At 44.2% G+C, this 44,902-nt stretch carries 42 protein-coding genes and 5 pseudogenes (2 of these 47 cut by a window edge); 16 read left to right on the top strand and 31 right to left on the bottom strand.

Annotated elements, in window-relative coordinates:
* Nucleotides 1-556: the 3' portion of a polysaccharide deacetylase family sporulation protein PdaB gene (gene pdaB, locus NSQ24_RS02305; RefSeq protein ID WP_003391897.1), read on the top strand. The gene continues 209 nt to the left of window position 1, outside the view; 556 of the gene's 765 nt are visible here — the last part of the coding sequence; its start codon lies beyond the left edge, outside the window; the stop codon is at nt 554-556.
* 29 nt (nt 557-585) lie between these two features.
* Here the strand turns inward: pdaB and NSQ24_RS02300 are convergent, their stop codons facing one another.
* Complete coding sequence (locus NSQ24_RS02300; RefSeq protein WP_024985077.1) at nt 586-1,164, bottom strand: KinB-signaling pathway activation protein; 579 nt, start codon at nt 1,162-1,164, stop codon at nt 586-588.
* A 123-nt stretch (nt 1,165-1,287) separates the two neighbouring features.
* Here NSQ24_RS02300 and gerD point away from each other — a divergent pair, with 123 nt between their 5' ends.
* A complete protein-coding gene (gene gerD / locus NSQ24_RS02295; protein ID WP_003391903.1) occupies nt 1,288-1,944 on the top strand; it encodes a spore germination lipoprotein GerD in 657 nt (218 codons plus the stop codon).
* 48 nt (nt 1,945-1,992) lie between these two features.
* Here gerD and NSQ24_RS02290 read toward each other — a convergent pair whose 3' ends face one another.
* From NSQ24_RS02290 to NSQ24_RS02265, 6 genes and pseudogenes are all read right to left on the bottom strand, one after another.
* The gene (locus NSQ24_RS02290; RefSeq protein ID WP_003391906.1) at nt 1,993-3,099 is read right to left on the bottom strand and encodes a P-loop NTPase; all 1,107 of its coding nucleotides are present in this window, start codon (nt 3,097-3,099) and stop codon (nt 1,993-1,995) included.
* Nucleotides 3,100-3,245: 146 nt separating this feature from the next.
* Entirely contained in the window at nt 3,246-3,962 is a 717-nt protein-coding gene (gene cwlD, locus NSQ24_RS02285) for an N-acetylmuramoyl-L-alanine amidase CwlD (protein ID WP_003391909.1), read from the bottom strand.
* A gap of 192 nt (nt 3,963-4,154) precedes the next feature.
* Nucleotides 4,155-4,226, bottom strand: a pseudogene (gene rpsI / locus NSQ24_RS02280) (30S ribosomal protein S9); the annotation flags it as partial.
* Between the two features lie 172 nt (nt 4,227-4,398).
* A complete protein-coding gene (gene ltrA / locus NSQ24_RS02275; protein WP_024985202.1) occupies nt 4,399-5,664 on the bottom strand; it encodes a group II intron reverse transcriptase/maturase in 1,266 nt (421 codons plus the stop codon).
* Nucleotides 5,665-6,407: 743 nt separating this feature from the next.
* The gene (locus NSQ24_RS02270) at nt 6,408-7,271 is read right to left on the bottom strand and encodes a hypothetical protein (RefSeq protein ID WP_243015117.1); all 864 of its coding nucleotides are present in this window, start codon (nt 7,269-7,271) and stop codon (nt 6,408-6,410) included.
* 181 nt (nt 7,272-7,452) lie between these two features.
* The gene (locus NSQ24_RS02265) at nt 7,453-8,370 is read right to left on the bottom strand and encodes a hypothetical protein (RefSeq protein WP_339167169.1); all 918 of its coding nucleotides are present in this window, start codon (nt 8,368-8,370) and stop codon (nt 7,453-7,455) included.
* A gap of 511 nt (nt 8,371-8,881) precedes the next feature.
* Between NSQ24_RS02265 and istA (NSQ24_RS02260) the strand changes: the two genes are divergently transcribed.
* Entirely contained in the window at nt 8,882-10,390 is a 1,509-nt protein-coding gene (gene istA / locus NSQ24_RS02260) for an IS21 family transposase (protein ID WP_024985313.1), read from the top strand.
* On the top strand, nt 10,390-11,112 hold the full coding sequence (gene istB / locus NSQ24_RS02255) for an IS21-like element helper ATPase IstB (RefSeq protein ID WP_311067724.1): 723 nt from the start codon (nt 10,390-10,392) through the stop codon (nt 11,110-11,112). Before istA (NSQ24_RS02260) ends, istB (NSQ24_RS02255) begins: the two co-directional genes overlap by 1 nt.
* Before the next feature lie 26 nt (nt 11,113-11,138).
* Here istB (NSQ24_RS02255) and NSQ24_RS02250 read toward each other — a convergent pair whose 3' ends face one another.
* The 4 genes from NSQ24_RS02250 to NSQ24_RS02235 all read right to left on the bottom strand — a co-directional run bounded on the left by NSQ24_RS02250 (nt 11,139) and on the right by NSQ24_RS02235 (nt 16,238).
* The gene (locus tag NSQ24_RS02250) at nt 11,139-11,771 is read right to left on the bottom strand and encodes a hypothetical protein (RefSeq protein ID WP_338462836.1); all 633 of its coding nucleotides are present in this window, start codon (nt 11,769-11,771) and stop codon (nt 11,139-11,141) included.
* Nucleotides 11,772-12,964: 1,193 nt separating this feature from the next.
* Complete coding sequence (gene istB, locus NSQ24_RS02245; RefSeq protein ID WP_025846873.1) at nt 12,965-13,708, bottom strand: IS21-like element helper ATPase IstB; 744 nt, start codon at nt 13,706-13,708, stop codon at nt 12,965-12,967.
* Complete coding sequence (istA, locus tag NSQ24_RS02240; RefSeq protein WP_024985261.1) at nt 13,705-15,213, bottom strand: IS21 family transposase; 1,509 nt, start codon at nt 15,211-15,213, stop codon at nt 13,705-13,707. Before istA (NSQ24_RS02240) ends, istB (NSQ24_RS02245) begins: the two co-directional genes overlap by 4 nt.
* A 524-nt stretch (nt 15,214-15,737) precedes the next feature.
* Nucleotides 15,738-16,238, bottom strand: a complete 501-nt coding sequence (locus NSQ24_RS02235; protein ID WP_172920279.1) for a hypothetical protein — start codon at nt 16,236-16,238, stop codon at nt 15,738-15,740.
* A 292-nt stretch (nt 16,239-16,530) separates the two neighbouring features.
* Here NSQ24_RS02235 and NSQ24_RS02230 point away from each other — a divergent pair, with 292 nt between their 5' ends.
* Nucleotides 16,531-16,905, top strand: coding sequence for a hypothetical protein (locus NSQ24_RS02230; protein WP_172920278.1), 375 nt, complete (start codon nt 16,531-16,533; stop codon nt 16,903-16,905).
* A 77-nt stretch (nt 16,906-16,982) separates the two neighbouring features.
* On the opposite strand, the gene NSQ24_RS02225 is transcribed toward NSQ24_RS02230, so the two are convergent.
* The 3 genes from NSQ24_RS02225 to NSQ24_RS02215 form a co-directional block, all read right to left on the bottom strand.
* Nucleotides 16,983-17,342, bottom strand: a complete 360-nt coding sequence (locus NSQ24_RS02225) for a hypothetical protein (protein WP_251247596.1) — start codon at nt 17,340-17,342, stop codon at nt 16,983-16,985.
* 259 nt (nt 17,343-17,601) lie between these two features.
* Entirely contained in the window at nt 17,602-18,087 is a 486-nt protein-coding gene (locus NSQ24_RS02220) for a hypothetical protein (RefSeq protein WP_172920277.1), read from the bottom strand.
* A 108-nt stretch (nt 18,088-18,195) separates the two neighbouring features.
* Complete coding sequence (locus NSQ24_RS02215) at nt 18,196-19,266, bottom strand: hypothetical protein (protein WP_172920276.1); 1,071 nt, start codon at nt 19,264-19,266, stop codon at nt 18,196-18,198.
* Between the two features lie 1,120 nt (nt 19,267-20,386).
* On the opposite strand from NSQ24_RS02215, the gene NSQ24_RS02210 reads away from it, so the two are divergent.
* A complete protein-coding gene (locus NSQ24_RS02210; protein ID WP_228006686.1) occupies nt 20,387-21,793 on the top strand; it encodes a helix-turn-helix transcriptional regulator in 1,407 nt (468 codons plus the stop codon).
* Between the two features lie 250 nt (nt 21,794-22,043).
* Here the strand turns inward: NSQ24_RS02210 and NSQ24_RS02205 are convergent.
* The 4 genes from NSQ24_RS02205 to NSQ24_RS02190 all read right to left on the bottom strand — a co-directional run bounded on the left by NSQ24_RS02205 (nt 22,044) and on the right by NSQ24_RS02190 (nt 26,233).
* Nucleotides 22,044-23,374, bottom strand: a protein-coding gene (locus NSQ24_RS02205; protein ID WP_122958896.1) for an IS1182 family transposase whose coding sequence is annotated in 2 segments (ribosomal slippage) — nt 22,044-22,834 and nt 22,834-23,374 — 1,332 coding nt in all. Because the reading frame shifts where the segments join, the coding sequence is not laid out codon by codon here.
* Between the two features lie 412 nt (nt 23,375-23,786).
* Nucleotides 23,787-24,566, bottom strand: coding sequence for an IS21-like element helper ATPase IstB (istB, locus tag NSQ24_RS02200; RefSeq protein ID WP_024985201.1), 780 nt, complete (start codon nt 24,564-24,566; stop codon nt 23,787-23,789).
* Nucleotides 24,563-25,804 carry an IS21 family transposase gene (istA, locus tag NSQ24_RS02195; RefSeq protein ID WP_024985200.1) on the bottom strand — a complete coding sequence of 414 codons (1,242 nt, stop codon included), beginning with the start codon at nt 25,802-25,804 and terminating at the stop codon, nt 24,563-24,565. The genes istB (NSQ24_RS02200) and istA (NSQ24_RS02195) overlap by 4 nt, the downstream gene beginning before the upstream one ends.
* Nucleotides 25,805-25,903: 99 nt before the next feature.
* The gene (locus NSQ24_RS02190) at nt 25,904-26,233 is read right to left on the bottom strand and encodes a hypothetical protein (RefSeq protein ID WP_228006697.1); all 330 of its coding nucleotides are present in this window, start codon (nt 26,231-26,233) and stop codon (nt 25,904-25,906) included.
* Nucleotides 26,234-27,086: 853 nt separating this feature from the next.
* On the opposite strand from NSQ24_RS02190, the gene NSQ24_RS02185 reads away from it, so the two are divergent.
* From NSQ24_RS02185 to NSQ24_RS02170, 4 genes are all read left to right on the top strand, one after another.
* Nucleotides 27,087-28,040 carry an HNH endonuclease signature motif containing protein gene (locus NSQ24_RS02185; RefSeq protein WP_339167165.1) on the top strand — a complete coding sequence of 318 codons (954 nt, stop codon included), beginning with the start codon at nt 27,087-27,089 and terminating at the stop codon, nt 28,038-28,040.
* A gap of 126 nt (nt 28,041-28,166) precedes the next feature.
* Nucleotides 28,167-29,675: an IS21 family transposase gene (gene istA / locus NSQ24_RS02180; protein ID WP_024985313.1), complete on the top strand. Its 1,509-nt coding sequence runs from the start codon at nt 28,167-28,169 to the stop codon at nt 29,673-29,675.
* Complete coding sequence (gene istB / locus NSQ24_RS02175) at nt 29,675-30,397, top strand: IS21-like element helper ATPase IstB (RefSeq protein WP_311067724.1); 723 nt, start codon at nt 29,675-29,677, stop codon at nt 30,395-30,397. The genes istA (NSQ24_RS02180) and istB (NSQ24_RS02175) overlap by 1 nt, the downstream gene beginning before the upstream one ends.
* Before the next feature lie 209 nt (nt 30,398-30,606).
* Nucleotides 30,607-31,092 (top strand): SMI1/KNR4 family protein, encoded by a 486-nt coding sequence (locus NSQ24_RS02170; protein WP_171506478.1) that lies wholly within the window; start codon nt 30,607-30,609, stop codon nt 31,090-31,092.
* 613 nt (nt 31,093-31,705) lie between these two features.
* Here the strand turns inward: NSQ24_RS02170 and istB (NSQ24_RS02165) are convergent.
* From istB (NSQ24_RS02165) to istA (NSQ24_RS02150), 4 genes and pseudogenes are all read right to left on the bottom strand, one after another.
* Nucleotides 31,706-32,509, bottom strand: coding sequence for an IS21-like element helper ATPase IstB (gene istB, locus NSQ24_RS02165; RefSeq protein ID WP_024982952.1), 804 nt, complete (start codon nt 32,507-32,509; stop codon nt 31,706-31,708).
* Nucleotides 32,506-33,381, bottom strand: a pseudogene (gene istA, locus NSQ24_RS02160) (IS21 family transposase); the annotation flags it as partial. The pseudogene istA (NSQ24_RS02160) and the gene istB (NSQ24_RS02165), both read right to left, overlap by 4 nt.
* Nucleotides 33,382-33,462: 81 nt before the next feature.
* Complete coding sequence (istB, locus tag NSQ24_RS02155) at nt 33,463-34,188, bottom strand: IS21-like element helper ATPase IstB (protein WP_172921002.1); 726 nt, start codon at nt 34,186-34,188, stop codon at nt 33,463-33,465.
* 1 nt (nt 34,189) lies between these two features.
* Entirely contained in the window at nt 34,190-35,677 is a 1,488-nt protein-coding gene (istA, locus tag NSQ24_RS02150) for an IS21 family transposase (protein WP_227278712.1), read from the bottom strand.
* Between the two features lie 362 nt (nt 35,678-36,039).
* On the opposite strand from istA (NSQ24_RS02150), the gene NSQ24_RS02145 reads away from it, so the two are divergent.
* Nucleotides 36,040-36,270 (top strand): aspartyl-phosphate phosphatase Spo0E family protein, encoded by a 231-nt coding sequence (locus NSQ24_RS02145; RefSeq protein WP_231504312.1) that lies wholly within the window; start codon nt 36,040-36,042, stop codon nt 36,268-36,270.
* A gap of 209 nt (nt 36,271-36,479) precedes the next feature.
* Here the strand turns inward: NSQ24_RS02145 and NSQ24_RS02140 are convergent, their stop codons facing one another.
* The gene (locus tag NSQ24_RS02140; protein ID WP_024984050.1) at nt 36,480-36,677 is read right to left on the bottom strand and encodes a hypothetical protein; all 198 of its coding nucleotides are present in this window, start codon (nt 36,675-36,677) and stop codon (nt 36,480-36,482) included.
* Between the two features lie 298 nt (nt 36,678-36,975).
* Between NSQ24_RS02140 and NSQ24_RS02135 the strand changes: the two genes are divergently transcribed.
* From NSQ24_RS02135 to NSQ24_RS02115, 5 genes and pseudogenes are all read left to right on the top strand, one after another.
* Nucleotides 36,976-37,323 carry a hypothetical protein gene (locus tag NSQ24_RS02135; RefSeq protein WP_339167163.1) on the top strand — a complete coding sequence of 116 codons (348 nt, stop codon included), beginning with the start codon at nt 36,976-36,978 and terminating at the stop codon, nt 37,321-37,323.
* Nucleotides 37,324-37,625: 302 nt separating this feature from the next.
* Nucleotides 37,626-38,489 (top strand): annotated as a pseudogene (gene istA, locus NSQ24_RS02130) (IS21 family transposase); the annotation flags it as partial.
* Nucleotides 38,486-39,001, top strand: a pseudogene (locus NSQ24_RS02125) (ATP-binding protein); the annotation flags it as partial. The pseudogenes istA (NSQ24_RS02130) and NSQ24_RS02125, both read left to right, overlap by 4 nt.
* A gap of 44 nt (nt 39,002-39,045) precedes the next feature.
* The gene (locus NSQ24_RS02120) at nt 39,046-39,264 is read left to right on the top strand and encodes an ATP-binding protein (RefSeq protein WP_311315138.1); all 219 of its coding nucleotides are present in this window, start codon (nt 39,046-39,048) and stop codon (nt 39,262-39,264) included.
* Between the two features lie 220 nt (nt 39,265-39,484).
* Nucleotides 39,485-39,734 (top strand): annotated as a pseudogene (locus NSQ24_RS02115) (tyrosine-type recombinase/integrase); the annotation flags it as partial.
* Nucleotides 39,735-39,836: 102 nt separating this feature from the next.
* Here the strand turns inward: NSQ24_RS02115 and rpsI (NSQ24_RS02110) are convergent.
* The 8 genes from rpsI (NSQ24_RS02110) to NSQ24_RS02075 all read right to left on the bottom strand — a co-directional run.
* Entirely contained in the window at nt 39,837-40,229 is a 393-nt protein-coding gene (gene rpsI, locus NSQ24_RS02110) for a 30S ribosomal protein S9 (RefSeq protein WP_003391912.1), read from the bottom strand.
* Nucleotides 40,230-40,249: 20 nt separating this feature from the next.
* Nucleotides 40,250-40,687, bottom strand: a complete 438-nt coding sequence (rplM, locus tag NSQ24_RS02105) for a 50S ribosomal protein L13 (RefSeq protein WP_003391915.1) — start codon at nt 40,685-40,687, stop codon at nt 40,250-40,252.
* A 269-nt stretch (nt 40,688-40,956) separates the two neighbouring features.
* Nucleotides 40,957-41,697 (bottom strand): tRNA pseudouridine(38-40) synthase TruA, encoded by a 741-nt coding sequence (truA, locus tag NSQ24_RS02100; protein WP_339167160.1) that lies wholly within the window; start codon nt 41,695-41,697, stop codon nt 40,957-40,959.
* The gene (locus NSQ24_RS02095; RefSeq protein WP_003391919.1) at nt 41,694-42,491 is read right to left on the bottom strand and encodes an energy-coupling factor transporter transmembrane component T; all 798 of its coding nucleotides are present in this window, start codon (nt 42,489-42,491) and stop codon (nt 41,694-41,696) included. Before NSQ24_RS02095 ends, truA begins: the two co-directional genes overlap by 4 nt.
* Nucleotides 42,492-42,494: 3 nt before the next feature.
* Complete coding sequence (locus tag NSQ24_RS02090; RefSeq protein WP_024984054.1) at nt 42,495-43,367, bottom strand: energy-coupling factor transporter ATPase; 873 nt, start codon at nt 43,365-43,367, stop codon at nt 42,495-42,497.
* Nucleotides 43,343-44,194: an energy-coupling factor transporter ATPase gene (locus NSQ24_RS02085; protein ID WP_003391923.1), complete on the bottom strand. Its 852-nt coding sequence runs from the start codon at nt 44,192-44,194 to the stop codon at nt 43,343-43,345. The genes NSQ24_RS02090 and NSQ24_RS02085 overlap by 25 nt, the downstream gene beginning before the upstream one ends.
* A 161-nt stretch (nt 44,195-44,355) precedes the next feature.
* Nucleotides 44,356-44,715, bottom strand: a complete 360-nt coding sequence (rplQ, locus tag NSQ24_RS02080; RefSeq protein ID WP_003391928.1) for a 50S ribosomal protein L17 — start codon at nt 44,713-44,715, stop codon at nt 44,356-44,358.
* 107 nt (nt 44,716-44,822) lie between these two features.
* Nucleotides 44,823-44,902: the 3' end of a DNA-directed RNA polymerase subunit alpha gene (locus NSQ24_RS02075; protein ID WP_003391931.1), read on the bottom strand. It continues 865 nt past the right edge of the window; 80 of the gene's 945 nt are visible here — the last part of the coding sequence; its start codon lies off the right edge, out of view; it ends in the stop codon at nt 44,823-44,825.

Below are 44,902 nucleotides of genomic sequence, written 5' to 3'. Positions count from 1 at the left end.
CCGTGCCACACCTATTCTTGATGTGTTGCGTGAGAAAAAGGTAAACAAGGCCACCTTTTTTCTCTCCGCCCCCTGGAGCCAGCGCCACCCGGAAGTCGTCAAGCGAATCAAAGAAGACGGTTTCGAGATCGGTTCACATGGAAACAACCATGACTTTTACAGCAAATACCCCGACGAAGAAATCCGCACACAAATCAGCAAAGCCCACACCATTTTAACGGAGCTGACCGGAAAGAAACCTACACTTATCCGACTTCCAAACGGCGATTTTGACAAACGGGTTCTCCAAATCGCAAGTGAGATGGGCTATACGGTCATCCAGTGGGATACGGATTCCAAAGACTGGACGAACCCTGGCGTAGACGTCATCGTAAATAACGTACTGTCAAAGGCTCACCCAGGCGACATCGTCCTATTGCACGCCAGCGACACGAGCAAAGAGACCCATCTGGCCTTGCCCAAAATCATCGATAAGCTTCGTGCGGACGGGTACGAATTCGTCACTGTGTCGGATCTCATTGCCGGCTCCCAGGTAAAAAGCCAGGAGGTTAATTGAAAAAGCTGACCAGATCCGGTCAGCTTTTCCTATTTTACCACTCGATGAAGTTGCATGACTTGCCAGACATTGCAGAACAATAAGGGAACCAGCATCGACATCGTGGCATAAAAATTATGCTGTTTGAGAGCTGGAATCCACTCGATGGCAGAAAAAACAAACATAAAGAACAATGTCGGCACCCACGCGCTATGATTCGTCAGCTTCGCCTTTGCATATGCCGTTACAATGGCAATCACGAGCAAGAGAATGGGCTCAACGAAAAATTCCGATATCCCTTTTCCTTCTCCCAGCATCGTATACCGCAAGTAAACCATATCGAAAAACGCGAACAGCACCAGGAAAATCTGTATATTTTTCCACAAGCCTGGGTTCTTGAAAAGTCCTCTGGCAAAGTAACTGATCGTCATATAAGCAAAGAGGCCCATTTGAGCCACAATGCTGATCGTCATCCCATACAGCATTTGCATAAAGGTTCCCATAAAAAAGTTGGCCATTGTGCCTTCCAGCAATTTATCGGAAGCAAAGATAAGACCTACCACAATGCCGCCCAATCCACCAAGCAGCAACGTAGTAAAAAACAGCCAGCCGTACTTGCGCAAGCTCACCGAACGTCCCTCCAATCTGCATCGCTTATGATTGTACCAACCCATGCAAGAAAATACTAGCGTAAGAACAAAACAAAATGCGCACGTTACTCATTAGACAGGGTAAAGGAGGGTAACCGCCTCATGTGGAAGAAAAGTGTTTCTTTGTGGCTGTTGCTGGCGGTCAGCCTGATCATGACAAGCTGCGGCAACGGAGGGCAAGCCCAGGGCCCGGCACAGCCTGATTATAAGAGTGTAAAGGATATGGTGCTCGACATCCTGCAAACGGAAGAGGCCAAAAACTCCGTTGCGAAAATGATGAAGGACGACAAATTTACACAGAACCTCATCATGGACGAGTCAACCGTGAAGACAACGCTGATCCAAAGCATTACCAACCCGGAAAACCGGCATATCAAAGAAGCCTTCAAAGACCCGAAGTTTGCCAGCACCCTGGCTAAGTCGATGAAAAATGAGCATAAAACATTGATGAAAGACCTGATGAAGGATCCCGAGTATCAAAAAATGCTGATCAGCGTAATGAAAGACCCGGAATTTGAAAAAAATCTGATGGAAATGATGAGAAGCTCCGCCTATCGCAAGCAGACCATGCAAATTATGAAGGAATCCCTGCAGAGCCCGCTGTTCCAGGAAGAGCTCATGAAATTGATGACAAAAGCCACCGAAGACATGATGCAGCCGAAAGAAGCGAAAAAAGGACAGAAAAAAGGCGGTCAGGGCGAAGGCGGCGGTGGTGGCGGTGGAAGTGGCGGCGAAAGCGGCGGCGGCGGTCAATCGTAATAAAAAAGGTGAGCTCCAATAAGAGCCCACCTTTTTCCATAGTTGCGTTTATTGATTGACAGTGGCTTCACATTTCTCGGCCACAAGCTTTGCCATATCCATATAAATGCTTCCAATCGCCGAATCCTGCCGGTAAACGGATGGAGAATAGTCAGCCTCGGCTGGATGATTTTCCGGCTGACCGAGCGGAATTTGCGCCAGCAATTCCGTAGCAAGCGTCTCGGCGAGCTTGGCTCCTCCGCCTCTGCCGAATACGTATTCCTTGGAACCGTCTTTCGCCTCATACCATGCCATGTTTTCGACGACACCGAGAATTTCATGCCCCGTCTTCTTCGCCATGGCGCCGGCACGGGCGGCCACGAAGGCAGCGGTAGCATGCGGAGTCGTCACAACGATTTCCTTGCTTTGCGGGATCATGGTATGGACGTCGAGGGCCATATCGCCCGTACCCGGAGGCAAATCAAGCAAGAGATAATCGAGGTCTTCGCCCCAATGGACTTCTGTAAAGAAGTTCCGCAACATTTTGCCCAGCATCGGTCCACGCCAGATGATCGGGGAATTGTCCTCCACGAAGAATCCCATCGACATGACCTTTACCCCAAACTTGTCGACGGGCAGGATCGTCTCGCCAATAACAGTTGGGCGTTGCTCAATGTTCATCATGTCAGGCACGCTGAACCCGTAAATATCGGCGTCAATAATCCCGACTTTTTTGCCTAAACGCGCCAGCGAGACGGCCAGGTTGACGGTGACCGTCGATTTGCCCACTCCCCCTTTTCCGGAGGTGATGGCAATAAACGTGGTCATCGAGTCTTTTGCCAAAATCGGATTGAGAACGGGCGCTTGTCCTGCCGGTGACGGAGATGACGCCTGTCCTCCGCGCAACTGTGCGCTTAACGCTGCACGTTCTTCATCGGTCATGGAACCGAATTGCAGACGGACTTCTTTGGCACCCAGCTCTTTGACGGCAGCAATCACGTCTTGTTCGATTTTGGCTTTCAACGGACAGCCGGAAATCGTGAGAACAACGGTCAAACTGACAGTTTCTCCCTCGATCTGGATGTCCCGAATCATATTTAATTCGACCAGGCTGCGGTTGATTTCCGGGTCTTTTACATCACGAAGCGCTTCCAGCACGCTTTCTTTGGTCAACATCGCGTCCACCTCTATCTTATATGATACAAACGTAAACAGAAGCTCTTTAGGGTATGCGCGTCCATTATAGCATATCCGACGGGACCATACACGGCTGCGGGTGTTTCGAAATTGCAACAGTCAGACCGTCAGCAAGGAAACGCTGATCACGGTGCAGTCGGCGGCTTTTCCCCGGCGTAATGCCGCAGTATCCCTTGATAAATCGCATTGGCCATAGCCTTTTGGTAATCAACCGAGCGCAGGCGTTTAGCTTCCGCCTCATTGCTGACAAAACCAACCTCCACCAATACAGCGGGACAATCTACCTCGCGTATCAAAAATACGTCGTCCGTTTTGCTCGGCACCCGGTCCGTATTCTCCAGTACCCGCTTGATCTCATCCTGAATGAGGTAGGAAATTTCCTCGCTCTTTTTGAAAGCAGGATAGTAAAACGTCTGGGCCCCCTTCCACTTTGGCGATGGAATCGAGTTTACATGAACGCTTACCAAAAAGTCAGGGGAATTGTCGTTGACAAACTTGACCCTGTTTCGGATATCCTCTGATTTTCGTTTCCGCAGCCGTTCTGCCTCAGGGGAAGCCAGATCCTTGTCCTCTTCCCGCGTCATAATGACGTGCGCCCCTGACTGCAGGAGAAAATCACGCAAGTACAGACTGATTGCCAATGTCACTTCTTTCTCGATGACACTGCCATCTGACGAAACAGCTCCGCCGTCTTTTCCTCCATGTCCAGGATCGATGGCGATGACTGTCCCTGCCAAGGGCAATGACCAGGTCGTCCAGGAGGAACGATCTGGTGCTTCATAGGTGAGCAACAGCACGAGCAGAAGAAATGATAAGATGTATCCCGTTACTTTTCGAGCCACCTTGCACCGTCCCCTTTGTCCATTCTCGTTTCATCTTATGGACAAAGGGCCGCAAATATGACGGCTTGTTCGAGTTCGCTTACCCAATAAACCAAACCTTGATCCGTCCCTACAATAGATCCGTTGGCGAAAAAACAAAAACCCCCTGCCTTTGCATACACAAAGAACAAGGGGTTTTGCATAAAGCCTCTCTTAGCGCTTGGAGAATTGAGGAGCGCGACGAGCAGCTTTGAGACCGTATTTTTTACGTTCTTAAATGAATGCTTAGGATACGCTAGGACTACCTAGTATTATATAGGAAGTTTCGTGTTTTATATCCAGTATCTTAGGATGCATTCAGATAAGAATATGGTCAAAATATGGTCAATCGAGTAGGAGGGGGCGACTAACCCCCGTCCTCTCACACCACCGTACGTACCGTTCGGTATACGGCGGTTCACCAAGCTTGACGAATTTGAGAATATCGTTGCACTAAGCTTTTCAGCCCTTGTTGTTGCCAGTAGGCAATGCCGAGGGCTTTGTGTATATGCGGAGATTTTGTGGTACGCCATGCACCCTTGCGGGTATTTGCAATTTCAATGGCTTTTACGTGAGATATGCCAAGAGAACGAAGTTCTCGATATCTGGTTCTCACGCGTTTCCACTGCATCCACAAACAAAGACGGAGCCTGCGCCTTGTCCATTCCTCAATGGATTGTAGAATGCCCTTCGCGTCTGCAAGGGCGAAATATCCAATCCAGCCCATGAGGTACTGATTTATTCTTTCAATCCGCTTCTCCATCGAGATGCTCCACACCGGATTCGTGATCGTGCGGATTTTCTCTTTTAGCTTGAGGAGGGATTTGGGGTGGATGCGAATCCTTGTCTGTTTTGCAAAGGTAAAACTAAAGCCCAAGAATTTTCGTTTCCATGGTCGGTCTATCGCGCTTTTCTCCTCATTTACTTTTAGCCTTAGTACCTTCTCCAAGTGGTTTTGAATACTCTTCTTTACTCGTTCCCCTGCCCGTTTTGTTTTCACGTAGATATTACAATCGTCTGCGTAGCGGCAGAAACGGTGGCCTCTCTTTTCGAGTTCCTTGTCCAAATCATCAAGTAGGATATTTGCCAAAAGTGGGCTTAACGGCCCACCTTGCGGTGTTCCTTCACTTGATGTTGTACAGACGCCATTTATCATGATCCCCGCATTCAAGTAGGAACGAATCAGTCTTAAAATTCTCTTGTCCTGAACTTTTCGAGCCACACGGCTCATTAGAATATCATGATTTACGCGATCAAAGAATTTCTCTAGATCGATGTCCACCACGAAACGATATCCTTCGGAGATATACGCTTGCGCTTTCCTTACTGCCATGTGAGCGCTACGTTTTGGACGGAACCCATAGCTAGATTCCGAGAAGGTGGGGTCGAAGATCGGCGTTAACACTTGGAGGATGGCCTGCTGAATAAAGCGGTCTACCACGGTGGGAATGCCTAATAACCTTACACCACCGTCAGGTTTCGGGATTTCGACTCTGCGAACAGGTGAAGGTCTATAGGTTCCCCTTTCCATCTTCTCGCGGATGGCTTGCCAGTGTTCACGTAGATAATCGCGTAGTTGTTCGGTTGAAACACCATCGACTCCACCGACACCTTTGTTTTCCTCCACTCGTTGGAGTGCCATCCGTAAGTTTTCCCGTGATAAGACTTTTTCCAGCAAATCCATAATGATGTTCCTTCCTTCGCACATGCGGACTCCGTGCTTGCTGTACGATACTCAGCCCTCTTTTGTACCCTCGGGGCTTCACCCCTGCTCTTCAAAAGTAGTTCCTTGACAGAATTCTGCTTCGACGTACCGTATCAAAAGACATGGATCGCATGCTGACTTGATGTTCGGCCCTTCCCCATTCAAGCGTCCTCTACTCGGGTACTATGGCCTCTGCTGACTTCTGCATGTTCAGCGTCTCCTTACGGAGACGGTTACCAACAGTTGAAGGCGTTTCATGCAGACCTCCCCAGGTAAGAACGATAACTTTCATCCCATGTACCTGCCCAAGTTTACTACTGTATCCCTTGGCTGTATGGGGCTTTGTCTTGTTTGGCAGACTCGCCCGGATACAACAGCCTCAAATTGGGTTCGTGTACCTCAGGTCGGGATTTTGCCGCCGGCTTCCTTCAGATTCGACCTCGCGGTCGACACCCTTGCCTTGAGCTAACGGTTGGTACAGCCAACCCCCGTTCGGGACTTTCACCCTATAGCTATCGCCCATGCTGGGCGCACCAAAAACCCGGCTCCGTTATTTCATGGTGCCGGGTCTTCTTTACACCATGTCAGCTGCTTCATTACGTCATTGCCCTTTTTCCACTTTTGTACTAAAGAAGCCTAAACCGGTCAATATCACCAATCACTTATGAATTGAGAACTATAATCTTCACAGGGATATTTCGCTCTAACAAATATTAAATAAATTAAATAAGAATGACCGGCTCAAAGTCCCATTCTTCATCAGTAAATCCGCTTTCAATTAATAACTCTTTTACTTTTCTGCTTATAAGCATATTCCGCTTTACTCTTTTTTCACTCACTGCTTGAAATTCTAACGAATAATTAAAATCCGCGATAACCTCTGAAACATTTTTACTATAATGATACGGGAAGATCAAATGCCCCCCTGTTCCACAAGCTGGGCACTTCAATTTTCGGGCAATAGGATCATTTTTAATTTCATCGGGTATTTTTTGTGATGGAAGAATATTTGTTGGTATTACTTCATAGGCATTTCGTTTCTTCGCTCTTTCTCCATAATGTTCAACTTGCTCCAGTTGATATCCCGTAAGTTCCCATTCATTAAATAGTGAAGCTATTTTTTCAGATATAACCAACCTCGAATCAACGTATACGAAATTTTGTTTTTCTACATTTGCTGTATTGATTTTCAATGCCCCCACCTTTTCATAGATGGCTCTTCCACATGTATCACAAAAAGGTTTAATTTGATACCTGCCTTTGTTAGTGGTATAACGTTGCTCAATGTTTCCAATAGAAGGTACTCGGAAGAGTGGGGAAGTGGTCAATTCGTGTTCCGTAAATTGAAATACTAATCTAAAATCTAGTTCCCCATCTTCTACAAAAGAAAGCTTTGTCATTAGGCTTTCTAAAATAGCAGGTTCATATGGTATACGTAAATCGTAATCAATAACAACATATCCACCCTTGATTATAAACGGCTCTGGCGGAGAATAGGAAATTCCAAAATCTTTTAATACTCTATCCACTCGTGGCTTTCGTTCTAAACTTTCAACTGTAAACTTCATAACGGCTGTTTTCTTCACTCTGTTCCCCCCTATCAAACTTATATAACGAATAACTGACACTTTATATATGAAATACAAAGTGTCAGTTATGCAATCATTTATTATTTATTAATTGTGTGTTGGCGAGTTTGAGCAAATTTCCACAGAAACTCATATACGGTGGCCTCTAGCGGAAACTCAATTGCCTTTCCAAAAGTTTTTAAACAGTGTTGTTTGTCAATACCGGAACAAGAGACCATTTAGTATCATCAGAGAATGTCTTATTATGAGAAATTCCGTTTTCAACCAATAACGTGATTACCTTCTTACTAACTAACATGTGCCGAATAACTGTTTCTTCATTGATAGGAAAATATTCATAAGTTAAATTAAAATCCTGCATCAATTGACTTACTTTCCTATCATAGCTATATGGTAACTGTAAATGCTCTACAACACCACATTCAGGACATGTTCGCATCTTGACTTGAGGATCACTACTTAGTTGGCCGATCAAATTTTGTGGTGGCAAGATATTAGTGGGAATAACCTGAAAGGCATTTTGTCCTGTTGTTGATCCTTTATGCCTTACCTCTCGTAATATATATCCTGATAGATTCCACTCACTAAACTTATCCGCAAGATCCTGGGAAATAACCATATGTTCGTCAACAAATATTAGCGGAAATTTTTTAATGACTGATGTATTAAACATTAGTTCGTTTTTTGTAACTTTCTTATTTCTTAAGCAACTTGGGCAAAATGTTATTAATTCATCTTTCGATTTACTGGAGAGATATAATTCCGACCTGTTACCTATTGAGGTTATTCTATATAATTCGGCGTTTCTTCTCTCATCATCAGTATACTCATATATATAACGAAAATAACGAAAAGTAGATGACATCCTGTTACTTCCTAATGATTCCTCATAAATCGAGTTGAGATTCTCTAATATCGTTGTGATTAACTTGATATCGTACGCTACCTCAAATTTATACCGGACATACACATCATCATTTTTTATATCTGATTCTGGTATTACAAAGTCTTGTATTAAAGTATTAAGAATTTGATCAATTTTATACTTGATTTTTAAATCATACACTTGAAAAGAAAAATGAACTTTTATCTTCATTAACTCACCTCATTATTTAGATAATAATACTATAACTCCACACCAAAGGTGTGGAGTTCTTTAAATCCTTAACGGATACTATGTTGCTTTTCCCTCGCAAATTTATACAAAAATTCGTAAACTTCATCATCAGTGTCTCTCCATAGTTTACGATATACGTCAATATGAGTCTCCAATATTTCAGCGCGAGAATACTGATTATAATCAATGCCGTAGGGAATCTCTTTTCTCATCGCTTTAGTGATTGGATCGTGGTACTCCTTAGGTATTGCAATACAAAACATATCATCTTCATGGGTTCCCAATCTTTTTGCAAAGCGTTTCTCGAATATGTGATGTCTATGCCAACCAGAAGGTATGTGTTTATGGCAGACTAAAAATGTAGGTTATGGCAGTTAATTTATGCAGACCCGTAGGGGCTGCATAAATTAAAAAACCACTTGCCAACATCCCCTTATCAAAATACACTCCTGTTGGGCATTACAGACGACGGGAGGTATAAAGTTAGGAGATGTTAGCAGTGGCAGAAATTAATTATATCAGGCATGAGGCAAACAAAAAAGGGCGAGCTTATAGCAAGATTGCCAAACAAATGAATCGTGATTCAAGGACGGTTCAGAAGTATGCAGAAATGGATGATTTCAATCTACAAGAAAAGCCCAAGCAAATTCGAAAAGCTAGAGTCATGGAGCCCGTTAAACCTATTCTTGATCAATGGATCAAAGAGGACTTGAACAAGAAAAAGAAGTTCCGAAGAACAGCACAACGCTTGTTCACGCAATTAGTGGAGGAATACCAATTTACAGGATCATCTCGCTCTGTCAGACAATATGTTTCCCAACGTAAGCACCAGTTAGCGGAGACAAGTGATGCTGCGGCATTGCCATTGGAAACGAGACCTGGATCAGCTCAAGTTGATTTTGGAGAAGCACCATTCAAATATCAGGGAGAAAGTGTTACCTTGCCATTCCTCGTTCTCTCGTTTCCTTATAGCAACACGTTCTACTTTCAAGTTTTCCAGTCTCAGAATCGAGAATGCTTTCTGGAGGGATTAAAGCGTATCTTTCACTATATAGGTGGAGTTCCAAAGGTCATTCGATTTGATAATTTATCACCAGCGGTGAAAAAGATCATGCCAAATGGTCAGCGTGAACTGACGGAGGAATTTCAAAACTTCGTTTTTCATTATGACTTTGAATACGAGTTTTGCAATCCCGGTAGTGGCAATGAAAAAGGGCACGTAGAGGCGATGGTCAAGTACGTTCGCAACAACTTCCTGCTTCCTGAGTTGCAGATACACAATCTTGATCAGCTAAACGAAACCCTTTGGAAAAAAGCCGAGAAAGATCGGGAGAGACCTCATTATGTGAAAGAAACCATGCTTTCCGAACTATATTTGGCAGACAAGGAACACCTTCTTCAATTACCTGCCAAAGAGTTTGATTGTATCCGATATGAACGAGTAAAAGCGGATAAATACGGATATATCCGAGTCGAAAATAAACTCTACTCAACGTCTCCCCGTTTTGCCAAATGTATGGTTTTGGCAAAGATCTCATTTGACCGAGTCGATATTTTAACTGAAGAATATGAGCTGATCGTACAGCATCCCAGGCTGTATGGCAAAGAGCCAAAATCAGTGATTTGGCAGCCATATTTGATATTGATGGCAAAACGGCCAACTGCTATTAAATACACAAGTTTTTATGAACAATTGCCAATCGAATGGCAAGTCTATCTCTCGAATTGCACGGTCCCAGAGAAGCAAGAAGCTCTCCAGCTACTATCCGTCATTTTAAAAAACGATGATATGAAAATACCCACGCAAGCTTTGCAGCTTGCCTCTGAGAATGGTCACCCAGCCGTTGATTCTATTAAGCAGATCTATTATCAACTCATGAATGGCCGTGGACAAAGGGATACCATCCAACCGAAAGGTTTTGTTCCTGCCGTTCCAACAGCCACTAGAGGATTAGCCCATTACAATGAATTTTTTAAGGGAACGGGAGGTCATCACTAGTGGATGCATTGATAAAAGAATATTCAAAGCGTCTCAAGTTGAGTTGGGTTCGGCAACATTTCCATGAGGTTGAAGCTACTACAAATGAAGAGTACTTACTCAAAATACTAGAAAACGAGATACAACAACGAGAAGTACGGAAAATCAATCTGCTCTTTAAACAATCTTCCTTGCCAAGAGTAACAGGAAAGCCATTTGAATGGGGTCATATTCAGATGGGACAAGGTCTCACGCAGGATCATATCCTTCATGGTGGATTTATAGAGGAGAAAGAAAATCTGATCTTTTATGGCGGTGTGGGAACGGGGAAAACGTACTTATCCACTCTGATTGGCTTAAATGCCATTCAGCAGCAAGGGAAAAAGATAAAGTTCTTTACTGTCGCTGGATTAGTCAATCGGCTGCTAGACGCTCACGAGACTGGCTCGTTGAGCCGATTCTTTAACCATATTGAGAAGCTAGATCTGTTAATACTCGACGAACTGGGGTATATTCCTCTGCATAAACAAGGTGCAGAACTGCTATTTCAGATTATCTCCATGTGCTACGAAAGAAAAAGTATTATTATCACGACCAATCTACAGTTTGGCCAATGGAATCATATATTTGGTGATCCAATTTTAACAGAGGCAGTTATTGATCGCTTGATTCATCACTCTCATTTGATCGTCTTCAATGGCGAAAGCCATCGATACAAAGAATCGCTATTACACGGTAAATAATTTAGGGGTTGGCAAGTGGTACATTTTTAATTGCCATTTGCTACATTTCTTACTTGCCAAAAACAAGGTATGTTTTTTAGATTATCGTAGACATCAATCCCAATCTCAAGTGCCTTCTTTAATGTCTTATTGGCTCTAATCATCCGCTCAACGCCAGAAATTGCTGGAACACCCGGAAAGACAACTGACGCACCATCAAATACTACTTTAAATCCATTCCAAAGCGTAGGTTCAGCCCTGTAGTCAGCCAAAGACAACATAAAGTTGCCTACATCAAAAGCTGTTTCAACCCATTGAGGTTTAATTACACCATCTTTTTTATCAGCGGCTAGAGTGGATAGGTTTGATTCGGCAACTTCCTGAAAATCGAATTCATTAGGATCTAAGTCTCTAATTTTTAGTTCTTTTAACTGATAACCTTCGCCCAAGGACTCGAAATCAGATTCATCTAACTCTGTTCCGTTCGTCAAGAACATAGTTGTAGAGATTTGATCCCCTTCAGGTGACTCAAGGATTACTTCCGCAACTCTATCTACGTCAAACTCTGGCTGTGCTACATTTTTGGAATTTGCAGCAAAGGCATAGTTGTTTATCGGACTAACTAGCAATACTACCACGAGGAAAAAAGTGAGTAATCTACTAATCACATTCATACGCATTTGCAACCTCCTAATAAAAATTGGTCGTGAAAATGGTAATGGTGTGATATAAATTGATAATCCTCCAAATCACCTCATTTCCCTAAATATTTACAAATTTATTTGTATATTCCCATGATATATAAAGAAGTTTTGCATTTCTACCAAATTCGATTTACATATTTCGACATTTTTCTCAGATAAATATACAAAGTCCCTTACTTACTGATTTTTACGAAATCCATGCTTCAACGCTTTTGATTTTACCCTTTGGTAGTTTTATGATTTTTACGATCCCCGTCCCGCTTACCCTGCAGGTAAAGCGCTGCAGCAGTTTCTCGGACAGGATCAAACACTACCCCTGTGTATATTGCATAGTAAAAGTGCTTAATTTTGTAGCAATTACTTATGCAGATTAAAGTGACTGGGTTTGACATGGAGAGGTGGGTGTGATAGGCTTGTCAGCCGTTACGAAGCCATTGGCTTCGCCCCTTCGCAATGATTCATACCCATAGAGGTTCCATGTCAAACCTATGCATAAAAGTTACTTCTGCATATTGATAAAAAATCATCGCAGCAAAATTCGGCACTTTTCGATTGCCAAACACACCCCCTGGATTGTTTCTATAATAAGGTCTTTCCCTTTCACCCGGACGTATCGTCTCCGCTATCCATTCCGGCAAATGCCGAATTCCACTGTCTTGACTGTTCTTTTAAATGTCTCAGATTAATCATCTCGTTTTTTACCTGCACGCCAGTATTAAAGAGTCAGATACTGATGTGCTCTGACCCCTTGTCGTTGTTGGCGAAGTAGGAACGCTCTTCAGAATTTTATTGCTGTCGCCTGAATAGTCATTATAAGAATTTGTACGTGGTACGTTTGTCTGGTACGCCTGAAGTTATCTCTTCTCAAAAAAATGCTGTAAAATCAAGAATATCCCTTACCATCTCTATCCCGTTTCGATAAATTGTAGCTTCTATACTAGAAGCCCCTCTCTGATGAGAAGGGCTCTTTCATGTCGGTTCAGTTATTTCCCGTTTAAACAGTCGGGCACATCATTCTTTGGGTATCCCACCATTGTTGATGGATTCGCTCGCAACTGATCAGCATCCTAGTGTGAATGTCAACCAAAATGTTGACCACAGTGCTCATCAAAAAATTGACCACCATGGCAAAAATCAATCCACCCGTCGGGTGGGTAACTTTTTCATGATCACGATCTTTGAATGCTCTGCTTAAAGCGATAGCTGTCTCCATTCATTGCAAAGATATGGGCACGATGGGTAAGCCGATCAACCAGGGCTGACGTCATTTGCTCATCTTTGAAAATCTGTGTCCATTCCGTAAATTCCAGATTACTGGTAATGATCATGCTTCCTTTCTCATAGCGGGCCGCACAAAATTGGAATAATAACTCCGCCCCGGTCCGACTCAGAGGGACAAACCCGACTTCATCCAAAATAATCAAATCTGTTTTCAACCATTGCCTCTCTAGCTGGAGGATTCGCTTTTGGGACTGAGCTTCCATAAGCTCGTTACATATTTTAGCGGCAGTCCAAAACTGAACGGAATAGCCATGATGGCAAGCTTCCTTCCCGAGTGCAATGGAGAGATGAGTTTTGCCAGTGCCAGAGTTTCCGATAAACATGATGTTCTCTGCCTTTTCGATGTACTCACAACGAGCCAGTTGAAGCAATTTGGGCTTATTGAGGGACGGAATCGCCGAGAATTCAAATTGATCGAGCGTTTTCATAGAAGGGAATTTGGCGTGCTTGATGCGACTCGCGATTTGGTTAGCATCCCTTTGCTGAACTTCTTGCTCTAGTAGGGCTAAGAGGAACTCCTCGTAGGGAATTTGCCGTTCAGCAGCATCATGGGCGATTTCCTTATAGACACGTTTAATCGCAGGTAAGCGAAGGCGTTTCGCGTAGGTTTCAAGCAGGAAACTCGTACTCAATGAACCACACTCCTTTTCTGTAACAAACGATTGTACTGGCTAAGATCTGGGGCCTTTACCTGAATACGTGGAACAGAGCTATCCTCCACCAACGAGAGTTGGGGTAGACGGTGTTCCGGCAATGTTCGCTGAAACAATAATTGCCTTACGGCATCATATTGGAACATCCCTTTTTGGCAGGCCTCCTCCAGTGCTTCTTCGACAAGAGAAGTATCGAATTCACGGTGCAAAAGCAAGAGTCGAACGAACTCCTTCATCCCTCCTGGTCGGTTGCGGCACTTGTCCAAGAACTTTTGGTAAATGGCGGGTAATCCTGCCTGATGCAATGGTCTAGCATAAAGAACTGCTCCTGGACGAATAAGAAGTAAATCCAGATAATGATCGTATTGCAAAATCTCCTTTCCCTTTTCCAAACACCGCTCATGCGTCGCAATCAGGCTTTTTCCGTGATACACCTCAACTTTTTCAGCAAACACTCGGCAAGTAAGCTGGGTCGATGCATAGGAAACGGGGACGGAATAGGCATTTTTCTCAATGTGGATCATGGATAGCGTATTGCTTTTCACGGGTACAACACGGAAACAATCCAATGGCCGTGGAGGCAATGGAAGCATGATAGGCAACTCTTGAGCAAATGCTTCTCCAACCGTTAGTGAAGACCTTGGAACGGTTGTATTCTCGTAAGAGATACATTTTTCGAGGAGGATTTGATTGAGCTCCTCCAGAGAAGAAACACTGGGTACAGGGGTAAAAAATTGCCTCTGAGCAAACTGTACGAGGTTTTCCACCTGGCCTTTTTGATGCCCTTTTCCGGGATCACAGAAATAGCTTTCAAACAGGTAGTGGGCACGTAGCTGAGTAAATCGCTCTTGTTCCTCGCGATTTTTACCCTCCAATACCTTCTTAACGGCTGTTGTCAGGTTGTCGTATGTGATGACTTGGGGAACAGCACCGAAAAATTCAAAAGCATCTACATGACCTTGGAGAAGAGCCTCTTGCTTCTGATGAGCAAATGTTTTGATAAAAATCTTTCTGCTGTATGTGCAACGCATACAAAAGACTTGAACCTTTACTTGTTTCCCTTGTAAATGAACCGTAACCTCACCCCAGTCAAATTGAGCAAAGCGCCCTGGCGGGAAATCGAGAGGGACAAATGCTTTAGGGGGAGAAACCCGCAACTCTCTGACGTAGCGTCGTACAGTAGATTCACCGCCGGTGAATCCATGTTCGTCAACGAGTCTCTGGTAAATGCGTTTGGCAGTATGACGCTGCTTCGGGGGAGCTTGTTCATCTTGATGCAGCCACTCCAAGATGATGGGCTTGACAGAATCAATGACTGGCTTTGGCTTCGGTTTTGAAAGCTGATACACAGGAATCTCAGAGGATTTCAAAGCCTTTCGTATCACTTGACGGGAATAGCCGGTCTCTCGAGAAATTTGGCGAATCGACTTTCCTAGCAGAATGTGTTGTTTCCTGATAAACTCGTAATTAGCCATCTGAAGCATTTCCTTTCCTCCTATATCTTGTGGTCCGACAACTTCAAGATACAGGAAAGAGGTGCTCAGGTGGTCAACTTTTTTATGAGCAATGTACCACTAGGTGGTCAATTATTAGATTAGCATTCACATCCTAGGGAACAAGAAGGAATTGTAGCTCAGCAGTAATCATATCTTAAATCCAAAACTGAATCCCATTTTTTCAAAAACTTTTATGCCATTCTGTCACCGATTGGATAATTGCAAGTCATATAGCGATCAAAGGTAATAGCAGCAATTAACGGCAGTTGTCACGTATTTTTTTATCGGATGTCGTTCCGGTGGTGACTAGAAAATCAAATGGAGTCTAATCTGGTTCGGATTTAGCACCAAAACCTTCTTCCTATCTGATGAATAACCCGTTTCCATGAAAGATCTCTCGCTCCCCTCAACCACTAGATCATCTGGATGTTGCCGATAGGCTACTCATCATAATTCGAAAGAGACATCAAGAAATGAAAATGCAAATAAAATGTCCTCCGGTATGGAAAACCCTATGTATCTTTAAACTCTCGTAAAGAAAACATTAAATTTCTTCCAAGCTTTTGAACATGGACCCGTTCGGAAAGAGCTAAAGCCTTGTGTAAGATAATGTATGGGTTTGACCAGTCGACTTGTAGTCGTTTTTGTAATTCCTGATACAATTCCGACATCGTCACTGGAGACGACTCTTCCAGAATGCTCTCGACCTCTTGGGAAATCCGAGGATAATCATAATACTGGTATGTCCTCCTTGTTTTCTGTGATTTCTTAGCAAATTTCTTGTTGGAAACTTCTGATTCGATCGGCTTTGTCTCTGTTTTCTCCAATCTGCTTTGGGAACCGTGTAACTCGTGCAACTCGTCCAATTCACGAATACGGTTCAGTACCTCTTTAATCTCCGCTGCAAACTGACTATCCCGTTCCACATAATCACTTCGCCAAGATGCTCTCTGTTCCAAAAGAGCATTCAATGTCTTCTCTAAAGCGACTCGCTCATTGAAAAATCCACCCATTTGACTACTCCTTACTTAGGTTATTTCAAAAAATTATACCCAATTATAGCTGTTCAAAAGAGCATATTACAAAAACTCTCCGATATAAGAGAAAATACAGCGGTAAAATCAACCTACGAATGGATTGCCAAAGTCACTACAACTGGGTATCTCACAATTGAGGTCAAAATGGAAGGCGTAAGTTTACATGCCTCCGAATACATGCCTCCGAATACATGCCTCCGAAGTTCGACAAGGTATGGTATAATTAGCAAGAGTTGACAATCCTTTTAGAAAAGTGGAGGATGAAAACATGGGGAATTATGTTCTTTGCTCTGTTTGTGATCACGATTACACTCATATCATGGGAACAATTCAAGTCAAAGATGATGACAACTATCAAGCAACCGAATTCATTATCAATCATCAATATCGAATCCCCGCAAAGGTAGAATACAAATTCCGTTCACAAGGTAACCTTCACATCATATTCAGGTGTGAATCCGGGCATTTCTTTATCAAAAGCTTTGATGGCCATAAAGGAAACGTGCACATTGATAGCAATCCACTTATGGATGAACTAGCTAATTATTTGAATAAAATCTACAAAAAACAAAAAGAATCATCGCTTTCGTTTGACTATGAATTACTTGGCAATATTGAAAAATTTATTAAACAGCAAGAATAATTCTCTTTCTTTGAGATTGAATTTTTATAGCAAAAAGCCCTCCCCGGAACAAATCCACAGGAGGGCTTCGCACGTTCTTACACCTTCTTAATTCTTCTGCGTAAATAACGATACATCAACGTCACCAGCCATACCCATGCTATTTTTCCGCCGAATAGTTTAAATCCATATTGGATACGAGCAGCCAGAAATTCATATCGATCGATGAGTTCTTGTTCCTTGGTCAGCACGTACAACTCGAATCCTGAATAGAGGCTCTCGATTTGGGCGATAAACCCGAAGATGCGAGGGAAAAGGTCATCTGCCATAAAGAGCAAAATAAATAGGAGCAAAGCGATCAGCGCGCCCCTCTCCTGCACAAATCCTTTTATTTGATCGACTATCGTTTGCGGACACATCTTTTCAAGAATTTCACTGTTTTTGAAATACCATCCCACTCCACCTGCAAGTCTAGGGCTGCGGCGAGCTCCCGGGCAGGAGCATAGGCAACGCCAGCTTCGATTGTCTCCGTCAGGTCTTGGCTGTTCACTCGAATTTGATTTGTGTCTGTTTGCCGTAGGCGAATACCCGGATGCCACCCACCGGCTTCTTTTTTTTGCGGATCGATGCGACCAGAATCTCCTTGTTTTATTTAATTTGACTCGGTCTAAAAAAAGGCCTCTTAACGAGAACGCAAATTCCCGTCGAAGGAGTGCCTTATTTTGGTTGTTTTAAACTTACTGAACTAAAGTATAAGTTTTTCTTTGTATCTTCTTGAATAGATGGTTTCAATTCCTTAAACCAGTCTTCTTCCAAATCCTCTTCTTTAAGAACATCTGGTCTCCAAAGTATCAAACCTAGTCCCGGAAAAGTAAAACAAGTATCTAATTCCGTATCACTCCTATCATAAGGGGATATTTCATCAATTAGTCGGATCAACTCATCGGCCTTAGTATTGAAAATGTCAATGTTCATAAATAAGCATTGAAAATCATCCTTTAATTCTGAAGGAATTTCTATAAACTCTACCTTTCCTTCCGAATCATATTTGATATTAAATGCAGTTTTAAAGTAATTTTTCATATAATTTGGCTTTTGATACTTAGTTGTATATTTTTCGATACATTCGTTAACTTCATCTTTGGTCATACCAAGCTTTATGTCCCCAATTCCCTTGCCTGATTCAATTAATAACACGTCCATATTATCCCCCTCGTTATATGTAACGGTTTCACCTATAGAATCCATGGAGCAATCGAGTAATCTTAGAAGAGAGATAATACCGATTGCTCCATTATTTTGTTCAATATTTTAGTTGTCCATACCAAAGTATCCCTCATATTGATAAACTGCTTCAACAACTGCACTACGGTACTTGTGAAGTAGACTGCTATAGTACCCCTCTGGATCATTGGTTTTCCTAAATCCTTCAACGTTAAAATCAAGCACTGCTTGATAACGCTGCTCTTTTAAATATTCTTCTTCTTGATCTCTATGACTTTCTCCTCCACCGCCATAACTTGGTGTTTTGTGGTGGTCTCTTGCTAACATCCTAATGCAAGGTGCATAGTTGGAATCGAACCCAGCTCTCCTTAAAGGTGTTGCCGATACAAAATGATGTCTTTGACCACCCAAAGCGTCTAAATCTCTGTACCGGTCTACCTCAAAATTGTAGCGTTGCCACTTCTTATCTTTACCTCCACCACTAAAGTACCAAGATACACCATTATCTATTATCGTCAGCTCGTATTCAAAATAATCCGAAACAGCATTAATATCTTCTGACCACGTAACCAGGGTACCGCTTCGTACATTAGTCTTATTAATTCGTTTTGTGTCATCAAGTACCCACTTAGTTCCACTCGCATTATACTTCATTATTTCACCTTTTACGACGTCAACTGGATCAACCCCTGTTTGTAAATGAACCATAGTTAACTTAGCTCCACTATCAGAAACAAGAAGGTTAAACGCAATTACTCCATCGATTGAGTTAGTTTTTACGTTTCGCTTAACCAAGAGAACTTGACTATCCTCTGTTACAAGGATTTCAGGTTCAGGAATGTTGTATTGCTTTATTATTCTTTCAACCTCTTTTGCCGGAACGCCTTCAATTTCTATCGGGTCATCCGATTTCAGATCGTCCAATTCATAAAGTTCTGATAATTCTTTGTACGATTTCTCTTCTTTGATGTAATCTTCGAAGCCCTCTTCTACGATTTTTTCTTTTACATCAGGATGCTCATCAAGATCTTTAATGTCAATTGTCTCAAATACGAACTCTTCGTTATTTGTCGCGTTAACATTTGAAGAGATTCCAAAAAAACTCGTGATTAATACTAATGACGTCAATATTAGTGAGAGTAGTCGCTTCTTAATCATCTAACCTTCCTCCATTAATTTTTAATTGCTTGGATAGCAGCAACCAAATCCTTATTACTCCCCTCCCTTTTGAACCCCTGTTATTACATATAATCCCAATGTACCCAAGCATAACTAAATATAACATCAGATATTAACTATGTAAATATATCCCTTTATGTAGATATACAAAAGACCGATTCTGACCTACTCCTCCAGTTGCCTTAGCTGCAGGCTACTACCTAGTTACCTCTCGCCTGCTCTAACATTTACGTTGAAAACTCGGGGCCGACTATAATTGGAAGAGGATTTGCCACATTTATTTGATTTTGGTACTCCAAAGAAGAAGGCGGCGGCGTTGGCTACCCGGTGGTAAAAAGCGTTGTGAAGAAATATAGGATCGTTCTTTAGTTTTTTCAAACATGATGCCACTCGTTCTGAAAACGCCTCAGGAAGGCTTACAGAAGCCTTTTGAACAAGATACCACCTAAAGTCGGAATACCGTAGGTGTTTTTTTCTGTAAAAAAAGGAAAGTGCCCACTTTTGAGTGGGGCCTTGGTTCATATACTTCAAATCAGTTGTTTTCACCCGGGCCAGCAATTCAAGATGGAGACTTGAATTGACCGCGCAAGCATGTGTTCATTTAACCTTTCACTTTACCTTTCTTTTCCACTATCATACAACTTGCCTAGAAACAAAAGTAGCCCCTCCAACGGCTTTTTTGCCGTCAGAGGGACATTGTCATTTTCAGACACACCTTTTTGAGAATTTGACGGTTTTTGAAATACCGTCCCACTCCACCTGCAAGTCGAAGGCTGCTGCGAGCTCTCGGGCGGGAGCATATGCCACGCCAACTTCGATTGTCTCTGTCAGGTCTTTGCCATTCACACGGACCTGCTTCGTCTCCAGCACCCATTTGGGCGTAACGCCGATTTCAAAAACATTCGGAGATTCTTTTATTTCCCTGCAGCATAACTTGATTGGCCGCTCTCCTATTCTAGAATCCCATCAATAACCATATATTTACTTTTGTTGCGTATTGTGGTAATATGAGGAATAGTTTAAGGATATAAAGTTTTCTATGGAGCAAAGAATCTGCCAGGAGGAATTTAGTAATTCGTGTATTAGAGGGGGGTTTCTTATGGGGGTAATGGTCCAGCCGTCATTGCGATCAGAGATCGAAAGGAATTTAAGGCTGAAAGGGTTTACAATTAGTAGGCTCAGCGAATTAACCGGCATTAATTCAGGGACTCTCAGCACGATTCTCAATGGTAATCCTCCTCGTCCCATGACAGTATACCAACTGGATCAACTGGCCATCGCGTTTGGCCACGAGCCGGGATGGTTATACGAACTGTATCCGGAAGAGTGTGTAACAGAAGATAAATTTTCGCGTCCACGTGTTATCCCGTATCTGGCTCGCTGTGCTGAAATTGGCCGACAGGATTGTATTAACGAGACTGTCTCAAAGCTGCTGGAGAATCCCAAAAATATAAGAATCCTATTTTCAGTAGCCGAGCAGCTCTTTGAAAATGGGAAACTGAAGGAATCAATGCCTTTTTATCAGTTCGTGGTCGACAACGAAAAGGATAGCTACTCCCATCATTTTATCATGGCTCAATACCGTTTATTTCGGGCGGTGTTGGGGTCAAATTCCGAAGAAAACTGGAAGGCCGTCATACGCTTTGAACCTTATCGGAAAAGGCTCCTAGAACATTATCAATTAGATGCATTGCTTCATTTAGCTAACACCTGTTTCTCTTTACACCAGTGGAGAGACGTGGAGAAGTATGCTGATGAGTTGCGCGAAATGGCTGTAATCTTATACGAGGATGAGCTGCGCAAAAAGAAAACCCAAAAAACTTTTGATCCGATAAACACAGAAAGACATCTTGTTGTATACTATGGACAAGGATACCTGCTAAAAGCAGCAGCTTTAGAAAAACAGGGGCTTTACGAACAGGCCAAACGATATGTCGAAGGGTATGCTGACCTCAGTTGGTTTGAACTTTTAGATGAAGTTGGCCATTATGAAGTTCAGAAGTTTCAGTTATGGGCAAAAGCGAATATGTACACCTTGGAAATTCTCCTGGGGAATGTTGAGGTTTTGCCCGAATATCTCGACTTCCTGAAACATAATCCCCCTGAAATATTACCTGCTCTGATAACTATTATTGAATCGGCTAACAAGCATGGATTTACGGTCGATCGCATTATCGATGACTTCTCTGAGGAGATCAAACTTTTTACTCATTATCGGGATCCACTCAATATAGACCGTAATTTTCGTTTCAGATATGGATTGGCTATTTACCGATTCAATAATGGTCAACATCTAATTGGAATTGACGAAACACTACAGGCTTTGACTTTATCCATAGTCAAGAACAATGAAAAGGATTTCTTACACTGTGTCACAACCTTTGAAGCATATAGAAACTATGCAACAGACGAGCAGAAACAAGAGTATCACCAAATTTTAGAGGAGGTACGAAATGATGAAAAAAGGATTGCTGCTTTCTCTGGCTTTGATCTTGGGACTGTTTAGTAATGTAGTGGCGGCAGAGGCTGGCCAAACAGCCAAAATTAAACCAAAGCCTGGCATTATTCAATATGAGCATGGTGTAGGCGGCTGATAAATTCTCCAAATCAGCAATTAGGGATTTTGAAAGTCGCAAAACAGGGAGGTTTCTTAGCCTCCCTCAGGCTGTCGAGAAACCCCACAATATGTTGGAGTTTCTTCTTTCATAACAATAAAATTGAGCACGAAGTACTGGAAGTCTTAGATAGCACCACACCTAACATGCCTTTGCAAGGTGGAGTGCTATCTTTTTTATATTTTGAACGGTTGCTGTCAGCAACGCTTGCTCTTGGACATTTTCACGTCCGCGCAACCTACAATAGCGAAGTCCATGCAGTTCTTTGGCATCTGCAAAACTTCGCTCTATCGTTTGGTATCTCAACCTGTATAGGTATTTTCCTGACTTACTTAAGCGGTTCTGTCGAACCCATTCTTTACTCTCTTCCCATACATGCCTGGTTATCACCTTTTGGTGATTTTTTGACCGTGTACACATAGTGAGCATCGGACATGCCTTACATATTTCTTTATTTGACTTATACATTCTGTATCCGTTACGGTCAGTTGTCGAATAAGCAAGCTCATGTTTTTGGGGGCAAATATAGACATTCTTTTCGGGATCATATTTAAACCGCCATTTGGCGATAAGGCCTTTAACAGGTGAAAAAGCTCGATGGCCAATGACGGCAAAGATATTTAGATCGTGCAGAGCCTTGCAGATTGGAGTAGTTAAATAGCCAGCATCCAATGCAACGGCTTCAATGGTATCTGTAAACCCAAACTTCTCAATTTGGTGTTGTAGCCGATCTACATAAGGAACAGAATCATGAACGTTACCCGCAGTCACGTGTACATCAGTTATGATATTGTACTTATGATCGACTGTCCGATGATCGAGATAGAAAAAGCCTTCAGGCTTTCCGTCACGAACCATGTAACCACTGTCCGGATCAGTAGTACTCACCTTGATTTCCTTTTCTTCCTTCACATCCTCTCTAGGCTTCAATCCTTTTTTCCGTGTGCTTCACGGTCTTCATTAATGGCTGCTTCTAAATCACTAAGGTAGGCTCGACTAGATTTTTCAATAACATGCTTCTTAAATTTACGTTTGTTCGCATTTGCTTTCAGATGAGTGGAATCACTTATCAAAACACGTCCGCCAACCATGCGATGTTGGATAGCAAGGCGAACGATTTCATCAAAAATCTCTTGGAAAACATTTGTGTTTTTAAAACGAGTTCGACGATTCCAACTGATGGTAGTGTGGTCTGGAACTCGATCTGTTAGTGAAAGGCCAAGAAACCAGCGGTAAGCAATATTCGTCTGAATTTCCTTTTCGAGTTGTCTTTCTGACCGGATACCGTAAAGGTATCCAATGAAAATCATTTTAAATAAAACCACCGGATCAATGGCTGGTCTACCGTTATCTTCACAATAGTATTGGCGTACTTTTTCTCGGATGAAAGAGAAGTCTACATGCTTTTGAATAACTCGTAGCAAATGGTCCTCCGGGACCAACTCATCAAGGCATACAAATTCATATTGCATTTGTTGCTTTTTTTCATTAGAGGAAAGCACAATAATCACCCGCCAGTAAATGTAATTACAAGAATATTATAACACATTAACGCGGTGTCGTCATAAAATACAGGGAAATAAAAATGGCTGTCGACTTTCTCGACAGCCTGAGGGAGGTTTCTTAGCCTCCCTGTTTTTTTGTCTTGAGGTTGGGTAGTAAAACGCAAGCCCCCAGGAGCGCCTTGTAAGCGACTTTTCCCTGGGGGCTCCTCCTTTTATATTCTCGCCTAATACGAAAGTGTCAAATTAATACCTTCCATTCCTGTGTCAACTGCAAATGAAAATTCCCCATTATCTGCACTCGAATTTTCCCCATTATAGGCAATAGGTTTGTCTGAATGATGCCCCCTCTGAGGGGGGCGGGTGGCGACCAAAATTCCGTTTATTCTGTTTTATCTTCGGTTGACTCGGGTCGAAAGAAACCTGCTTTTTTCTTCTCCTTTATGCGATAACTTTCCCCTTTAATGTTGATCGTGTGGGAGTGATGCAATAATCGATCAAGGATGGCTGTAGCAAGTACTGTATCCCCAAATATCTCTCCCCACGAACCATAGGATTTGTTCGAAGTAAGGATAATTGAGCCGGATTCATAACGTTCTGATACAATTTGAAAGAAAAAGTGAGCTGCGGTTTCATCCATTTTGCGATATCCAATTTCATCAATGATGAGTACATTCGGTTTTATAAATGCTCGCATTTTTTGTTTGATGCTATTGTTTTGATGAGCAATCTGGAGCGTCTGAACCAAATCATGAGCAGTTGTAAAGTAAACCGTCAACCCTTGTTTGATAGCTTCGAGAGCCAAAGCAACAGACAAGTGAGTCTTGCCGACCCCTGGCGGACCAAGTAAAATGAGATTCTCTTGTTGTTGTACAAACCGGAGGGTTGCCAAATCACGAATCCGTCTTTCATCAATGGAGGGCTGGAAACTGAAATCGAATTGCTCCAACGTTTTATGGTAGGGTAAATGAGCCAATCGCGTTTTCATGCGGATAAACCGATCCCTCTTGGCCATGATTTCTTCTTGCAAAAGCTTGTCCAAGAACTCCAAATACGATATATTCTGAGCAGCAGCTTCTTCTGCGTGGTGGTGAATAATTTCCGGGATTCGTACCCATCCCATCTGTACAAAGGCTTCTTCTAAACGGGCCTGGAGTATCATTGTACGATTACCTCCTCGTCAGCAAACTGCTCATAGACAGACAAATCACGTTCCACCACTTCGGGGCTTGGATTGGGAACCAAACGCGGCATAGGTTGGGGAGCCTTCGCGCCAATTTGGTTTTGAATCCCCTCGAAGTGTTTTTTATTGGTTATGACTTGCTTGGTACGAGTAGCTTTAGGATGTTCAGCGATGATCATGTTGCCCTGATAGATCCGGATATGGCCATTCTGGAGATCTTGTACTTCTACCGTATGACCTACATAAACATAGGGGACTGAATACCGGCTTCCTCCGTAAGAAACGAGTGAATCATTCGATACTCTTCGAGTATGGCGTTCTACCTCTTCGAATGGGATCGGGTTAAGTGGCTTCAACTGTTCGTGTTTCCATCGATCTACTGGTTTTTCATGCGTGGTGCCGTGTACCCGTACATTAGCCACCGTATCCAACCAATGACGTACTTGCTGATTCAAGTCACGAAGGCTGGTAAACGTCTGCACCCGAGGCCAAAAGTTCTTGCGAACATATCCTACTCCATTTTCCACTTTCCCTTTTGTTCGTGCACGGTAGGGAGCGCAGCGTCGCAGCGTAAGACCGTGATGGCTTGCAAACTGGGAAAATCGTTCATTCCACAATACATGCCCTTGATCGTCGTAACCGACAATGACGGTTTTCATATTGTCATACAAGCATGTTTCCGGTCTGCCGCCAAAGTATTGCATGGCACGCAAGTGGCAGCCGATGAGGGTATCAAGCCGTTCATTCTCTGTAAATTCCACATACAACATTCTCGAGTATCCCAAAACCATGACAAAGGCGTACAGCCGTTTATATCCACCATTCCACTCTACCTTAAAATGTCCCCAGTCTACTTGCGCTTGCTTTCCGGGTGCCGTTTCATAACGGAGCGTTGCCTTGGTCTTAACAACCGGGCGCAATGGTTCCATGAATGAGCGAAGGAGCCGAATTTGCCCTGGATAACCTTGGGCTTTGATCTCATCAAACAAAACGACAGCATTGAAGCAGCCTTCTTCCATTCTCGCTTTGATATAGGGTTTAAATGGATCGAGAATGCTTGTTTTTTTAACAGATCGTTGGTATTTCGAAGGCTCATCCTTTTTCAGCCACTTACGAATTGTTTTTCGATCCCTCCCTAATGAATCAGCAATTTGTGTGATATTCATTCCTCTTTGTCTCATGTCTTTGATCAAGTAAAACTCCCCATTCTTAAGCATATTTTCTCTCCTCCAGGGAGAGATTTTCTGCCGAAAGTGGGGAATTTTCAAGTGCCGTTATTGAGGATTTTAACAGTGCCGTTCACACCTGCATTAATATTATCTTCTTATGCTCACGGATTCAAAATATAAGTGTCTTATTTTGTCCTCTTGATTTTCTGGACTCAGCTTTTTAAACGAGTCTTCGAGCATATACTCCTCTTTGAATATATCTGATCTCCATAAAGATAGCCCTAATGACGGGAAAAAATACGTGTAGCCATCAGATTGATTTCGATCATATTCTGCAATTTTATCAATTTTCTCTATAAGATCTTCAGCTTTCGTGTTGAATACATCAATGCCTAGCAATAAGCAGTTAAATGTTTCCTTTAGAACCTCAGGAATTTCTATAAAGTCAACCTTACCTTCAGAATCATATTCCACCATGAAGAAGCCCTTGAAATAGTCCTGAATATGATATTCCTTCTGATGTACTTTTCAGTATATTTCTGAATGCATTTTTCAACTTCATCTTTGTTCATGCCAAGTTTTATTAAACCGATGCCCTTCCCAGGTTCGATGATTAAATTACCCATTTTTTATCTCCTGTACAAAATGTTTTTTTTACAATTTTTATTATGGACTTACAATGAAGTCCAGCATGTAGACAATGTTCCGTAAGGAACAGGGTCTGCATGCTAAAAGCTCTTTAGAGCTTCAGATACAAGACCTACATCTTTTAGCAAAATAGTAAACAAGTAAATACTGCCTACTATTACGACTGTATTCAATATCCCTCTCAGAAATCATGAAGTTTGTAATTACAATGGAGAAGGCAGAATTTTGAAATTAAATGAGCAGTAGTCATCCAAGATGATCATATATACAAATCCAGTTCCTCGATCTCCTCCGTATAGTCTTTACTTTATGATTAGTTATTCGACAAGCGGAAGGGTTCTGATCCAGTTCCTTTAATTCCTTCAGTAGGGGCATCCGCTACGAACTCAATCATTATCTTGCTTGGCTCTAAGGTTAGGGGGTGGTGCATCTAATCCTGATAGACAACAGCAAGCCATTTTGTCCCTGCTTTCGACAAAAGTACTCGTCTGATACTTTGGATGGGATTGGCGAATCGAATATGAGTTGTACCAGGCAAGGAACGGGGGAGTGCCCAGTATTGAGGATTAAATAGCGAGAATTTAATAATGTTAAATTTGTGTGTCTTACAAATTACGACAACTTTCTCATTTTTTTGCATTATGGTTAATATGAATTAATATAGAAAAGGAAGGATAAAACAATGAAACTTTTTAAGAAGCTTCTAGTTCCCTTACTATCACTTTCTTTGCTTTTACCCACATCATACTTATCTTCAACTATTTTAGCAGAAGAAAATATTGACTTCGAGAATTTACCTATTCAGCTTGCTGAGGGAGTGAGTTTGGAAGATCTTGCCGAAGTGCTTAATGAACCTCGTATACTGCAGAGTAAAAATGTAACGGTTATCGATAACGAGGAATTAAGCAGTTTGGCTATTAATAGTGGGGAGAGAAAAAAGGTTTTTGGTGCTAAATCGGAACCAGATGAAACTCCTTTTGATTTTGTAGCAACCACCGCAACAACATCTGATAAAAGAACCATGGGGCAACTACCGGAATTTGCCGCTATTGCTTTTGACCACTATATGACTAGCGATTATCCAAACGGCGAGGTAACTTCAAATGTCCGGGTTTCAGCTGTTTTAGGTAGTATAACTTCGGTTGCGTTCAGACACGAAATCACTAGATCAGTGTACGAAAGAGGGAGTTATCGATACGAAAACTATAAAACTGCAAGAATTCCCTACCCACGGGTAGGTCGGACGGAATATGTATCAGCAAACGCTGATACATTTTGGTGGTCTGGTGATATGTCTGGAACGGCTACCACAGCACAAGGAGGAGTCGTTCCAATTAATAAGATTAATGGGCCCGAAAAAATTTTAACAAATCGTTTAGGAGAGATATATCCTGATTATGTTGATCCTCAATCGAATATAGAACTAATTAAGCCGGATGCAAACTTGGTTAAACTAACGAGAGACAGGAGTTCCAATTATAGAAAAAATTTCGAGAAACATTACGAGTCTTACTACGGAAAGCCCCAATATTTTGATTGGGATGACGTTGAAATTCATCATATGATTCCATTAGAATACTACGGTACAAATGATGTAGATAACTTAATTCCTGTTTATGGCAGACTAAAAATGTAGGTTATGGCAGTTAATTTATGCAGACCCGTAGGGGCTGCATAAATTAAAAAACCACTTGCCAACATCCCCTTATCAAAATACACTCCTGTTGGGCATTACAGACGACGGGAGGTATAAAGTTAGGAGATGTTAGCAGTGGCAGAAATTAATTATATCAGGCATGAGGCAAACAAAAAAGGGCGAGCTTATAGCAAGATTGCCAAACAAATGAATCGTGATTCAAGGACGGTTCAGAAGTATGCAGAAATGGATGATTTCAATCTACAAGAAAAGCCCAAGCAAATTCGAAAAGCTAGAGTCATGGAGCCCGTTAAACCTATTCTTGATCAATGGATCAAAGAGGACTTGAACAAGAAAAAGAAGTTCCGAAGAACAGCACAACGCTTGTTCACGCAATTAGTGGAGGAATACCAATTTACAGGATCATCTCGCTCTGTCAGACAATATGTTTCCCAACGTAAGCACCAGTTAGCGGAGACAAGTGATGCTGCGGCATTGCCATTGGAAACGAGACCTGGATCAGCTCAAGTTGATTTTGGAGAAGCACCATTCAAATATCAGGGAGAAAGTGTTACCTTGCCATTCCTCGTTCTCTCGTTTCCTTATAGCAACACGTTCTACTTTCAAGTTTTCCAGTCTCAGAATCGAGAATGCTTTCTGGAGGGATTAAAGCGTATCTTTCACTATATAGGTGGAGTTCCAAAGGTCATTCGATTTGATAATTTATCACCAGCGGTGAAAAAGATCATGCCAAATGGTCAGCGTGAACTGACGGAGGAATTTCAAAACTTCGTTTTTCATTATGACTTTGAATACGAGTTTTGCAATCCCGGTAGTGGCAATGAAAAAGGGCACGTAGAGGCGATGGTCAAGTACGTTCGCAACAACTTCCTGCTTCCTGAGTTGCAGATACACAATCTTGATCAGCTAAACGAAACCCTTTGGAAAAAAGCCGAGAAAGATCGGGAGAGACCTCATTATGTGAAAGAAACCATGCTTTCCGAACTATATTTGGCAGACAAGGAACACCTTCTTCAATTACCTGCCAAAGAGTTTGATTGTATCCGATATGAACGAGTAAAAGCGGATAAATACGGATATATCCGAGTCGAAAATAAACTCTACTCAACGTCTCCCCGTTTTGCCAAATGTATGGTTTTGGCAAAGATCTCATTTGACCGAGTCGATATTTTAACTGAAGAATATGAGCTGATCGTACAGCATCCCAGGCTGTATGGCAAAGAGCCAAAATCAGTGATTTGGCAGCCATATTTGATATTGATGGCAAAACGGCCAACTGCTATTAAATACACAAGTTTTTATGAACAATTGCCAATCGAATGGCAAGTCTATCTCTCGAATTGCACGGTCCCAGAGAAGCAAGAAGCTCTCCAGCTACTATCCGTCATTTTAAAAAACGATGATATGAAAATACCCACGCAAGCTTTGCAGCTTGCCTCTGAGAATGGTCACCCAGCCGTTGATTCTATTAAGCAGATCTATTATCAACTCATGAATGGCCGTGGACAAAGGGATACCATCCAACCGAAAGGTTTTGTTCCTGCCGTTCCAACAGCCACTAGAGGATTAGCCCATTACAATGAATTTTTTAAGGGAACGGGAGGTCATCACTAGTGGATGCATTGATAAAAGAATATTCAAAGCGTCTCAAGTTGAGTTGGGTTCGGCAACATTTCCATGAGGTTGAAGCTACTACAAATGAAGAGTACTTACTCAAAATACTAGAAAACGAGATACAACAACGAGAAGTACGGAAAATCAATCTGCTCTTTAAACAATCTTCCTTGCCAAGAGTAACAGGAAAGCCATTTGAATGGGGTCATATTCAGATGGGACAAGGTCTCACGCAGGATCATATCCTTCATGGTGGATTTATAGAGGAGAAAGAAAATCTGATCTTTTATGGCGGTGTGGGAACGGGGAAAACGTACTTATCCACTCTGATTGGCTTAAATGCCATTCAGCAGCAAGGGAAAAAGATAAAGTTCTTTACTGTCGCTGGATTAGTCAATCGGCTGCTAGACGCTCACGAGACTGGCTCGTTGAGCCGATTCTTTAACCATATTGAGAAGCTAGATCTGTTAATACTCGACGAACTGGGGTATATTCCTCTGCATAAACAAGGTGCAGAACTGCTATTTCAGATTATCTCCATGTGCTACGAAAGAAAAAGTATTATTATCACGACCAATCTACAGTTTGGCCAATGGAATCATATATTTGGTGATCCAATTTTAACAGAGGCAGTTATTGATCGCTTGATTCATCACTCTCATTTGATCGTCTTCAATGGCGAAAGCCATCGATACAAAGAATCGCTATTACACGGTAAATAATTTAGGGGTTGGCAAGTGGTACATTTTTAATTGCCATTTGCTACATTTCTTACTTGCCAAAAACACTTAATTCCTTTACTAAAAAAAGATAGAAAGAATAAGTACATTTTGTATCATCATGAAATCACAGATTGGTGGAATAATTATTAAATATGTAAAAAAGGGCTATCAAAAGTGATAGTCCTTACAATTGACTAGAGGGGGATACTATGGAACATAAATTTGAAGAAATAATTAACTTAATAAAAGGCGTAAGAGAAGAACATGAAGAAATGCTATTAATAAAATGTGGCGACATTGAATTTTTGTTTAATAAGTCATTTAATCCTAGACAAATTGACGAAACATTAAATAGGTTTGAGTTACCTATCGATTATAGAGCCTTCCTAGAAAATTACTCCAGCGCAAGGTTATTTAAGGACTCCTATTACGGAGGGGGTTACGAAATTTTAAGTCCTCAAAATGTAATAGAGTACTGGAAAGCTTATAGTATTGATCATCCGTATTATCCTATTGCATGGAGTAGTCACTCTCTTGGGTGTATATGTGTAGATCAAGATAGGATTAATTCCGGAAACGGGTATCTTACCTGGATTCAGTCAATGGATCCGGAAAACCCTATCGATATTAATTTGTCCTTTTCGGAGTGGCTTAAGGAGGTAATTGAAAAAAATGGGGTTGAGTTTTGGATTTAGATAGTTTGACCCGAATATATTTTATGAGGGAGATGGTACTTGGGAGGAACTTTGTTGCCGCATCATTAAATTTTTTAACTGTTGCTTTTGCATAGAATGTTGTTGAAGTGCAAAATTTCAATTTTGTATTAAACATGTAAAGGTAATAAGCGTAAAGTCGAAACAAAAAACAATGTCTGAAAATGGTAGGCCCTTCGCATATCGTCGTTGCCTACGTGAACGAACGTCCCTTCTTCCTTGGCTGCCTGTAAATGCTTTTCCGGTGGTCAGCTTAGAGGAGGTCAAATCGTGAAAAAGGGGTGGCGAGAGAAATCATTTTCTGGTCCAAATCATATAGAACTGGACCAGAGAGGAGACAAACTCCCTCTGCTGTTAGTTCAGCCAGGGAGTTTGTCTCCTCTCTGGGACTTCATTACAATGAAGTCTATCTTCTTTACGATCCCCATTATTGGATACAGTATCCAGGTGCTTCCCTATGCAGCATTTCCCGATTTCCTGTTTTTGACGGAATATCCTATAGTAATATATGTCCTTATATTACTATAGGGGGCTGATCATTGTAGATACGGGAAAAAGAAATGGCAATCCATCTTCGGGCCTGTCAACGCCGGAATTAATTTGACCCACGAGCGCCGGTATAATTTTGACCCACCTGTGCGCCTGGTGTCGAATAGATTCCGGTTTTTAGTTTTTCTTTGAGCCGGTAGCTGTTCCCCCGGATGTTCACGACGTGGGAGTGATGCAATAAGCGGTCGAGAACAGCTGTAGCAAGAACGGGATCGCCCATGAGTTCGCCCCATTCGCCAAAGCTCTTGTTGCTAGTCAGAATCATGCTTCCTTTCTCGTAGCGTGCACAAACCAACTGAAAAAACAGGTTTGCAGCGAGCGGATCGAGGGGGAGGTAGCCCACCTCGTCCACGATGAGGATGCGTGGCCTGAGATATACCCTCATTCGTTTGTCCAGGCGATTCTCTTCATAAGCTTTTCGTAAATCGCCCACGAGCTGCGCGAGAGAGACGAAATACACAGGCAATCCTTGTCCAATGGCCTCCATAGCGATAGCAACGGCTAAATGCGTTTTCCCCACGCCGGGAGGCCCGAGAAACAACACGTTTTCTTGCCTCCCAACGAACGTCAGCGCAGCCAGTTCACGAATCAGTCGTTCATCAATCCCCGGTTGAAACGAGAAGTCGAATTCGTTGAGCGTACGCCGATAAGGGAGGTGAGACAGCTTCATGCGGACCTCTACATTTCGGCGCTGGCGATCCTGAATCTCAGCGTCCAGTAGATCATTGAGGAAAGAGAGATACGTGCTTTGGCTCCGGCTGGCAGCTTCCAGCTTGGCATCAAGCGATTGGGCGGCTTGACCCAAACCAAGTTCCTCCAGACGCTGGCGGGCTTGTTCGAGCTCAATCATGCGCCCACCTCCACAAGACGTTCATACACGTCCAACGGACGCACTTCCACGTCTTGTACAGGAATCTGAACGCCTTGCGGCTTTGGATAAGCATATCCCTGAGCTGTACTCAAATTCGTGTATTGGTCCTCACACATCACTAGCCTTCGGGATTGGTACTGCTTCTCGTGCCGGGCGATGAGCTGCTTCTCGCAGTATATTTCGACGAATCTGTTTACCTCTCGTACCTTTACTTCACGTCCGCTATACCGCCATGGAACGCCATAACGAACGCCGTCGTAGCTCACAAATCCGTCACGGCTTACTTTCCTCGGTTCAAACCGGTACTTTGCCCATCGTTCCGGAGACGGAAGCATACCGAGCTTCTCTTGTGCCAAGCGATCGATCGGTCTTTCCCCAGTTGTACCGTGGATACGACGGTTTTGCTCATCGCACCAGTGTCTGGCTTGGCGATTTAGGTCACCAAGATCGGTGAATGATCGCCCTGGCATGAAGTTCTGCTCGATGAACTGAACGCTTCTCTCGACCTTTCCTTTCGTTTGGGGACGTCGTACGCGGCAAACTTTGGGGATCAAGCCGATAGCCGCAGCAAAATCTTCAAACAACGGATGCCATCTCGGCTTTCGATCATCGCCCATGCCAAGAATAACGGTCTTCATTTGGTTGGTTAGCATGGTCTTTGGAACACCGCCGAAGTATTCCAAACCGTTCATCAAGCAGCGTAAGAAACTGTGGATGTCACAGCGCTTTGTAAATTCGATGTACATCGCTCGGGAGTAACCCAACACCATCGTAAAAACGGGGATTTTACGCACTTCACCGTTTAAATCGATGTACTCGCAAATCTTCCAGTCCACTTGGGCTTGGTGTCCGGCTTTTGTCTTGTGTTTTGCAAGTAGAAAATGCTCAGCTTTGCAGCCAAAATTGCCTAAGCACTTGCCAGCCGTTTGAAACTACAAAGGAATCCTATCCATTGCCTGTTTGAAGCGGAAACTCTCACCTGTGAATGAGAGGATATGAGCGTGGTGTACCAGACGATCAACGAGCGCCGACGTGAGCTTCGTGTCTCCAAACACCGATGTCCATTGGCCAAACTCCAGGTTAGATGTAACGATCACACTCTGTTGCTCATAGCAATCCGCAATCACGTTAAACAATAACTCAGAACCGGTTTGGCTGAACGGCACGTAGCCGACTTCATCGAGAATAAGTAAATCTATCTTTTTCAATTTCTCGCGAAATCGGCTGAGTGTTCCCGCCACAAATTTTTCCTGAAGTACAGAAACCAAATCGGAAGCCCGGTAGAACTGTACCGCCTTGCCCCGGCGGCAAGCCTCCACGCCCAGTGCCGTTGCCATATGGGTTTTCCCTGTGCCGACGGCACCCATTAAGAGTAAATTTTCTTTGCGTTCGAGCCAATCCAATTCCTGGAGCAGCTCCGGACTACTGCCACTAGGGAAAGAGATATGGTCATACACATACCCCTCGAAAGTCTTAATATGCGGGAACCCCGCCTGCTGAACAAGCTTACCTAACTTGGCACGGCGGCGGCCGTCCAGTTCCGCAACAAGGATTTGCTCCACAATGCTACGAATCTGCTCATTCTGTTGAACGGATACGTAGTCCACGACATGCGCCAATCGGAGTTGTCGGCACAAATCTCCCAATGCCGTCGGCATCTCAGCTCACCCCCACAAGTTGATCATAGCGTTGGAGAGAACCTTCTACGCGAGTTCCCGGAGGGGACAACGTCTCCTCCCACGTGACAGGGAGGTCACGACTGCCATATTTTACGCCTAGCACGGCCGTGATGCGCGTAATCGGTGTGTCTTGGCCTAGTAGAGCAATTACCTCTTGAATCTGTTCGATGGTGTAAATATCACACCAGTGCGACATTGCCTGAAGACGATCTTTTCGCTCTGTTAGATCCTTCACGGTTACATACCCTTGCAAGATCTCCGGTAGCATACGGAGAAACTGCGAGTGCGTTACACTACGTGGTTTTTTCAGCCATCCAGCGCATACTTGTGACCACGGAATGTCTACATTTCGTCCCGTATAAGGTCTGGGTACTTCCCGAATTAGCTGGTGTTGGCCGTTTAGAATGACAAGGCGATCCCAAAACGTTTGGATCAGTACCTCACTGCCTGGCGTTGCCATCCCCAGCAACGGAACCGTCAATTCATCCTTCCGAATCTCTCCATACTTATTCACCACTGCAGCACCCAAGCGAAAAGCCTCAAATCCATGCTCCGGCAAGGTAAGCAATTTACGGCGATCATCCTCCCATAGATCTGCGATGCAACGATTTAGGGCATAATGCTGACGACCACGATCACGGCTAGCTTGCTCGGCGAAGTAGGCAACTAACTGTTCATGGCTTTCATAGATGGGAATCGGCACTGCCCAATTGCGCTTGGAGTACCCGCATTTGTTCTCCACGTGCCCCTTCTCATGACCACTGTATGGGTTGCAAAAGACAGCTTCAAACCGGTAGTGAGCGCAGAATCGCTGGAAGCCATCCGTTAATTGCCGTTCGCCCTGCTTCTCGATATGAACGACGGCAGCGGAGAGATTGTCAAACCAGATTCGCTGAGGAACACCTCCCATTTGTTCAAAGCACAGCTTCATCGCCTCCAAAAAGCATTCCTGATTCTCCGCTGGTGTCGGATAGACGAAAGCGGCATTGCTGTACGGAAAAGACATTACCAGCAGTTTGTATGTGACCAATCGATGATCTCGGCATACCTCAATGGTTGTAAAGTCCACTTGTGCCTCACCCGGTGGATGTTCAAGCCGTTCGTACGTTTTGGCACGGTCCAGTTCCATTTCACTTTTTCGTCTCTGCACATAGGCCAATACTGTACGTTGTCCACCTGTAAACTGATGCTCATCGCGCAAACGTTGGAAAATGCGCACACCTGTGTGTCGCTGCTTACGGGGGACCAAACGGTCCTCCTCTAACCAGGTATCGACGATCTCCATAAATGGACCCATGACAGGACTTCTGCCCTTTCGTTTTGTCATCGAGGCATTCCAATCGGTTTTATCGGCATATTTTTTGGCAGTCCGCCAGTGAACACCTACGCGTCCTGCAATCTCGTTTACCGAGCATCCTTCTACTTCGCGTAAAAACCTGATATAGTGTTGTTGAGGCATTTTCAGCATCCTTTCCATTCTCCTTCGCTAAGTTGTCCCAAACCTAACGGTAGGAGGAATTATTGATGCTGACAAGTGCCTTTTTTGTATTTGTTTTGAGCATTTTTACGCTGCAATATTAGGCATTTCTATTGTGCAATAAACAGCCCTTCCCAGGTTCGATGATTAGATCGTCCATTTTTTTATCTCCCGCACAAAAAATTTTTATAACTTTGTTTATGGGGCTTCATTGCAATGAAGTCCATATTTTTTGCGCAATACCCCTTATTGGTATAGTATCCTGATGATCTCCTATGCAATATTTCCCAACTACTTGTTTTTGGCAGAATATTATATGGTAATATATGCTCTTATATTACAGAAATAGGGAGTTGATCATAGTAGATACGGGAAAAAGAAAAGGCGATCCATCTTCGGGCCTGACAGACGATAATCGAAATAAAGAAGACTTGTCGGAAACCATCGAGGAAATGCGGGAAAAATTAGTGAAACTGGTCCAAGAAAAGGGTATTTCCGACAGTGAAGTTGTAGTGTTAAGCCAGCGCCTGGACGAATATCTTGTCCAGTTTCAAATCAGAATGAGTGAGAAATTTAGCAAATGAGTTATATACTTAATATAGTATGTAGAGGAATTGGGCATGCCTGAGTGCGGCCAGGTCTTTTTTCTTTTGGAGACAAATACAAAACCGCTCTGGAATGCGCTCGGGCGATTTTACACTCTCATCCCTTATTATATCCTATGCCATCCCCTTCACACCCGCTTTATCTTTATAGGGTAATCAAAGTCGATACACCATACATCATTATTGTTTTATTTTAGAGTTTTGATAATCCCCAGCTTCTTCAAAAAACCGTTCAGATAGTTGGCTCCCCGAAACGCCAAAAGGCCTGCTGCTGTTGTCGCTATGTAACCACCTGGCCCGGTTAGGTTGAAAGCGAAAGCCAATAAAACGCCTACGAAAATGGATGTGACATAGGTAGCCTTGTCGCGGATCTGATCCGGAAACATGGCCTTGAAAACCTCAGTTCCCCTGTTCCATCTCCTAATTTATACCGGCGGGCGTAAGGGGGAGATTTTAGCGCTGCGCTGGAAAGACATTGACTTTAAAACGAAAACCATTTGCTTAAACAAAACTTTGTTTTATGAAAATGGTCAACATATCCCTCTGACCTCCAAAACGGCCGCTTCTAGGCGTTTTATTAGTGTAGACGACAAAAACATGTGAACGGCACTGTTAAAATCCTCAATAACGGCACTTGAAAATTCCCCACTTTTGGCAGAAAACCTCTCCCTGGAGGAGAGAAATATGCTAAAGAATGGGGAGTTTTACTCGATTAAGGACATGAGAGGAAAAGGAATGAGTATCACACAAATTGCTGATTCATTAGGGAGGGATCGAAAAACAATTCGTAAGTGGTTGGATAAGAATGAACCTTTAAAATACCAACGATCCGTTACGAAAACAAGCATTCTCGATCCGTATAAACCCTATATTGTCAAAATCGGTTGTAAAATCCCCAATATCAGCGGTTTAAAATTCCCCAGAAAAAGCCGACATACTCTCCGGGAGGAGAGTAAATATGGTGAAAAATGGGGAGTTTTTTGTGATCAAAGAAATGCGTCTGAAAGGTATGAGTATTACCCAAATTGCTGAAGAGATGGGACGGGATCGAAAAACGGTTCGAAAATGGCTCCTGAAAGATACGCCAGAGAGCTTTCCTACTCGCAAACCACGTCCCAGCAAGTTGGATCCTTTTAAGGATTTCATCTGTACTCGTATGGCGGAGGGCTGTCAAAATGCCCGCATCATCTTCGAAGAAATAAAAGCCCGTGGCTATACCGGAAAGGACACCATCTTACGAGACTTCATGAAGCCGCTGCGTCCCCACTCGTTCAAAAGTAACCGTACGATACGAAACGAAACCTGGACAACAAGCGCAAGTAGACTGGGGACATTTTCGAGCAAATGTCAACGGAAAACAAAAGCGTCTTTACGCTTTCGTCATGGTGCTGGGTTATTCACGCATGATGTATGTAGAATTTACCGAGGACGAAAAGCTGGAAACTCTCATCGGATGTCATCTTCGGGCTTGGCAGTACTTTGGGGGTGTCCCTCAAAGTTGTTTGTACGACAACATGAAAACAGTTGTTTCTGGTCGAGATGACAATGGTAGGGTGATCTGGAACGAGCGTTTCGCCCGCTTTGCCAGCCACTATGGGTGCAAGCTGCTGAGCTGCAAGCCCTATCGGGCTCGAACGAAGGGAAAAGTGGAGAATGGGGTGGGTTATCTCAGAAAGAACTTTTGGCCTCGCATCGGCACTTTTACCGGGCTACAAGATCTCAATCAACAAGTACGCTATTGGCTGGACACCGTTGCAAATTGTCGCCTTCACGGAACCACCCATCAAATGCCGAATGAACGATGGAAAGTAGAAGACCTCCAACCTTTGAACCACGTGCCTTTTGCTGTTGTGGACCGGCATTACCGGAAGGTGATGAGTGATGCTTATGTTTCTTTTGAAGCCAATCGTTACTCTGTTCCATGGGAGCACATCGGTCGAGTAGTAGAAATTCAAGATGAGAAAAATGGAGTCTTGCGATTTTATTGCAATGGCCATCTAATCGCTGAACACTCCAAACAGTGGGGGCGTCATCAGACCGTAAGCATAAAAAAACACTTCGAAGGAATTCGCACATCTACGAGCAAACCGGTTCCCCAACCTACACCTCGTTATATGGCGAATTCAACACCCGAAGTGTTGGAACGCTCTCTTACGGCGTATGAAGAACTGGCGGAAGAAGAGGTGACGCTGCAATGATCTTGCAAGAACGCCTGTTGGAAGCGTCCCGTCATTTTGGATGGATACGCATCCCCGAGATCCTCCACGATCACGCCGAAGAAGCATCCAAACACAACATATCGTATTTGGAGTTTTTGGACAAGCTTCTGCAGGAGGAATTAGCGGCTAAATACGAACGATTTTTGCATACAAGAACTCGATTAGCACGGCTTCCGTTCAAAAAAACACTAGACGAATTTGATTTCTCTTTCCAACCTTCCATTGATGAAAGACGAATTCGTGAATTGGCAACCCTTCGGTTTGTACAACAACAGGAGAATCTCATTTTGCTAGGTCCCCCAGGCGTTGGTAAGAATCACTTATCTGTCGCTTTGGCTCTGGAGGCCATTAAACAAGGTTTGACAGTTTACTTTACAACCGCTCATGACTTGGTTCAGACCCTTCAGATTGCCCATCAAAACAACAGTATTAAGCAAAAAATGCGGGCATTTATTAAGCCGAATGTGCTTATTATTGATGAAATCGGCTACCGCAAGATGGATGAAACGGCAGCTCATTTTTTCTTTCAAATTGTATCGAACGTTATGAATCTGGTTCGATCATTCTCACTTCGAACAAGTCCTATGGTTCGTGGGGAGAGATATTTGGCGATGCGGTACTTGCTACCGCTATCCTTGATCGATTATTGCATCATTCCCATACCATCAACATTAAGGGGGAAAGTTTTCGTATCAAAGAAAAGAAAAAAGCTGGTTTCTTTCGGACAGAGTCAATTGAAGATAAAACCGAATAAATGGAGTTTTCCCGTTACCTGCCCCCTTCGGGGGGCAATATTCAAACAAATGAACTGCTTATAATGGGGAAAATTCGAGTGCAGATAATGAGAAATTTTCATTTGCAGTTGACAAACATTAGGCTTACTAAAAAAAATCCGTACAGGGCAATTTGGGCGGTCATTGGTACATATCCATGCAAAAGTAAACGATCTGTTGTTTACCCGCGAAGATGGATCTCCCCTGTGCCTTGCTTACCCAAACGATAAATTAAGTGAGATTTTCAAATCCCATGATCTACACCCTATCACTGCTCACGGTTTACGCCATATGCACGCTTCTCTCTTATTTGAAGCTGGCCAGAATCAAGAAGGTGCAGGAACGTTTAGGACACTCTGATATAAAGATGACGATGAACATTTACACCCATGTGACCAGAACAGTCAAAGAGGAAACCGCAACTCGATTTGAAAAATTCATAGAGAAATGACCACACAAATATGGTCAAAATATGATCACGATGTTCTGGAGAAAAAATTAAAGCCCCTGACCAATGAAGGCCAAGGGCAATAATCCTTGATATAGCAGGCTCTTAGCGCTTGGAGAATTGAGGAGCGCGACGAGCAGCTTTGAGACCGTATTTTTTACGCTCTTTCATACGAGGGTCGCGAGTCAGGAAGCCAGCGCGTTTCAGAGCGCCACGCAGTTCCGGATCTGCCTTCAGGAGAGCGCGGGATACGCCATGACGGATCGCACCAGCTTGACCAGTGGTACCGCCACCTTTTACGTTAACCAATACGTCGTAACGACCCAGTGTTTCAGTCAGTACGAGTGGTTGTTTTACGATCAGTTTCAGTGTTTCCAGACCAAAATAAGTGTCCATATCACGCTTGTTGATCACGATGCGACCTTCACCTGGAACCAGGCGAACGCGTGCGACGGAGTGCTTACGACGACCTGTGCCGTAGTATTGTACTTGTGCCACGTGTCTTTCCTCCCTTTACCTTAACCGCGGATTTGCCATACTTCTGGTTTTTGAGCTGCGTGTGGATGGTCAGTACCAGCGTACACTTTCAGCTTGGAGAACATTTGACGTCCCAGGCTGTTTTTAGGCAGCATGCCCTTAACAGCGATTTCAAACATGCGGGCTGGCTTGTTTTTCAACATTTCACCTGCAGAGGTTACTTTCAGACCACCCGGATAGAGGGAGTGGGAGTAGTATTTCTTGTCTTGCAGCTTGTTGCCGGAAAGCTTGACTTTGTCAGCGTTGATTACGATTACGAAATCACCAGCATCAACGTGCGGAGTGAATTCCGGTTTCAATTTGCCGCGCAGAATGGAAGCAACTTCGCTAGCCAGACGGCCAAGCGTTTGACCTTCTGCGTCAACGATGTACCATTTACGCTCGACTTCGAGCGGTTTCGCCATATATGTGGTACGCATGTTTGTCCCTCCTAAATATCTTACACATCCATTTACAATCATGGAAAATCAGTTTGGAAAAGCTGTCTTGTAACGGAGAGCAACTTCTCCAGGTGTTTCAAAAAAAAACGAACTTGTTTTTCAATCCCGGGGCTAGAGTGGGGCTAGGCGGGTATGAAAATACCAAGGAATATCGTACTACATAGAAGTTCTTGAGTCAAGTGCCCTCATGCATGTTAAACATTGGCACGGCTGTTTTTTTGCGGGATCATCATCCGCAAAAAAGACCATTATTCCTCGTAGGAAACCTCCCACATGGTAAGACCCTTGGCCGGGGCTGTTTTCCCCGCAAGCTCGCGATTCCGCCCGAGCAAAATGGTCCGCAGCTCATCTGGATGGCGCTTTCCTTGGCCTACCTCTACCAAGGTTCCGACGATAATGCGCACCATGTTGTACAGAAAGCCGTTTCCCCTGCAAATCACCCAGATCACCTGTCCTTCAGACTCGACCCTCACATCGTACACCGTTCGCACCTTGTCTTCCACAAAGGTCTTGGCTGAGCAGAAGGAAGTAAAGTCGTGCCTGCCGACAAGATGCCGGGCAGCCTGGCGCATCGCTTCCACATCCAGGGGAGAGCGGATATGATCGGCATAGCGGTGGCGAAATACATCCGGGACAGCACCGTTGTCGATGCAGTAACGGTACTCCTTGACCTTGACATCAAAGCGGGCATGGAACTCCGATGATACTTCTTCGACGGATCGTATCACTATGGAATCCGGAAGCTGATTGTTCAGAACAAACCGCCATTTGTCCAGCGGAATGCCGCTTTTTGTATCAAAGTGAAAAACTTGGCCGCGGGCATGGACGCCAGCATCTGTCCGGCCGGAACCGGAAATCTGGATCGTCTCCCCCGTAAGCCGGTGCAGGGCAGCCTCGATTTCCCCCTGGATCGTGACCTGATCCGGCTGTACCTGAAAGCCGCTGAAATCTGTACCGTCATAAGCGACCACACACTTTAACCGCTTCATGTACGCCACCATCCGATCACGAGCAGCAAGACGCATGCAGCGAGGGCGATCGAGCCGTCTCGCCAGCTCATCGTCAACGTCCGCAGTCTCGTTCGTCCAACACCGCCGCGATACCCCCGCGCCTCCATGGCCAAAGCCAGCTCCTCGGCACGCCTGAAAGCGCTGATAAACAAAGGAATCACGATCGGTATCAAATTTTGTGCACGCCGGATCAAATTGCCGCTGGTGAAATTTGCGCCGCGTGCTGTCTGCGCCTTGATGATCTTGTCCGTCTCTTCCATAAGCGTGGGAATAAACCTCAGTGCAATAGACATCATAAGTGCAATTTCGTGAACCGGCACGCCTATTCGTCCAAACGGGCCAAGCAAGCGCTCCAGCCCTTCCGTCAGATCGATCGGCGAGGTCGTCAGCGTCAACAACGAACTTACCAGCACCAACAGGCTGACCCGAAGCGAGATAAAGATCGCTTGGGTGACGCCCTTCTCCTCAATGGAAAACCAGCCCCACTGAAAGTAGACCTCTCCGCCTTTGGTAATCAACACGTGAAGAATGACGGTAAACAAGACCAGGATCCAAACAGGCCGCAAACTTTTCAAAATATAGGCAAGCGACAAGCGTGAGAGCATTACAGTCATGACCGTAAAGGCAATCAAGATCGCGTAGGTGATCACGTTGTTGGCCAGAAAGACCAGGATGGCAAACAGAATGATAAACAGCATCTTGCTCCGCGGATCAGCCCGATGGAGAAATGAGGTTCCCGGAACGTATTGCCCGATCGCAATATTTTGCAGCATCTGTCACCGCTCCCCTCGGTCCGAAATCCGTGCCAGCAGATGACTGATCAGTTCTTCTTCCCGGTAAACCGAAGATGGAAGGCGCTGTTCTTCCGGCAGCTTCCTGTTCAACTGTGAAATCAGGGAGACCGTTTCCGGCACATCCAAAGCGAGCTCGCGAAGAGTATCCGCCTGCGCAAATACCTCATCAGGCTTTCCCTCCAGCATTACCTTGCCTCCTGCCATGACGATCAGCCGATCGGCATAACGAGCGGCTTCCTCCATACTGTGCGTCACCAGCAAGGTCGTCAGCGACTGCTCGCGGTGAATGCGATAAATGGCCTCCAAAATCGCTTTTCTCCCCGCCGGGTCGAGTCCTGCTGTCGGCTCGTCCAATATCAACACTTTGGGCTGCATCGCCAGGACACCGGCTATAGCTACACGCCGCATTTGACCGCCGCTCAAGAGAAACGGGGAACGATCCTTCATCTCCTGGTAATCCAGTCCGACAATCTCCAAAGCTTCACGTACCCGCAGCTCTGCCATCTCTGGAGGCATGTCAAAGTTCAGCGGCCCGAAAGCCACGTCTTTGGCGACAGTCTCCTCAAACAACTGATGCTCGGGGTACTGAAAAACAAGTCCTATGTTGCGTCTGCTTTCGTGCGGCAGCTTTCGAGTCGGTGTCACCGTAACGTCGCCCAGCCTGATTGTTCCTTTCGTCGGCTGAAGCAAACCGTTGACATGCTGAATCAACGTGGATTTTCCCGAGCCAGTCTGTCCGATGATCCCCACAAAAGAGCCGGATGGAATGTTTATGGAAACATCCTGCAGCGCGAGGCGTTCAAATGGTGTGCCCACCCCGTACACATGACTTACCTCTTCAAAAGTAATTTGCATAAGTGCTCCACCAGCTCCTCTTGGTGCAGGATGAACGGCAGGGATACACCTTCCGCGGCCAATGCATGACGAACACGAACGGCAAACGGGACATCGAGCCCCAACGCCTGCAACCGGTCCGGATCAGCAAATACCTCGGCTGCAGTACCATCCCATTCCACCTGACCGGCCCGCATGACGATAACCCGATCGGAGAAGACTGCTTCCTCCGGAAAATGAGTGATGTTTACAACCGTTATTCCCTCTTCCCGATTGAGACGGCGGGCCAGATTCAACACCTCTCGTCTCCCCATTGGGTCAAGCATCGCTGTCGCTTCATCCAGAATAAGAACAGAGGGCCGCATCGCCATGATGCCGGCTATCGCGACACGCTGCTTTTGCCCCCCGGACAAGCGATGCGGCTGGTCATACAGATGCGCTTCCATGCCGACCGCTTGCAGCGACTCCCGAATGCGTGTACGCATCTCGGCAGGGTCTGTTCCCATGTTTTCCAAACCGAACGCCACATCGTCCTCAACCGTTGCTCCAACGATTTGGTTGTCCGGATTTTGAAAAACCATGCCGACATGCCGGCGAACCTCCCAAATCAGCTCGCCGTCACGCGTATCAATACCGGTAACGAGAACAGTTCCCTCTTTCGGCAGCAATAGTGCGTTCATCAGCTTGGCCAGCGTCGACTTCCCTGAACCGTTATGCCCGAGAACGGATACAAAGGCCCCTTTGTGAATATCAAGGTTGATGCGATTCAGCACCGTTTCTTTTTGGCCTCCTTCGCCTTCGTAGGCAAATGAGACTTCTTGCAATGCCAGTAGGCGTTCCTCCGTCATCAGGTGTCCACATCCTCCCAGCTAAAACAGGGGATTTACAAACAAATAAAGAAAAAGGGCACGAATCAGAGTCCAGTCCCAAGACCAGAGTCTGCCCCCACCCTTTTTCAGGTTGTCTAAAAAGATAGCCTTTTTACACAACCCGGATTTGATCAGATATATTACACCAATTCGATGTAAGCCATCGGAGCAGCATCCCCACGACGAGGACCTGTCTTCAGGACACGAGTGTATCCACCATTGCGCTCTTTGTAACGAGGAGCGATGTCATCAAACAGCTTTTGAACCGCATCGCGGCCTTCTTCTGTAGCTACTTCTTTACGAACGAAAGCAGCTACCTGACGGCGTGCATGCAGGTCACCGCGTTTTGCCAGCGTGATCATTTGATCAGCGATGGAACGCAGTTCTTTCGCTTTCATCTCAGTCGTCTCGATGCGCTCGTTGATGATCAGGTCAGTTACCAGATCACGGAACAGCGCTTTGCGAGCAGAGCTGCGACGACCCAATTTACGGTATGCCATGTTCTTACCTCCTTCTTACTCGCGAGCACTACGTCGATTTGCTGCTTAGGTCGAGCGAGATCTGCAGTGCCCACTGGGTGCCTCTTGCCAGACATGCTGCAGGTGCCCTAGTCGTCGCTGCGAAGAGAGAGGCCGAGTTCTGCCAGCTTCTCTTGCACCTCTTCCAAGGATTTGCGACCGAGGTTGC

The sequence above is a fragment of the Brevibacillus sp. FSL L8-0520 genome (assembly GCF_037963895.1).
Lineage (GTDB): Bacteria > Bacillota > Bacilli > Brevibacillales > Brevibacillaceae > Brevibacillus > Brevibacillus borstelensis.
This window is presented reverse-complemented; position numbering and strand designations above follow the sequence as displayed.

What these genes read in the sequence shown, in the direction of transcription:
- gerD (WP_003391903.1), top strand. Translation starts at nt 1,288, where the DNA reads ATGTGGAAGAAAAGTGTTTCTTTGTGGCTGTTGCTGGCGGTCAGCCTG.
- NSQ24_RS02290 (WP_003391906.1), bottom strand. Translation starts at nt 3,099, where the DNA reads ATGTTGACCAAAGAAAGCGTGCTGGAAGCGCTTCGTGATGTAAAAGAC.
- ltrA (WP_024985202.1), bottom strand. Translation starts at nt 5,664, where the DNA reads ATGGATTTGCTGGAAAAAGTCTTATCACGGGAAAACTTACGGATGGCA.
- NSQ24_RS02265 (WP_339167169.1), bottom strand. Translation starts at nt 8,370, where the DNA reads ATGAAGATAAAAGTTCATTTTTCTTTTCAAGTGTATGATTTAAAAATC.
- istA (WP_024985313.1), top strand. Translation starts at nt 8,882, where the DNA reads ATGTTAGCAGTGGCAGAAATTAATTATATCAGGCATGAGGCAAACAAA.
- NSQ24_RS02250 (WP_338462836.1), bottom strand. Translation starts at nt 11,771, where the DNA reads ATGCGTATGAATGTGATTAGTAGATTACTCACTTTTTTCCTCGTGGTA.
- istA (WP_024985261.1), bottom strand. Translation starts at nt 15,213, where the DNA reads ATGCTTCAGATGGCTAATTACGAGTTTATCAGGAAACAACACATTCTG.
- NSQ24_RS02235 (WP_172920279.1), bottom strand. Translation starts at nt 16,238, where the DNA reads ATGGGTGGATTTTTCAATGAGCGAGTCGCTTTAGAGAAGACATTGAAT.
- NSQ24_RS02230 (WP_172920278.1), top strand. Translation starts at nt 16,531, where the DNA reads ATGGGGAATTATGTTCTTTGCTCTGTTTGTGATCACGATTACACTCAT.
- NSQ24_RS02220 (WP_172920277.1), bottom strand. Translation starts at nt 18,087, where the DNA reads ATGGACGTGTTATTAATTGAATCAGGCAAGGGAATTGGGGACATAAAG.
- NSQ24_RS02215 (WP_172920276.1), bottom strand. Translation starts at nt 19,266, where the DNA reads ATGATTAAGAAGCGACTACTCTCACTAATATTGACGTCATTAGTATTA.
- NSQ24_RS02210 (WP_228006686.1), top strand. Translation starts at nt 20,387, where the DNA reads ATGGGGGTAATGGTCCAGCCGTCATTGCGATCAGAGATCGAAAGGAAT.
- istB (WP_024985201.1), bottom strand. Translation starts at nt 24,566, where the DNA reads ATGATACTCCAGGCCCGTTTAGAAGAAGCCTTTGTACAGATGGGATGG.
- istA (WP_024985200.1), bottom strand. Translation starts at nt 25,804, where the DNA reads ATGCTTAAGAATGGGGAGTTTTACTTGATCAAAGACATGAGACAAAGA.
- NSQ24_RS02190 (WP_228006697.1), bottom strand. Translation starts at nt 26,233, where the DNA reads ATGGTGGAATATGATTCTGAAGGTAAGGTTGACTTTATAGAAATTCCT.
- NSQ24_RS02185 (WP_339167165.1), top strand. Translation starts at nt 27,087, where the DNA reads ATGAAACTTTTTAAGAAGCTTCTAGTTCCCTTACTATCACTTTCTTTG.
- istA (WP_024985313.1), top strand. Translation starts at nt 28,167, where the DNA reads ATGTTAGCAGTGGCAGAAATTAATTATATCAGGCATGAGGCAAACAAA.
- NSQ24_RS02170 (WP_171506478.1), top strand. Translation starts at nt 30,607, where the DNA reads ATGGAACATAAATTTGAAGAAATAATTAACTTAATAAAAGGCGTAAGA.
- istB (WP_024982952.1), bottom strand. Translation starts at nt 32,509, where the DNA reads ATGATTGAGCTCGAACAAGCCCGCCAGCGTCTGGAGGAACTTGGTTTG.
- istB (WP_172921002.1), bottom strand. Translation starts at nt 34,188, where the DNA reads ATGCCGACGGCATTGGGAGATTTGTGCCGACAACTCCGATTGGCGCAT.
- istA (WP_227278712.1), bottom strand. Translation starts at nt 35,677, where the DNA reads ATGCTGAAAATGCCTCAACAACACTATATCAGGTTTTTACGCGAAGTA.
- NSQ24_RS02140 (WP_024984050.1), bottom strand. Translation starts at nt 36,677, where the DNA reads ATGTTTCCGGATCAGATCCGCGACAAGGCTACCTATGTCACATCCATT.
- NSQ24_RS02135 (WP_339167163.1), top strand. Translation starts at nt 36,976, where the DNA reads ATGCTAAAGAATGGGGAGTTTTACTCGATTAAGGACATGAGAGGAAAA.
- rplM (WP_003391915.1), bottom strand. Translation starts at nt 40,687, where the DNA reads ATGCGTACCACATATATGGCGAAACCGCTCGAAGTCGAGCGTAAATGG.
- truA (WP_339167160.1), bottom strand. Translation starts at nt 41,697, where the DNA reads ATGAAGCGGTTAAAGTGTGTGGTCGCTTATGACGGTACAGATTTCAGC.
- NSQ24_RS02095 (WP_003391919.1), bottom strand. Translation starts at nt 42,491, where the DNA reads ATGCTGCAAAATATTGCGATCGGGCAATACGTTCCGGGAACCTCATTT.
- NSQ24_RS02090 (WP_024984054.1), bottom strand. Translation starts at nt 43,367, where the DNA reads ATGCAAATTACTTTTGAAGAGGTAAGTCATGTGTACGGGGTGGGCACA.
- NSQ24_RS02085 (WP_003391923.1), bottom strand. Translation starts at nt 44,194, where the DNA reads ATGACGGAGGAACGCCTACTGGCATTGCAAGAAGTCTCATTTGCCTAC.
- rplQ (WP_003391928.1), bottom strand. Translation starts at nt 44,715, where the DNA reads ATGGCATACCGTAAATTGGGTCGTCGCAGCTCTGCTCGCAAAGCGCTG.